Origin of the sequence: Rhizobium sp. PRIMUS64, from assembly GCF_023006465.1 — a bacterium.
Lineage (GTDB): Bacteria > Pseudomonadota > Alphaproteobacteria > Rhizobiales > Rhizobiaceae > Rhizobium > Rhizobium leguminosarum.
The window spans coordinates 1-45556 of the sequence record NZ_JALBGX010000052.1 but is presented as its reverse complement, the minus strand read 5'-3'; the positions used below and the strand labels follow the sequence as shown (position 1 = coordinate 45556).

Annotated in this window: 44 protein-coding genes and 1 pseudogene; 18 read left to right on the top strand and 27 right to left on the bottom strand. The window is 61.0% G+C overall.

The genetic code is table 11. The features are described from left to right. Nucleotides 1–744 (bottom strand): cellulose biosynthesis protein BcsN (gene bcsN, locus MOV76_RS20660; RefSeq protein ID WP_247265178.1); only part of this gene is annotated, 744 nt, incomplete at its 3' end. Nucleotides 745–1067: 323 nt separating this feature from the next. Between bcsN and MOV76_RS20655 the strand changes: the two genes are divergently transcribed. Further along, on the top strand, nt 1068–1382 hold the full coding sequence (locus MOV76_RS20655; RefSeq protein WP_018070485.1) for a DUF1236 domain-containing protein: 315 nt from the start codon (nt 1068–1070) through the stop codon (nt 1380–1382). A gap of 39 nt (nt 1383–1421) precedes the next feature. On the opposite strand, the gene MOV76_RS20650 is transcribed toward MOV76_RS20655, so the two are convergent. Continuing rightward, nucleotides 1422–3068: an ATP-binding protein gene (locus MOV76_RS20650; protein WP_018447483.1), complete on the bottom strand. Its 1647-nt coding sequence runs from the start codon at nt 3066–3068 to the stop codon at nt 1422–1424. 273 nt (nt 3069–3341) lie between these two features. Between MOV76_RS20650 and MOV76_RS20645 the strand changes: the two genes are divergently transcribed. After that, nucleotides 3342–3689: a response regulator gene (locus tag MOV76_RS20645; protein ID WP_018447482.1), complete on the top strand. Its 348-nt coding sequence runs from the start codon at nt 3342–3344 to the stop codon at nt 3687–3689. Nucleotides 3690–3697: 8 nt separating this feature from the next. On the opposite strand, the gene MOV76_RS20640 is transcribed toward MOV76_RS20645, so the two are convergent. The 6 genes from MOV76_RS20640 to MOV76_RS20615 all read right to left on the bottom strand — a co-directional run bounded on the left by MOV76_RS20640 (nt 3698) and on the right by MOV76_RS20615 (nt 8176). Continuing rightward, complete coding sequence (locus MOV76_RS20640; RefSeq protein WP_018447481.1) at nt 3698–4237, bottom strand: MerR family transcriptional regulator; 540 nt, start codon at nt 4235–4237, stop codon at nt 3698–3700. 150 nt (nt 4238–4387) lie between these two features. Beyond that, entirely contained in the window at nt 4388–4726 is a 339-nt protein-coding gene (locus MOV76_RS20635) for an integration host factor subunit alpha (protein WP_018241528.1), read from the bottom strand. Between the two features lie 105 nt (nt 4727–4831). Further along, nucleotides 4832–5803 carry a beta-ketoacyl-ACP synthase III gene (locus tag MOV76_RS20630; protein ID WP_047621648.1) on the bottom strand — a complete coding sequence of 324 codons (972 nt, stop codon included), beginning with the start codon at nt 5801–5803 and terminating at the stop codon, nt 4832–4834. Between the two features lie 20 nt (nt 5804–5823). Continuing rightward, on the bottom strand, nt 5824–6870 hold the full coding sequence (plsX, locus tag MOV76_RS20625) for a phosphate acyltransferase PlsX (protein ID WP_020397442.1): 1047 nt from the start codon (nt 6868–6870) through the stop codon (nt 5824–5826). 98 nt (nt 6871–6968) lie between these two features. After that, the gene (locus MOV76_RS20620; protein WP_018447478.1) at nt 6969–7523 is read right to left on the bottom strand and encodes a DUF177 domain-containing protein; all 555 of its coding nucleotides are present in this window, start codon (nt 7521–7523) and stop codon (nt 6969–6971) included. 11 nt (nt 7524–7534) lie between these two features. Further along, nucleotides 7535–8176 (bottom strand): ubiquinol-cytochrome C chaperone family protein, encoded by a 642-nt coding sequence (locus tag MOV76_RS20615; RefSeq protein ID WP_018241524.1) that lies wholly within the window; start codon nt 8174–8176, stop codon nt 7535–7537. A 136-nt stretch (nt 8177–8312) separates the two neighbouring features. Between MOV76_RS20615 and MOV76_RS20610 the strand changes: the two genes are divergently transcribed. Next, a complete protein-coding gene (locus MOV76_RS20610; RefSeq protein ID WP_003547220.1) occupies nt 8313–8846 on the top strand; it encodes an outer membrane protein assembly factor BamE in 534 nt (177 codons plus the stop codon). A gap of 202 nt (nt 8847–9048) precedes the next feature. Here the strand turns inward: MOV76_RS20610 and MOV76_RS20605 are convergent, their stop codons facing one another. From MOV76_RS20605 to ribH, 3 genes are all read right to left on the bottom strand, one after another. Next, nucleotides 9049–11187, bottom strand: coding sequence for a sodium-translocating pyrophosphatase (locus MOV76_RS20605; protein ID WP_130652156.1), 2139 nt, complete (start codon nt 11185–11187; stop codon nt 9049–9051). A gap of 198 nt (nt 11188–11385) precedes the next feature. Next, nucleotides 11386–11868, bottom strand: a complete 483-nt coding sequence (gene nusB / locus MOV76_RS20600) for a transcription antitermination factor NusB (protein WP_018241520.1) — start codon at nt 11866–11868, stop codon at nt 11386–11388. Nucleotides 11869–11871: 3 nt separating this feature from the next. After that, nucleotides 11872–12327, bottom strand: coding sequence for a 6,7-dimethyl-8-ribityllumazine synthase (ribH, locus tag MOV76_RS20595; protein WP_018241519.1), 456 nt, complete (start codon nt 12325–12327; stop codon nt 11872–11874). Between the two features lie 347 nt (nt 12328–12674). Here ribH and MOV76_RS20590 point away from each other — a divergent pair, with 347 nt between their 5' ends. From MOV76_RS20590 to MOV76_RS20580, 3 genes are all read left to right on the top strand, one after another. Continuing rightward, nucleotides 12675–13034 (top strand): hypothetical protein, encoded by a 360-nt coding sequence (locus MOV76_RS20590; RefSeq protein WP_028733638.1) that lies wholly within the window; start codon nt 12675–12677, stop codon nt 13032–13034. Between the two features lie 207 nt (nt 13035–13241). Further along, on the top strand, nt 13242–13760 hold the full coding sequence (locus tag MOV76_RS20585; protein WP_247265177.1) for a cupin domain-containing protein: 519 nt from the start codon (nt 13242–13244) through the stop codon (nt 13758–13760). Between the two features lie 27 nt (nt 13761–13787). Further along, nucleotides 13788–14303 carry a GNAT family N-acetyltransferase gene (locus MOV76_RS20580; RefSeq protein WP_247265176.1) on the top strand — a complete coding sequence of 172 codons (516 nt, stop codon included), beginning with the start codon at nt 13788–13790 and terminating at the stop codon, nt 14301–14303. Nucleotides 14304–14332: 29 nt separating this feature from the next. Here MOV76_RS20580 and MOV76_RS20575 read toward each other — a convergent pair whose 3' ends face one another. From MOV76_RS20575 to MOV76_RS20545, 7 genes are all read right to left on the bottom strand, one after another. After that, nucleotides 14333–14944 carry a riboflavin synthase gene (locus MOV76_RS20575; protein WP_247265175.1) on the bottom strand — a complete coding sequence of 204 codons (612 nt, stop codon included), beginning with the start codon at nt 14942–14944 and terminating at the stop codon, nt 14333–14335. Next, the gene (gene ribD, locus MOV76_RS20570) at nt 14944–16065 is read right to left on the bottom strand and encodes a bifunctional diaminohydroxyphosphoribosylaminopyrimidine deaminase/5-amino-6-(5-phosphoribosylamino)uracil reductase RibD (RefSeq protein WP_247265174.1); all 1122 of its coding nucleotides are present in this window, start codon (nt 16063–16065) and stop codon (nt 14944–14946) included. The genes MOV76_RS20575 and ribD overlap by 1 nt, the downstream gene beginning before the upstream one ends. Before the next feature lie 3 nt (nt 16066–16068). Further along, nucleotides 16069–16545, bottom strand: a complete 477-nt coding sequence (nrdR, locus tag MOV76_RS20565; RefSeq protein WP_003547190.1) for a transcriptional regulator NrdR — start codon at nt 16543–16545, stop codon at nt 16069–16071. 9 nt (nt 16546–16554) lie between these two features. Then, nucleotides 16555–17853, bottom strand: a complete 1299-nt coding sequence (gene glyA, locus MOV76_RS20560) for a serine hydroxymethyltransferase (protein ID WP_247265173.1) — start codon at nt 17851–17853, stop codon at nt 16555–16557. Nucleotides 17854–18068: 215 nt separating this feature from the next. Next, entirely contained in the window at nt 18069–19370 is a 1302-nt protein-coding gene (locus MOV76_RS20555; protein WP_018241513.1) for a murein L,D-transpeptidase, read from the bottom strand. 440 nt (nt 19371–19810) lie between these two features. Continuing rightward, nucleotides 19811–20326 carry a transcriptional regulator LdtR gene (gene ldtR / locus MOV76_RS20550; protein WP_018241512.1) on the bottom strand — a complete coding sequence of 172 codons (516 nt, stop codon included), beginning with the start codon at nt 20324–20326 and terminating at the stop codon, nt 19811–19813. A gap of 128 nt (nt 20327–20454) precedes the next feature. Then, nucleotides 20455–20892, bottom strand: a complete 438-nt coding sequence (locus tag MOV76_RS20545) for a DUF6163 family protein (protein ID WP_018447468.1) — start codon at nt 20890–20892, stop codon at nt 20455–20457. Nucleotides 20893–21121: 229 nt separating this feature from the next. Between MOV76_RS20545 and hemB the strand changes: the two genes are divergently transcribed. The 5 genes and pseudogenes from hemB (at nt 21122) to MOV76_RS20520 (ending at nt 25223) form a co-directional block, all read left to right on the top strand. After that, nucleotides 21122–22135 carry a porphobilinogen synthase gene (gene hemB / locus MOV76_RS20540; RefSeq protein ID WP_018447467.1) on the top strand — a complete coding sequence of 338 codons (1014 nt, stop codon included), beginning with the start codon at nt 21122–21124 and terminating at the stop codon, nt 22133–22135. A 281-nt stretch (nt 22136–22416) separates the two neighbouring features. Continuing rightward, nucleotides 22417–22875, top strand: a complete 459-nt coding sequence (locus tag MOV76_RS20535) for an RDD family protein (RefSeq protein ID WP_130749585.1) — start codon at nt 22417–22419, stop codon at nt 22873–22875. A 206-nt stretch (nt 22876–23081) separates the two neighbouring features. Continuing rightward, nucleotides 23082–23858, top strand: coding sequence for an arginyltransferase (locus tag MOV76_RS20530; protein ID WP_018241509.1), 777 nt, complete (start codon nt 23082–23084; stop codon nt 23856–23858). Then, a complete protein-coding gene (locus tag MOV76_RS20525) occupies nt 23859–24746 on the top strand; it encodes a DMT family transporter (protein WP_168319366.1) in 888 nt (295 codons plus the stop codon). Between the two features lie 82 nt (nt 24747–24828). Further along, a pseudogene (locus MOV76_RS20520) lies at nt 24829–25223 on the top strand (type II toxin-antitoxin system death-on-curing family toxin). Here MOV76_RS20520 and MOV76_RS20515 read toward each other — a convergent pair. Further along, nucleotides 25207–25665: an SRPBCC domain-containing protein gene (locus tag MOV76_RS20515; protein WP_018241505.1), complete on the bottom strand. Its 459-nt coding sequence runs from the start codon at nt 25663–25665 to the stop codon at nt 25207–25209. The pseudogene MOV76_RS20520 and the gene MOV76_RS20515 sit on opposite strands and share 17 nt — an antisense overlap. Before the next feature lie 211 nt (nt 25666–25876). Further along, nucleotides 25877–28132 carry a DNA topoisomerase IV subunit A gene (parC, locus tag MOV76_RS20510; RefSeq protein ID WP_018241504.1) on the bottom strand — a complete coding sequence of 752 codons (2256 nt, stop codon included), beginning with the start codon at nt 28130–28132 and terminating at the stop codon, nt 25877–25879. Between the two features lie 235 nt (nt 28133–28367). Here parC and MOV76_RS20505 point away from each other — a divergent pair, with 235 nt between their 5' ends. After that, nucleotides 28368–29555: a YdgA family protein gene (locus MOV76_RS20505; protein WP_247265172.1), complete on the top strand. Its 1188-nt coding sequence runs from the start codon at nt 28368–28370 to the stop codon at nt 29553–29555. Between the two features lie 104 nt (nt 29556–29659). On the opposite strand, the gene MOV76_RS20500 is transcribed toward MOV76_RS20505, so the two are convergent. Next, on the bottom strand, nt 29660–30301 hold the full coding sequence (locus MOV76_RS20500; RefSeq protein ID WP_247265171.1) for a TetR/AcrR family transcriptional regulator: 642 nt from the start codon (nt 30299–30301) through the stop codon (nt 29660–29662). Nucleotides 30302–30367: 66 nt separating this feature from the next. On the opposite strand from MOV76_RS20500, the gene MOV76_RS20495 reads away from it, so the two are divergent. Further along, nucleotides 30368–31537 (top strand): serine hydrolase, encoded by a 1170-nt coding sequence (locus tag MOV76_RS20495; protein ID WP_247265170.1) that lies wholly within the window; start codon nt 30368–30370, stop codon nt 31535–31537. Between the two features lie 63 nt (nt 31538–31600). Here the strand turns inward: MOV76_RS20495 and aspS are convergent, their stop codons facing one another. Both aspS and MOV76_RS20485 read right to left on the bottom strand, forming a co-directional pair. Further along, nucleotides 31601–33391, bottom strand: coding sequence for an aspartate--tRNA ligase (gene aspS / locus MOV76_RS20490; protein ID WP_247265169.1), 1791 nt, complete (start codon nt 33389–33391; stop codon nt 31601–31603). Between the two features lie 4 nt (nt 33392–33395). Further along, nucleotides 33396–33629, bottom strand: coding sequence for a hypothetical protein (locus MOV76_RS20485; protein WP_245515192.1), 234 nt, complete (start codon nt 33627–33629; stop codon nt 33396–33398). Nucleotides 33630–33643: 14 nt separating this feature from the next. Between MOV76_RS20485 and MOV76_RS20480 the strand changes: the two genes are divergently transcribed. The 4 genes from MOV76_RS20480 to MOV76_RS20465 all read left to right on the top strand — a co-directional run bounded on the left by MOV76_RS20480 (nt 33644) and on the right by MOV76_RS20465 (nt 39172). Then, nucleotides 33644–35035, top strand: coding sequence for a multicopper oxidase family protein (locus tag MOV76_RS20480; RefSeq protein WP_168298090.1), 1392 nt, complete (start codon nt 33644–33646; stop codon nt 35033–35035). A 176-nt stretch (nt 35036–35211) separates the two neighbouring features. Next, nucleotides 35212–36357 carry a ribonuclease D gene (gene rnd / locus MOV76_RS20475; protein ID WP_247265168.1) on the top strand — a complete coding sequence of 382 codons (1146 nt, stop codon included), beginning with the start codon at nt 35212–35214 and terminating at the stop codon, nt 36355–36357. 187 nt (nt 36358–36544) lie between these two features. Further along, a complete protein-coding gene (locus tag MOV76_RS20470) occupies nt 36545–37606 on the top strand; it encodes an adenylate/guanylate cyclase domain-containing protein (protein WP_115156986.1) in 1062 nt (353 codons plus the stop codon). 207 nt (nt 37607–37813) lie between these two features. After that, nucleotides 37814–39172, top strand: a complete 1359-nt coding sequence (locus MOV76_RS20465) for an esterase-like activity of phytase family protein (RefSeq protein ID WP_168298088.1) — start codon at nt 37814–37816, stop codon at nt 39170–39172. A 102-nt stretch (nt 39173–39274) separates the two neighbouring features. Here MOV76_RS20465 and ppx read toward each other — a convergent pair whose 3' ends face one another. The 4 genes from ppx to MOV76_RS20445 all read right to left on the bottom strand — a co-directional run bounded on the left by ppx (nt 39275) and on the right by MOV76_RS20445 (nt 44909). Next, complete coding sequence (gene ppx, locus MOV76_RS20460; RefSeq protein WP_018241494.1) at nt 39275–40795, bottom strand: exopolyphosphatase; 1521 nt, start codon at nt 40793–40795, stop codon at nt 39275–39277. 12 nt (nt 40796–40807) lie between these two features. Further along, nucleotides 40808–43012 carry an RNA degradosome polyphosphate kinase gene (locus MOV76_RS20455; protein WP_018241493.1) on the bottom strand — a complete coding sequence of 735 codons (2205 nt, stop codon included), beginning with the start codon at nt 43010–43012 and terminating at the stop codon, nt 40808–40810. Between the two features lie 66 nt (nt 43013–43078). Then, a complete protein-coding gene (gene hdaA / locus MOV76_RS20450) occupies nt 43079–43792 on the bottom strand; it encodes a DnaA regulatory inactivator HdaA (protein ID WP_018241492.1) in 714 nt (237 codons plus the stop codon). Continuing rightward, on the bottom strand, nt 43785–44909 hold the full coding sequence (locus tag MOV76_RS20445; RefSeq protein WP_018241491.1) for an AI-2E family transporter: 1125 nt from the start codon (nt 44907–44909) through the stop codon (nt 43785–43787). Before MOV76_RS20445 ends, hdaA begins: the two co-directional genes overlap by 8 nt. 244 nt (nt 44910–45153) lie before the next feature. On the opposite strand from MOV76_RS20445, the gene purM reads away from it, so the two are divergent. Next, nucleotides 45154–45556 (top strand): phosphoribosylformylglycinamidine cyclo-ligase (gene purM / locus MOV76_RS20440; RefSeq protein ID WP_247265167.1); only part of this gene is annotated, 403 nt, incomplete at its 3' end.

Here is a 45556-nt window from a genome sequence, read left to right as displayed (position 1 = left end):
GCTGACTATGGCCGGCGCCGGCTCGTAGCCGATCGGCATCGGGCTGGCGCGATAACCGCCCTTGTCGGGATAGATCGGCTCGCCGGTGCGTCCGAGCGCACCGTCGGCGGACGGCGGATTGCCGTAAGGGTTCCAGACCACGCCATCGAAGGTGCCTGATATGGTGTAACCATAGACGATGCCGAGCAGCTGGCGCTCGCTCGCCCTCGCATCGCAAAGGCGCAGGCGCAGCTGGATCATGCCGAAATTGCGCGCCTGGGTATTGGCAGCAGTGCTCGAGCGGATCTGCTGCCAGGCATAGACGCAGGTGTCGCCGGCCCGGCTGCGGCCGGAGGCGTAACCGAAGGGGCCATAGGCGTTCTGCAGGAAGGTCGCCGACGTCGCCATCGGCACGCTAGGGGCCGAACGGGCCACCTCGCGGGCAATGCCGCTCTCGTTGATCATGCTGAAGCCCGCATTGCCGGTGCCGGGGTTGGCCCCGGAGGCGCCGAAGAACTGGACCTTCAGGAAATTCTGACCAGGCACGGAGGATGACGTAAACAGCGAGATCGTCTGCTCGACGCCGTTTCCACGCTTGCGCTCGACAACACTGACGATCGACGGACCGCCCGGCGGCGGCAGGACCAGCGCTTTTTCCGGCGCCACGGTTTCCGGCCCGGAAGGCTGGCGCACACCGCCCGTCGATGTGCAGCCGGCCATCATGCCAGCCACCGCCACCAGCGATATCGTCTTCCGCAAGCGCATGTCTCGAGCCGCAATCGCCTTTTCAGATATCCATTCGCAAACCGAAACGCGACGGACCTTCGAATCAACGACCACCTGGCCGTTCATCCGACATAAATCGCCTACATGGTTAACGAAGAGTAAAGAACCGGCCGCTGATGTCACCGGACGAACTCTCACTGAACGTTATTCGGACAACTCAACCCAATGATGTGGAAATCAATTTAGCAGCAACTTAATTGCTTTGATTGCGCCTGTCTTCCGCTGGGCGAAAAGCCCGTGGGGAACTATGCCGCATGGCCGGCGTTGCCTTGATGTCTGGGGTAGGAAAAGGAGAACATCCCATGCGCAAGACCATGCTGGCTGCGGCCGCCATACTGACCATCAGCTCCGCCGCCTTCGCGCAGAGCACCGTCATCGTCACAGATCCCGCACCGACCGGCTCCGTCGTATTGCCCGGCGAAGTGCGCACCTATGTGATGGAGCAAAACACGCCGTCCGTCGTCTATGACGGCGATATCGTGGTTGGCACGACGCTGCCCGATACCGTCGAAGTGCACACCGTGCCTGACATGGACGGTTACGGCTATACAGTCGTCAATGAGCGGCGCGTTATCGTCGAGCCGAAGACCCACCGTATCATCCAGGTGCTGGAATAACACGATCGGGAATTGTGGACGTGCGGCCGTATGCCGGCTTCACGTCCGCTCGTCTCCCACCCTCGCCGGTACATTCAAAAGTTCGCGGATCTTATGAGCCAGCTGCTCCAGGCTGAAGGGCTTGGCGAGCAGGGAAACGCCATGATCGAGCACACCATTGTGGACGATGGCATTGCGGGTGTAACCCGTGGTGTAAAGGATCCGGATCGTCGGCCATTTTTCCTGGACGACATCGGCAAGCTGGCGTCCGCTCATCTGCGGCATGACGATATCGGTGAAGATCAAATCGACTGCCGGATTTTCTTCGAGCAACAGAAGCGCCTCTATGCCGCTTGCCGCCTGCAATACGGTGTAACCGAGTTCATGCAGGCTTTCGGCCGTCATGGTGCGGACGTGCTCGTCGTCTTCCACCACCAGGATCGTATCATTGACGCTGCCGTGAGGAATCGGCTGGGTGCCGGCGGCGCCCGACCGGGCGTCCGTCGCGCCGACATGACGGGGAAGATAGATCTTCACCGTCGTGCCCCTGTCGATCTCTGAATAGATCTTGATGTGGCCGCCGCTCTGCTTGATGTAGCCGTAAACCTGGCTGAGGCCGAGGCCGGTGCCTTTGCCGGGTCCCTTGGTCGTATAGAAAGGGTCGAAGGCGCGCTCGATCACCTCCGGCGACATGCCGGTGCCAGTGTCAGTTATGCTGACCATTACATATTGGCCCGCCTCGACCTCCGAATGCATGCGCGAATATCGCTCGTCGAGTTCGGTATTGGCGGTCTCGATCGTCAGATTTCCGCCGCCCGGCATAGCGTCGCGAGCGTTGACGGCAAGGTTCAGGATGGCATTCTCGAGCTGGCTCAAATCGGCAAAGCTCGGCCACAGACCGCCGGCAAGCACGGTCTCGATCCGGATCTGCTCACCGAGCGTGCGCCGCAATAGCTCAGACATGCCGCCGACCAGCTTGTTAAGGTCGATCACCTCAGGGGCGAGCGGCTGCTGGCGCGAGAAAGCGAGAAGACGCGCGGTCAGTACCGCCGCCCTCTGCGCGCCGTCTTTGGCATTCTGGATGGAGTAAAGCAGGCGGGGATCCTCGCTGCCGCTCAGGCGCCGCTGGGCGAGGTCGAGGTTGCCGATGATGATCGCCAACATGTTGTTGAAGTCATGAGCGACGCCGCCGGTCAGCTGACCAATCGTCTCCATCTTCTGCAACTGGCGGACCTGCGCCTGAGCGGCGGCATTCTCTTCCATCTCGTGCCTGAGCTCGGCAGTGCGCTGGACGACTGTCTCTTCGAGGCGCGTGTTGAAGCTGTTGAGCTCACTGCGAAGGCGGCTCTGCCGCTCATGTGCGATAATGATCATCTCCATCAGGCCGACGATGATCGCGGCATTGACGAGATAAGTGGAAAGACCGACCCATTGCCCGGCGCTGACCGGCCAGAAGATGTTGTGCGGCTCGACGAAAAACTGCTGGACGATGAAAGCGGCAAGCAAGGCCGCAACCAGACCCGGCCCGGCCCCGCCTATGAAACTCGCCAGCAATATCGCCGGAAGGAAGCTGAGGAAGGGAAAGCCGGAGAGAGTGTCGCTGGCGGCAAGCCTCAGAAGAAAGGTCAGGCCAACGAAGGCAACGGCCAGCGGATAGGTAAAACCCGGCCTGTGACGCAGCCAATCCGTGGCACTCAGCAAATCCATTCGACACCCCTTCTTACAGCGCCGCCATGTCTTTTCAGACGCGCATAGGACGCTGTAACACTTTGGATTACTGCATAATTTTATCCATAGATCGATTCCGATTTAAGGAATTATGCAGTCGCCGTTGCGGAGACGGCATCCCAGCTTTTGCACATCAAATTTCACCGGGCAATATGCTGTTTCTTGCAGTGCCGGGCACGACGTCTTGACGAGCGGTGCAAGCGGTCCACATAAATCTCCATGCCCGGCGAGGGGAAATGGGTGGACGGGATCATGAAAGACATATTCATCGTCGAAGACGACGCGCTGATTGCCATGCTGCTCGAGGACATGCTTGCCGATCTGGGTTACCGGGTCTGCGCCAGCGCGCCCGATCTGGAGCGGGCGCTGGCAACCGCCAGGGATACGGAGTTCGACGCTGCAATCCTCGACGTCTCGCTTGCCGGGCAGAGTTCGCTGCCGGTCGCAAAGCTGCTCGACGAACGCGGCAAACCCTATCTCTACGCGACGGGATATGGCACTGCACCTGATGGCAGCAGCCCAAGCACGTTGCCCGTGCTGCAAAAACCCTTCCAGCTCAGCGAACTCGAACAGGCGATGAAGCGGCTTACCGAAGCCTGAGCTCCTGTTCAGCGCACCTGATCGAGCAGACGCTTGCATTCCAGGAGGTCGTAGAGCGCCTCCTGCAGCAGCGCCCTGTCTTCCTTGCCGACGCTCGACTTGCCGATCGAGACTTCCTGCTCGTCGTCTCCAGCGACGAAATTGAAGAACCGGCGGGTGATCGGCGGCTTGGCGCGGCCGACAATCTGGTCTTCGTCGGCCATGCCGACGCGCGGTTCCCCGCCAGCCGTATCCTGCACGCCCGACGCAAGCGCCTCGACGCTGGCGAGGTCGCCATGACCGACTGATATGACGAACTTGTTGCCGTTGGTCTTCAGAAGCTTCTGCACACCCTTGATCGTATAGCCATGATCATAGAGCAAATGCCGGATGCCCTTGAGGAGATCCACATCTTCCGGCCGGTAGTAGCGACGGCCGCCGCCGCGCTTCATCGGCTTTATCTGGGGGAAACGCGTCTCCCAGAAGCGCAGCACATGCTGCGGCAGATCAAGATCGTCTGCGACTTCGCTGATAGTGCGAAAGGCATCGGGGCTCTTGTCCAACGTCATACTGCTACGCGACCTCGCGGCTCGATCCAACGGCGACTCATCATATTTCAACGGTTTGGCGCCGACAATTCAAGTCATGTCTCGACGTTGCGCACAAGGATGGACAGTGCGAGAGAGAAAAAAACGCCGTTCCGAAACGAGATGCCGATATCAGGGAGCCGGATTCAGAGGCTTCAGCTTGATCTTGCGAGCGACATGCGCCTTGAGGATGCGCGTCTTCAGCACGTTCGACGCCTTGAAGGTCATGACCCGGCGGGGGGAAATCGGAACTTCCTCGCCGGTCTTCGGATTGCGGCCGATTCGCTCGTTCTTGTCGCGCACCTGAAAGGTGGCAAAGGAAGAAAGCTTGACGGTTTCACCACGCACGATGGCGTTGCAGATCTCGTCGATGACGGTTTCGACCAGTTCGGCAGATTCGGTCCGGGACAGCCCGACCTTTCGGAAAACGGATTCCGCCAGGTCTGCTCGCGTCACTGTCTTTCCGGTCATGGTTTCCCCGCCCATACAAAATATTTTGTGAAATCGCACGAAGAGTATTTGTCTTGCGCCTTACGGTCAAGCTCTTGTTCGCCGCCAGTTTTTTAGGATTCGTGCCTACCAGCGCAGCAGAACCGCACCCCAGGTAAAGCCGCCGCCCATCGCTTCGAGCATCACCAGGTCGCCCTTCTTGATGCGGCCGTCGCCGGCAGCGGTCGCAAGTGCCAACGGGATCGAGGCGGCCGACGTATTGCCGTGCAGATCGACGGTGATGACCACCTTCGCGGCATCGATGTTCAGCTTCTTCGCCGAACCGTCGATAATGCGGCGATTGGCCTGATGCGGCACCAGCCAGTCGAGGTCATCGGCGGTGGTGCCGGTCGAATCGAATGCCGCCTGGATAACGTCGGTGATCATGCCGACAGCGTATTTGAAGACCTCGCGGCCTTCCATGCGCAGCTTGCCGACAGTGCCCGTCGTCGACGGTCCGCCATCGACATAGAGCTTTTCCTTGTGCGAGCCGTCGGAACGCAGATGTGCGGTCAGCACGCCGCGATCGGCAACGGTGCCCTCGCCTTCGGTCGCTTCGAGTATGATCGCGCCGGCACCGTCGCCGAAAAGCACGCAGGTGGTGCGGTCGTTCCAGTCGAGAATGCGCGAAAATGTTTCGGCGCCGATGACGAGAACGCGCTTGGCAAGCCCGCCGCGGATATAGGCATCCGCTGTGGTAACCGCATAGACGAAACCGGTGCAGACGGCCTGGACGTCGAAGGCGAAGCCATGGCTCATGCCGAGGCGGTTCTGGATGTTGACCGACGTTGCGGGAAACGTGTTGTCCGGCGTCGAGGTGGCGCAGATGATAAGATCGATATCGGCAGGCGTCAGGCCGCCATTGGCAAGGGCTGCGCGTGCCGCGGCCTCGCCGAGCGACGCCGTCGTTTCGTCATCGCCGGCGACATAACGCTGGCGGATGCCGGTGCGCTGGACGATCCATTCGTCCGATGTGTCGACGATGGCCTCCATGTCACGATTGGTTATCACGCGCTTCGGAAGCGCTGCTCCGAACCCGCGAACCACTGAACGGATCATCTTTGATTGAACCCCATCGCTCATGCCGCTTCCGGGCCCATCGGGGGCAGCCGCTTGGCGTGATATTTCTTAAGATCGTTTTCTATTTTCTGATTGAGGCCGTTCTTGGCCATGTCGTAACCGACTTCAATGGCGGCGGCGATGCCTTCGGCATTCGCCCCGCCATGGCTCTTGATGACGATGCCGTTCAACCCGAGAAACACGCCGCCATTGACCTTGCTCGGATCGAGCTTCTCGCGAAGCATGTCGAATGCACTTTTGGCGAACAGGTAGCCGATGCGGGCCAGCAGCGTGCGCGACATGGCGGCACGCAGATATTCGCCGATCTGCTTGGCGGTGCCTTCAGCGGTCTTGAGCGCGATATTGCCGGAAAATCCTTCGGTGACGACGACGTCGACTGTGCCCTTGCCAAGGTCGTTGCCCTCGACGAAGCCGGAATATTCGAGCGAATCGATGTTCGCCTCGCGTAACAGCCGGCCGGCTTCCTTGACCTCTTCCTGGCCCTTCATCTCCTCGACGCCGACGTTCAGAAGGCCGACCGTCGGCCGTTCGACCTCGAAAAGCGCGCGCGCCATGGCGCCGCCCATCAGGGCAAAATCCATCAGCTGCTGCGCGTCGGCGCCGATCGTCGCGCCAACATCGAGCACGATGCTCTCACCCTTCAGCGTCGGCCAGATCGCAGCGATCGCCGGACGCTCGATATTGGCCATGGTGCGCAGACAGAATTTCGCCATCGCCATCAGTGCGCCAGTATTGCCGGCCGAGACCGCGACATCGGCGTCACCCGTCTTCACCGCCTCGATCGAGCGCCACATGGTGGAGATATAGCGGCCACGGCGCAGCGCCTGGCTCGGCTTTTCATCCATGGCGACGGCAAGCTCGCAGTCGTGAAAGAGCGATTTTTCCTTGAGTTTCGGAAACTTGGCGAGAACCGGATCGCACTGTTCCTTGAGACCATAGAGAACGAAGGAAATATCCGGATGCCGATCCAGCGCCTTGGCGGCGCCAGGGATGACAACTTGGGGACCAAAGTCGCCACCCATGAGGTCGAGAGATATTCTGATCACGCGTCCCTGATCCTTCTTTCCGCCGAGGGCGAAATTTCGGCCAAAATACCGGTTTTGGCGTCGCTTACAACTGAATTGTGTCAAATGCCAGAGGAGCTTCAGTCCTTTTTCCAGTCCTTGAGGGCTGCGAAAGCCGAGGGCTTTTTGTCCCCCTCGCCGCTATCCTCGATATGGCCGTCGAACTCAATCCCCTCTTTGCGCGGATAGGGATCGATCGCGAGAGCGGCGAATTCGGCAACCACCTCGCCGGCGTCGATCGTATCGCCGACAAAGGTCTCAGGCAGATCGGGACCGTCGGGATCGAGCAGCATCTCGCCGGCGTCGTTGCCGGCCTGGCGGGCAAGCTTGGAACCCTCCGGCACGAAGATCTGCTCGAAGCTCTCGTCGATGGCGGATTCGACCGGCTCCAGCGTCACGACGCAGGACTGGACGATCTTCGCCTGCACGCGGCCCTTGATGCGCACGCCGTCGCGCTTCCAGCGGGCAATCTGCAGATCGGCGCTGAGATCGTCGACGGAGACGACGTTCCAGGTCTCGGCAAGCGCCTTCAATTCGCTGGTGTCGGCCTCGACATGGACTTCGACGGGGTTGGCCGAGATGTGGCCGACCTTGACTTGATAGGAGAAGGGAACATCGTCCCGAGCGTTCTTCATCGTTTCCTCCTTCAGGCGACCGCCGGGAGCGTTACCGAACCGGTGGTGATCACCTCTTCGGGGACGGCGGACAGATGCGATTCTGCGGCCATCATCCATCCGGCGAGGCCGGTCATATCGGCAGGCGCCGAGGTTTCGGGGTAGATATTGCGCTGAAGAGCGACAGCGAGGGCTTCGGCATCGCCTGTGTCCATCGCCTTCGAATAGGCTTCGAGCCGGCCGTAAAACATGCCGGCGAGCTTCTTCATGCGCTTTGGCACGCTGTTGTCGCCGATGCCGAGTTCGCGGATCGAATAGTCGATATCCTGGAAGAAAGCGTCGACGATCTCCTGGGCGATCTCCTGGCCGCTGGTGGCGGAAGCACGTGTGCGGCGAAAAAACAGAATCATCGCAATCGACAGCATCTCGAAACGGCCCATGACCGTATCCGGCACATTGAGCCGCTCATAGATCTCCGGCATGCGCGCGGCGGCCGTCAGGGCCGCATATTGCCTGTCGACGATCGCCTGATTGTTGTTTTTCTTGCGGAAGAGCCCGAAGATCATTGTTTTTTCCGGAAATGCCTCATTCTTCATGCCGGCCGGCGTCTGGCCTTGTTGCATGATTTCGAAAGCTGGTTTACCGAAGCAGGCGCGAATTGCAATGCCGATCATGGCCTGTTTCGGGACGACGCCTTCGATGCGTCAGCGAAGCGAATTCGGGAAATTCGACCCGGAATGGCCACAATGGTTTTGCAGGAGGAAAGCGTGCAAGGCCCCAAATGGCTGCTATCGACACTCAAGGGAGTAGATGTCGTTGAATAAACGGTATTTCAAGTCTGACGTGAAATTCTTCAGCAGCGCGGCCATTGCCTTCATAATCGCCTCCACCACCGCTCTCTCCGGTTGCCAGACCAGCACCGTGCTCAATGGCGGCTACGTCGCCGACCAGCAGTCGCTGAACCTCGTTCCGGAAGGCTCCAGCCGCGAGCAGGTGCTGCTTTCGCTGGGCACCCCGTCGACGACGGCGACCTTCGACGGCGAAGTCTTCTATTACATCTCGCAGCGGCGCACGCGTGCCGTCGCCTTCCAGAAGCTGAAGGTCGTCGATCAGAGCGTTCTGGCGATCTATTTCGACAAGGACGGCGTCGTCAGCCGCCGCGCCAACTATGCGCTGCAGGACGGCAAGGTGTTCGACACGATCGGACGCGTCACACCGACCGGCGGCAAGGAGCTCACCTTCCTGCAACAGATGCTTTCCGGCGGCAGCGCCGCGAGTGCTGCCCGCAGCCTGTTCGGCGGTGGCGCCGGCGGCACGCCGCAGAACCCAAGCAGCCTGCGCTGATCGGACACGCCTCATACGAAAAACCCGCCGGATCGCTCCGGCGGGTTTTTTACTGCATGATTCCTTAAATCGGAGTCGATTTAAGGATAACATCATGCAGCCATTCAAAGTGTTACAGCGTCCTTTGCGCGTCTAGAAAGACGCGCGGCGCTGTAATGGCCTCTGCTTCGGCGTGAAGTGCACCACGCCAAGGCGGCGTTGTTTATCCGGCGAGAACGGCAAGCAAGAGCAGCGCGACGATGTTGGTGATCTTGATCGCCGGGTTGACGGCAGGGCCGGCGGTATCCTTGTAAGGATCGCCGACGGTATCACCGGTGACGGAGGCCTTGTGTGCATCCGAGCCCTTCATGTGGCGCACGCCGTCCTTATCGACGAACCCGTCTTCGAAGCTCTTCTTGGCATTGTCCCAGGCGCCGCCGCCCGATGTCATCGAGATAGCGACGAAGAGGCCGTTGATGATGACGCCGAGCAGCGATGCGCCGAGGGCGGCAAAGGCGGAGGCCTTGGAACCGGAGATGAGAAGAACGCCGAAATAGACGACGATAGGCGCCAGCACCGGCAGCAGCGACGGCACGATCATCTCGCGGATGGCGGCCTTGGTCAAAAGGTCGACCGCCCTGCCGTAATCCGGCTTTTCCGTGCCTTGCATGATGCCGGGCTTTTCCTTGAACTGACGGCGCACTTCCTCGACGATTGCGCCGGCAGCACGGCCGACGGCGGTCATGGCGATGCCACCGAAGAGGTAGGGAATGAGACCTCCGAAGATCAATCCCGCCACCACGTAAGGGTTGGAAAGATCGAAGGAAATTTCGCCGATGCCGGCGAAATAAGGGAACTTGTCGCCATTCGCTGCAAAATATTTGAGGTCGTAGGAGTAGGCAGCGAAGAGAACCAGGGCGCCGAGACCGGCGGAGCCGATGGCATAACCCTTGGTGACGGCCTTGGTCGTATTGCCGACGGCATCGAGCGCATCAGTGGATTTGCGCACCTCCGGCGGCAGATGCGCCATTTCGGCGATACCGCCGGCATTGTCCGTCACCGGTCCGAAGGCGTCGAGCGCGACGATCATGCCGGCGATGCCGAGCATCGCCGTGACCGCAATACCGGTGCCGAACAGGCCGCCGAGCTGGTAGGTGGCGAGAATGCCGCCGACGATGACGATCGCCGGCAGCGCCGTCGATTCCAGTGAGACGGCTAGGCCCTGGATGACGTTGGTGCCATGACCGGTGACCGAGGCCTGGGCGATCGAGACGACCGGACGCTTGCCCGTGCCGGTATAATATTCGGTGATCACCACGATCAGCGCAGTGACGACGAGGCCGACGATGCCGCAGAAGAAGAGGTGCGCGCCTGATATGTCGGCGCCTCCGACGGAACCGATCGATCCCCAGCCTATGGTGAGCGAAGTGGCAGCACCAAGTCCGACGATCGACAGTAGGCCGGTGACGATGAGGCCCTTGTAGAGAGCGCCCATGATCGAGCCGTTCGAGCCGAGCTTGACGAAGAAGGTGCCGATGATCGAGGTGATGATGCAGGCGCCGCAGATCGCCAGCGGATAGACCATCGCAGACTGGAGGATCGGCGCGCCGGCAAAGAAGATCGCAGCGAGAACCATGGTAGCGACGACTGAGACCGCATAGGTCTCGAAAAGGTCGGCGGCCATGCCGGCGCAGTCGCCGACATTGTCGCCGACGTTATCGGCAATCGTTGCCGGGTTGCGCGGATCGTCTTCGGGAATGCCGGCTTCCACCTTGCCGACCAGATCGCCGCCGACATCGGCGCCCTTGGTGAAGATGCCGCCGCCGAGACGGGCGAAGATCGAGATCAGCGAAGCGCCGAAGCCGAGCGCCACCAGCGCATCGATGACTTCGCGCGAGCCGCTCTCATGGCCGAGCCCGACGGTCAAGACCGTATAGTAGATGGAGACGCCGAGCAGCGCCAGGCCAGCCACCAGCATGCCGGTGATCGCACCCGACTTGAAGGCGATGTCGAGGCCGGCGGAAAGGCTGACGGAAGCCGCCTGGGCGGTGCGCACATTGGCGCGGACGGAAACGTGCATGCCGATGAAACCGGCAGCACCGGAAAGCACGGCGCCGATCAGGAAGCCGATCGCGGCCTCGGCGGAAAGAAGCAGCCAGGCTAAAACGAAAACAACAACGCCGACAATGGCAATGGTTTTGTACTGGCGCGTCAGATAGGCTTGAGCGCCTTCGCGGATATAGCCCGCGATCTCCTGCATGCGGCTATTGCCCTGATCGGCGGCAAGCACCGACCGGGTTGCCCAGGCGGCATAAACCACCGAGAGCAGACCGCATGCGATTACGCATAAAAGAATCGTCATTTCGCTCTTTCCTCCCATAGGCCGGAGATCACTCCTTCTCCGGCAGATACGCCGCCGAATCGCCTTCCTCTCCACAGAAATGCCACAGCTAAGCGTTGCGGAGATTGCGTGGTCGATCACGTGGCGTCAAGACCGCAACGGGCGAAAACCATTGCGGTGCGAAGAAAGAAGCGGGAGGACTATTTGGCGGCGAAAGACTTATTTCTTCGCCTCGCCGCGAACCTGCTTTGCGATGCGGTCGAGCACGGCGTTTACGAGCTTCGGCTCGTCGTCATCGAAGAAAGCCTGGGCGATCTCGACATATTCGGTAACGATGACCGCCACCGGAACGTCCTTGCGGTCGGTGATCTCGAAGACGCCGGCGCGCAGGATGGCGCGCACGGTGCTGTCGAGGCGCGACAAGGCCCAATCATCCTGCAGGGCTGCGGCAATCAGCGGATCGAGGCGGACCTGATCGCGCACGACGCCGGAGACGATGGAACGGAACCAGGCGGCATCGGCCTTCAGATAGGTCGCGCCGTCGAGTTCCTGGCCAAGACGGTGCGCCTCGTATTCGGCTACGATCTCCAGAACGCCGGTGCCGCCGACATCCATCTGATAAAGTGCCTGAACGGCAGCAAGACGGGCAGCGCCCCGCTGGTTTGCAGTCTTGACCGGCCGTTCCGTCTTGTCGTCGTTCATTCGTTATGCACCCAGTTTCTGCTTCAGCTCGATCATGGTCAGAGCTGCACGAGCGGCAAATCCGCCCTTGTCCTTGTCCGAGCGGCGCGCGCGCGCCCATGCCTGTTCGTCGTTTTCGACGGTCAGGATGCCGTTGCCGATGGCAAGGGACTCGCTGACCGCGAGATCCATCAAGGCGCGCGAGGATTCATTCGACACGATATCGAAGTGATACGTCTCGCCGCGAATGACCATGCCGAGGGCGACATAGCCGTCATAATGCGTTCCGCCATTGTCGTCTCCATCGAGCGACATGGCAATCGCCGCCGGAATTTCCAGTGCGCCGGGGACGGTGACGACCTCGAAGGTGGCGCCGGCCTCTGTCAATGCGAAGGTCGCGCCTTCGAGCAGGGCGTCGGCCATGTCGTCGTAGAAGCGGGCCTCAACGATCAAAATATGGGGAGCGGTCTCTCTCGACATGGTTCACCTTCGGTTGGCGGGACATTTTCCCACTCGGCAGCCCGCGGTCAAAACATGCCTTCGTCCGAATGGCAAGCAATTTCGCCCGATGCCGCAATACGAAAGAGGAAATATCTGCAAGGGGATAGCACCACCACGGATCCACAGCTGGGCAAGCTTCCAAAACCGACTTTCCGCGATGCCTCGAAAGCGGCAATTCGAAGGCAGTTTTCATGAACAATTCTTAACGTATTTTCAGTGGCTTAACCCATTGAATCGCGGAAGGGAGAGCGCCAATTCCATGTCGTGACGCAGACGATCCCCTGCAACGACAGCCGACCGTCTAAGCAGATGAAAGGATACAAATCATGCACCGCGTTCTCACCATCACCCTCGCTGCCGCCCTCTCCTCCCTCGCCTTTGCCGGCGTCAGCCGGGCCGAAAGCCTCGGAATGAACACCCCTCAAGGCATCGAACAGACGCTCAGGGGTTTCCAGGGCAATGATTTCAATGTCCAGGAGGTTTACAACTGGCGCAACTTCGACGACGAGACGAGCGGCCCACACTCGGCACCGCTGCGCTCCGGCGAGGCTATCCGTGGCATCCAGGCGTCGATCGATGCCAACAGGTCGCTTGCCCACCGTCTCAACAATGAAGGTGTCAACATTCGCAATGTGGTCAACGCCGAGCAGGCGGCCGATGGAAGCATAACCTTCTACGTTCGTTGACGGCTCCAGCGCATAACCTCGAAAATCGGAACGATCTTCGGGGGTATGCGTGGGTCGAAGTGATAGAGCGTCCTTCACGCGTCCTATTCGACGCACGGCGCTCGAAGCATGGGCGGCGGTCTCCTCTCCGCCCATGCTGGGGATATCAGAGATAAGCATTGAATTTTCCTGGGATGACGGCTTCTCTTGCTGAAACAGGAGGGCGTCATGGCAACGGAACCGAAGGCGGTGATCAATCCCGCCGATCTCAAGCTCGACCACTGGAAACAGGGCGAGCTCTATGAAAGCACCGACACCTCTTTCGGTGCGCTTCTTGGCTTGGCCAGCCTCGGCGTCAGCTACAACGAGGTACCTCCCGGCAAATCAGGCTGCCCCTTCCACAACCACCATGTCGAAGACGAGCTCTTCTATGTGATCGCGGGCTCTGGCGAATATCGCTTCGGCGACGCGCGCCATGTTATCAAGGCGGGCGACGTGCTCGGCGCGCCGGCCGGCGGGCCTGAAACGGCGCACCAGATCATCAATACTGGCACGGCCACACTCGTCTATCTCGGCATTTCGACGATGGCGAAGACCGAGATCGTCGAATATCCCGATTCCGGAAAGTTCCTTGCCAAAACGAACTGGGCCAAGACCAACAGGGACAATACAGAAACCAAGCGCTTCCGTCATATCGGACGGCCGGAAGGCGATCTCGACTATTGGGACGGCGAGCCCGGCGCCTGAGGACACGTTTTTTCACAAGGACCCCATGTGACCGACATTCCAACCCTCGAAACGGCGCGGCTGACGCTTCGCCCTCACCGCCTCGACGATTTCGACGCGCATGCGGCACTATGGGCGGACGAGGATGTCGTGCGCTTCATCACCGGCGTGCCATCGACACGCGAGCAGAGCTGGAGCCGCATGCTACGCGTTGCCGGCATGTGGCATCATATGCGCTTCGGTTTTCTGGCGATCGTCGAAAAGGAGAGCGGCCGGTTCATCGGCGAAGCGGGCTTCCTGGAAGCCCGGCGCGAGATGGAACCCTCGATCGAGGGGACGATGGAGGTCGGCTGGGCGCTGATGCCCTCGGCGCACGGCCGCGGTTATGCCACCGAGGCGCTGACCGTCCTGATCGGCTGGGCGGAAACGCATTTCCCGGGAAAACCGATGAGCTGCATCATCAGTCCCGAGAACCAGGCCTCATTGCGGGTCGCGGCCAAGCTCGGCTTCCGCGAGACGGCGCGCACGCAGTACAACGGCGATATCATTCAATTTTCGCGTTAGAGCGCCGCGTCCATTCCGATTTTCGACGGTTATGTGCTGGGGAACTCAGCCAGCCGGGCGGCATAACGCGCCATGGTGTCGACTTCGAAATTGACGAAATCGCCGGCCTTGCGCTCGCCCCAGGTGGTGACCTCAAGCGTGTGCCGGATGAGCAGCACGTCGAAATCCGTGCCGTCGACGGCATTGACCGTCAACGAAGTACCGTCGAGTGCAATCGACCCCTTGGGGGCGACGAATTTCGCCAGATGTTCGGGCGCGCGCAGGCGGTAGCGCGTGGCGTCGCCCTCTGCTGTCACCGAGAGGATTTCCGCCTTGCCGTCGACATGGCCGGAAACGATGTGGCCGCCGAGTTCATCGCCGATCTTCAGCGACCGTTCGAGATTGATGCGGCTGCCCTCTCGCCAGGTGCCGATCGTCGTCAGCCGCAGCGCCTCTTCCCAGGCCTCGACCTCGAACCAGCGGCCGTTGCTTCCCTCGGTCGGAAGTCCAGTGACAGTCAGGCAGATGCCGGCGTGAGAGATCGAGGCGCCCATATCGATGGTTGAGGGATCATAGGCGGTCGCGACCCGCAGCCGGATACCTTCCTTCAGCGGGGAAACGGATTCGACCGTGCCGACATCGGTGACTATTCCGGTGAACATCAAAGCCCTCTTTCGTATTCGTCCAGGCGATCGCCGCCGAACATCAGCGTGCCCGTATGGGCAAAACCCGATGGTATGTCGGTTGCATCAAGCGGGGATTCAATACCACCCTCGCCAATCACAACAGGCGCCTGGTAGAGCTGGATGCGATCGACGAGGCCAGCCTCGAGGAAAAGCCGCGCCGTCTTTGCACCGCCCTCGACCAGAAGCGAGGAAATACCGCGCGTCGCGAGTGCCGGCAGCAGGACTTCCGGATGGTAGGGATTGCAATGGACGACCTCGACGCCGGCGGCCTCGAGGGCTGCGCGGCGGGAGTCCATCTCTGTGGATGCGATATCCTCCTCTGCCTGCGACAATGATCCTTCCTCACTCGCCACCACGATGACCGGAACCTCCCGCGCCGTCCCGACGAGCCTGCTGGTCAGCGGCAATGCCAGGGAAGGATCGAGGACGATGCGGATTGGCGATTGTGATTCAAGACCTGGCGAGCGCACAGTCAGCAGCGGATCATCCGCAATCGCGGTACCGATGCCGACCAGGATGGCATCGGTTTCGGCGCGCAGCGCCTGCACCTGGGCGCGGGCCTCCGGGCCGGTTATCGCCACCTGCCCTGCCCCCTGGCGGCCGATCATGCCATCGGCGGAAACGGCAAGTTTGAGAGTCACATAGGGCCGGTTCTTCGTCTGGCGGGTGAGATAGGCGGCAAGCGACTGCCGGCCCTCCGCCTCCAGCACGCCGGCATCCACCTCTATACCGGCCTCGCGCAGCATGGCGATGCCGCGGCCGGAGACCCGCGGATCGGGATCGGTGACGCTGATGACGACGCGGGCAACACCATAGGCGATCAGCGCCTCGGAACAGGGCGGCGTCTTGCCGTGATGCGAGCAGGGTTCGAGTGTCACATAGGCAGTGGCGCCGCGGGCGAGCGCGCCGGCTTCTGCGAGCGCCTGCGTCTCGGCATGGGGGCGGCCACTGAGCGCCGTCACGGCACGGCCGACGATGACGCCGTCCTTGACGATCAGACAGCCGACGGAAGGATTGGTGGCGGTGCGGCCGAGATGCCAGCGCGAAAGACGGATCGCCGCCGCCATGAAACGTTCGTCATGCGGCGTGATGCTCATGGCTCACCTGTCCAGCGGGTCGCGGGCGATCTTGGCGTTGATTTCGGAAATAACCTTCTCGAAATCCTCGGCAAGCGAGAAATCCCGATAGACCGAGGCGTAGCGCACGAAGCCGACATCATCGAGGCTCTTCATGGCTTCCAACACCTGCAGGCCGATCTGCTCGGAGGAGATCTCGGTCTCACCGGAGCTTTCAAGCCGGCGGACGATACCGGAGACGGCGCGCTCTATGCGGTCGCGCTCGACCGGGCGTTTGCGCAGCGCCACCTCGAAGGAGCGCACCAGCTTGTCGCGGTCGAAGGGCACTTTGCGTCCGGTCTTCTTGATGACCATCAACTCGCGCAGTTGCACACGTTCGAACGTGGTGAAGCGGCCGCCGCAATCGGGACAGATACGCCGCCGGCGGATGGACGTGTTGTCCTCCGCCGGGCGCGAATCCTTGACCTGGGTATCTTCCGAACCGCAATAGGGGCAGCGCATCCCTACTCCTTATCCCATGTAGCCGTACATGGGGAAGCGGTCGGTGAGGTTGACCACCTTGCCGCGCACAGCGGCTTCGACGGCAGCGTTGCCTTCATCGGAATTGGCGACCTTCAGCCCGTCGAGGACCTCGACGATGAGATTGCCAATCTCGCGGAATTCAGCTTCCTTGAAGCCGCGGGTCGTGCCGGCCGGTGCGCCGAGGCGCACGCCCGAGGTGACGAAGGGCTTTTCCGGATCGAAGGGAATGCCGTTCTTGTTGCAGGTGACATAGGCGCGGCCAAGCGCTGCCTCGGCGCGCTTGCCGGTGGCGTTCTTCTTGCGAAGGTCGACCAGCATCAGGTGGTTGTCGGTGCCGCCGGAGACGACGTCGAGGCCGCCCGATATCAGCGTTTCGGCGAGCGCCTTGGCGTTCTTGACGACCTGGGCGGCATAATCCTTGAATTCAGGCTGCAGCGCCTCGCCGAAGGCGACAGCCTTGGCGGCGATGATGTGCATCAGCGGGCCACCCTGCAAACCGGGGAAGACTGCCGAATTGAACTTCTTCGCCAGATCCTCGTCATTGGTGAGGATGACGCCGCCGCGTGGGCCGCGCAACGACTTGTGGGTCGTCGTCGTCGCGACATGGCAATGCGGGAATGGCGACGGATGAACACCACCGGCAATGAGGCCGGCAATATGGGCCATGTCGACCATGAGATAGGCGCCAACCGAATCGGCGATCTCGCGGAAACGCTTCCAGTCCCAAATGCGGGAATAGGCAGTGCCGCCGGCGATGATGAGCTTCGGCTTGGTTTCCTTGGCCTTGCGCTCGACTTCATCCATGTCGAGCAGGTTGTCGCCTTCGCGCACGCCGTAGGAGACGACATTGAACCACTTGCCGGACATGTTGACCGGCGAACCATGCGTGAGGTGGCCGCCCGAATTCAGGTCGAGACCCATGAAGGTGTCACCCGGCTGCAGCAGCGCCAGGAACACCGCCTGGTTCATCTGCGAGCCGGAATTCGGCTGGACGTTGGCGAAATTGACGCCGAACAGCTTCTTGGCGCGCTCGATCGCCAGTTCCTCGGCGATATCGACGAACTGGCAGCCGCCGTAATAACGCTTGCCGGGATAACCCTCGGCATATTTGTTGGTCATGATGGAGCCCTGGGCTTCCAGCACGGCGCGGGAGACGATGTTCTCAGAAGCGATCAGTTCGATCTCGTGCCGTTGGCGACCGAGTTCCTTTCCGATCGCGCTGAAAATGTCCGGATCGACGTCCGCAAGCGAGCGATTGAAGAAGGATTCGGTGGAAGCATTGGTCATGGGCGGGCTCCTCAACTGGAATGCGCTGAGGTATTAGCCTTCCGCCGTGGCGAGGGCAATACGAAGAACGACATTTGCTGAGCAAAGCGCGCGCTCACGCTCTTTTGTGGTCGCACCGCGCCGATCCTTGGCGACCACATCGAGGAGCACCTCCTCGGACATAAAAAACCGCGCCCGAAAGCGCGGTTCTCAAATCACGATGCAGAGGTCGCCGATTATTGGACCGGCTGTTCCATGCCCGCCGTGGTGTCGAGCGCCAGCTCGGCATTGCCGTCCATCTGATAGATGTCGTCGCGGAACTGGACGATGCCGTCGGGCATGCCCCAGGCAGAGATGTAGACGAAATAGACAGGAACTTCGGCAGCGAGCTTGATCGGCGTGTTGACGCCGGTTGCGATCACCTGCTCCATCTGCTGGCGGCTCCAGCCGGGGGTCTCGCGCAACAGCCAGTTCGTCAGGTCGCGAACGTTCTGAACGCGGACGCAGCCCGACGATTCGAAGCGCATCAGCTTGTTGAACAGGCCCTGCTGCGGCGTGTCGTGCATATACTCGCCGTTTTTGTTGTAGAAGTTGATCTTCGTCGAGGCCATGGCGTTGATCTTGCCGGGGTCCTGACGGAACATCAGGTTTGGCGCCTCGCCGTTCCAATCGACGGTCTCGGGGGCGACTTCATTGCCCTTGCCGTCGATCAGGCGGATGGCATTCTTTTCGAGATAGGTCGGATCCTTGCGCATCAGCGGCATGATGTCTTTTTCGACGATCGAGCGCGGCGCCGTCCAGTAAGGATTGAGGATGACCTCGTAAATCTTCGAATTGACGAGATGCGTCGGGCGGCTCAAGCGGCCGACAACCGCGGTGTGGCGCGTCGCGACACTGCCGTCTTCGACAGCCTCGACATAAGCGGCCGGGATGTTGACCATCAGGTGACGGCGGCCCATGTCTTCGGGGAAGGTCTGCAGGCGGATCAGATTGGTGTTCAGCTGCTGCAGGCGGACATCGGCTGGAATGTTCATCGCCTTCAGCGTGAATTCGCCGAGAACGCCATCGGACGGCAGACCGTGGCGGGCCTGGAAGCGCTTGACGGCGCCATCGACATAGGAATCGAAGGCATTGGACATGCCGGCTTCGCGCGGCAGGTCGCCGGTGATCGCAAGGCGCTGGCGCAGCGCCTGGACGGAAGGAGAGCTGACGCCGAGCTGCAGGCGCTGGTCACCGGGATTGACCTCAGGCCAGCCGCCGGCTGCGGCGATCTGCTGATACTGCATGATCGCCTGCTGCGCGCTCGCAACCGACTGCGGGCCGAGGATCGGCGTGTTGGAAACCATGGCGGTCGCCGTGCGCGAAGCCGCCTTGGCGTCAAACTGGTCGTCCCAGTTGCCGCGGCGCGGCGCATTGATCAGCGTATCGAGCGCCGATTGCGCGAATGCCGGCGCAGCAATCGCGCTGGCGCCAACCGTTGCCGCTGACGCAAGGAAAGCGCGGCGCGAGAGAGCTTCAATTCCGTTTTTCTTCGACATAGTCCCAACCACTGACTGCGGCGATAAAGAGATGCCGCGGCTCTTTGCGATATCACTGCGCTTTAACGCAGATCCCAGTCCATTCGTTGTCCCGGCGCATCAAAAAATTCCGCTTGCCCCATCACTAGATTGCGATGCGACAGCCAGCATTCCTGATCGGTCCATTGAAAGCGCCGGTTGTTAAGCCTTCCGCTGCCACACCAATATGGCCAATTCGTGTTGCCGGGCGGGTAGAAGGACTGCCGGCTACCGGAAACACGACACAACGAACCATATGACGGGGTAAAGCGTGCCGGTTAATAACGGCTAAAAAACGGCTTGAATACCGGGCTTTGCGCTTGCCTGCCATGCGTTGCAAAGATGCCACGCGGATCAAACGACAAATCGGACGTGCAGGGAACACGTCCGATTTTCTGCAACCCTGAAGGAGGTCAGGAGTCTTAGAGACGGTACAGGATCTGGTCGTTCCAGAAACGGTCCAGACGCTGGAGCAGTTTGTTCATCTGCGTGAACTCGTCGGTGCCGATGCCGCCGACCTTGTCGATCGAGGCGATGTGGCGTTCGTAGAGCTTGGCCACCGTTTCGGCGATGTCCTGGCCGGTTTCGGTCAGGCTGATGCGGACCGAGCGGCGGTCGATGCGCGAGCGCTGGTGGTTGATGAAACCGAGATCGACCAGTTTCTTGACGTTGTAGGAGACGTTGGAGCCGAGATAGTAGCCACGCGAGCGCAGCTCGCCGGCGGTCAGCTCGGAGTTGCCGATGTTGAAAAGGAGCAGCGCCTGGATGGCGTTGACATCGCTGCGACCCTGACGGTCGAATTCGTCCTTGATGACGTCGAGAAGACGACGGTGCAGACGTTCAACGAGGTGAAGGGATTCCATGTAAAGATCACGGATGTCATGATCCTGCTGGTCACGGAAGTTCGATACCGCCTGCGGCTTAATTTTCGTGTTCATATTGACTGCCTCACTGTTTGTTTGGCGGTGTGTTTTCTTCCCGCCTTGAGTGAGACCCTATCGAATACATATAAAATTCGACTTAAACCGCAGGCTTAACGGAGCCTTACCGCTAACCCCACGTTGTCTCAGGGTAAATCAACACTTACCTGGCGGCGGTGCCGGCGCTTTTCCAGCCACAGCAGCAGGCGGAAAATCCAGTAGACGACGGCGACCATGAGATGCAGCAGGATGATCAGCTGGTTGGGTCCGAAAATATCCGGCAGCAGGCCATACATGAGGATCTGCCCGCCGGCGGCCAGCACCCAGATGACCGGTCCCCAGGAGACGGTGAGCCAGAGGCCGAGGGAGGCGACGGGGAAGAGCACGGCGAGGCTGGTGCTCGCCACCTTCCACGGCAGGCTCAAAAGATCGAAGCGGCCGGCGCCGACCAGCGAATAGCCGACGAGCATCGCCCAATATTGCAGGCCAAACCAGAAGCAGGATACGGCAACCAGCCTCAGGAAGAGAATGAAGAGGATATCCGCCAGTGTGCGTTTCGGTATCGTCGGGGATTCGGTTTCCATAGCGCAGACATCGGTTTGGGGTTGCATCTTCACAAGGGCGCCCGCGCGTCTGACACGACGCGCCAGGGACGCTCTATAACATCGAGTTGGCGCATAACCCGAAAATCCATTTCGATTTTCGGGTTATGCGCCAGAGGTTTTTCCGCCGCGGCCAATCGTCCGGTTTGGATTTTCCAGGCGCCATGATAATGAGCGCTCCGATAAATGGAATGGGCCAAGGACAGATATCATGCAGGACAGGACGCATCTCGTCGACGACATCACCGGTCATCGCCGCATGCGGCGCAACCGCAAGGCGGATTGGACACGCCGGCTGGTGCAGGAGAACCGGCTGACGGTCGATGACCTGATCTGGCCGATCTTCATCGTGCCGGGTTCCGGCATCATCGATCCGATCCCGGCCATGCCGGGCGTCAACCGCATGAGCATCGACAAGGCCGTGGAAGCCGCGCGCGAAGCGGCCGGCCTCGGCATTCCGGCGCTTGCCACCTTTCCGAATATCGAGATGGAACTGCGTGACGAGACCGGCTCGAACAGCCTCGAGGCCAACAATCTGATCAATCAGACGACGGCGGCGATCAAGAAGGCGGTGCCCAATATCGGCGTCATTACCGACGTCGCGCTCGATCCCTTCACCAGCCACGGCCATGACGGCATTCTCAGGGGCGGCGAGATCGTCAACGACGAGACCGTTGACCAGGTCGCACGCGCCGCCGTCATGCAGGCGGATGCCGGCGCAGACATCATCGCGCCGTCGGAGATGATGGACGGGCGCATCGGCGCGATCCGCATGGCGCTCGATGCGGCCGGCCACCAGAGCGTCGGCATCATGAGCTATGCGACGAAATTCGCCTCCGCCTTCTACGGTCCCTATCGCGAGGCGATCTCGACGGGCGGGCTGCTGAAAGGCGACAAGAAGACCTATTATATCGACCCCGCCAACGGCACCGAGGCAATCCGCGACGCGGCCCTCGACGTCGAAGAAGGCGCCGACATGCTGATGGTCAAGCCCGGCCTGCCCTATCTCGATATCTGCTGGCGGATGAAGGAGGCCTTCGGCCTGCCGACCTTCGCTTACCAGGTTTCCGGCGAATATACGCAGATCAAGGCGGCGGCGATGAACGGCTGGATCGATGGCGAGCGGGCGATGCTCGAAACGCTGCTGTCGTTCAAGCGGGCGGGATGCGACGGTGTCCTCACCTATTTCGCGGTCGAAGTGGCGAAAATTCTCGCAAAGCGGTGACTGCATAATTCCTTAAATCGGAATCGATTTAAGGATAAAATTATGCAGCGATTCAAAGTGCTACAGCGTCCTTCGCGCATCTCAAAAGACGCGCGGCGTTGTAGTGCATGATGCCGAAAAGTGTCCGCGGTTTTCGGACGACATCATGCTCCATTTCTTTAATTTAGATGCGGATGGTTTTGGGCCGATCCGGCCTAAAACCATTCGCATCTGAGGCAGATTATTGCATTTTGCCCTGCCGATACCATATCAGCGGCATCGCTTTTCCTGAGGAGATTGAGATGAGCTACAACCCCAATCCGCTTTATGCCGCCCCGGAGGACTGGCGCGCCTATAGCGGCGTGTTGAGCCGCCGGGTCTTCGCCTTCATTCTCGACTATGTCATCGTGGCGCTGCTCTGCATTCCCGCGGCGATTGTGCTGTTCTTCCTGTCGATCGTCACGCTGGGGCTCGGCTTCTTTCTCTACCCTGCCCTCTTCGTCATCGTCGCCGGCATTTACTTCGGCCTGACTGTGGGCGGGCCGAGCCAGGCCTCTTTCGGCATGCGCGCGATGGGTATCGCGATCGTGCGCGTCGATGGACGGCCGATGGATTTCATGACGGCGATCGTGCATCTGGCGCTGTTCTGGATCCTCAACTCGGTGCTGACGCCGCTCATCCTGCTTGCCGGCCTGTTTATCGAGCGCAGCCGTCTCGTCCACGACCTGCTGGTCGGCACGGCGACGGTGCGCACAGCCTGATACCTTGGCTGAAACCCTAAATGCGATCCCGGGGCGGAGACGAAATAAAGTCTCCGCCTTCTCTTTGCGGACGGGCGCCAGCGCTCCATATTTAAAATTAGAAGACTGATATGAAGGGCGAAAAACGCCCCGCTGTTGACGTTTTTTATTCTTAGGTCATGCTGTCAGGAAACGGCACGGTCTCGACAAGGAAATTTCCGCGACAAATGAATACGCAGACGACGCCATCACCGCAGTTTTATCTGACGGCTCCGGCTGCGTGTCCGTACCTGCCGCATGAGATGGAGCGAAAGGTGTTCACCCATCTGGTCGGCCCGCGCGCCGCCGAGATGAACGACATCCTGACGCAGGGCGGTTTCCGCCGCTCGCAGAACATCGCTTATCGCCCGGCCTGCGAATCCTGTCGCGCCTGCGTTTCCGTGCGAATTCTCGCCCAGGAGTTCGAGCCGACGAAATCGATGAAGCGGGTGCTTGGCGCCAATTCCGACGTCATCGCCACCGAATTCGCAGCCCAACCTTCCAGCGAACAATATTCGCTCTTCCGACGCTATCTCGATTTTCGCCACCAGCAGGGCGGCATGTCCGACATGACCGTGCTCGACTATGCAATCATGGTGGAAGACACGCATGTGAATACGAGAATCATCGAATATCGCCGGCGCGAGGAAGGCTCGGGACTGGAGCAGCGACCAAAGGGCGAGTTGCTGGCTGCCGCCCTTACCGACACGATGAGCGACGGGCTGTCGATGGTCTATTCCTATTTCAATCCGGCGCTTGAACGGCGTTCGCTCGGCACTTTCATGATTCTCGACCATGTCAGGCGCACAAAAGCGCTGGGACTGCCGCATGTCTATCTCGGCTACTGGGTTCAAGGGTCGCGGAAAATGGACTACAAGACGCGCTTCCAGCCGCAGGAGCATCTGACCCCGCGCGGCTGGGAACGCTTCGATCCCTCGTCCATGCCCGAGAGCACCCACGACTGAATGTTCCCCACCGCTCTTTCCGACCATCGGAAGGGCCTGCTGCTGACGGCGATCGGCGGGCTGGCGCTTTCCGTGGATATCCCGCTCATGCGGCTCGCCGACGGCGAGCTGTGGTCGATCCTTGCCGCGAGAAGCATCGCGACCCTTGGCGTGACGCTTCTGGTCGCCACAGTGCTCAGGATCGCCAACGGGCGGTGGCCAGTGCTCGTGCCGGGGTGGCCGGGCCTCGTCACCGGCCTGCTCTACGGGCTGACGACGGTGGTCTTCCTTCTTGCCGTTTTCAATACCTCGACGGCCAATGTCGTTTTCATCGTCGCCTTCAATCCGATGTTCGCCGCCCTGCTTTCCTGGATTTTCCTCAAGGAGCGGCCGGCGCTAGCTACGCTGATCGCCATGGCGGCGATGATCGTCGGCGTCGGCCTGATCGTCCAGGACGGGCTTTCGAGCGGCCATCTCTTCGGCGACAGCATGGCGCTGCTGACCGCCTTCATCATTGCCGCCGCCATCACCATCAGCCGCGCCTCGCGCCGGGAGATGGGCTTCGTCTCCCTGCTTTCGACGGTGCTGCCGGCGGCGGTCGGCCTGATCTCGGTCATGCCGGCAGGCGGTTTTTCGATCGAGCATCCCGCCTGGATCCTCTTCAACGGTGCGGTGATGATGCCGCTTGCCCTCTGGTGCCTGGCGACCGGGCCGCGTTACCTCTCCGCACCTGAAGTCGGCATGTTCTACCTGCTCGAAACCGTGCTCGCACCGATCTGGGTCTGGCTGATCTTTGCCGAAACGCCGACGACGATGACACTGGTCGGGGGCGGCATCCTGGTGGCGGCGATCGCAGCCCATTCCGTCTGGATGGTGCGGAGGAAAAGCATCGTTCAAATGGCAGGCTAGGACGTTCTCGCCTGCTCGGCCTCATGTTATAACGCCGTTATCACAGAGGATAAAACCAGGTGGCACTCCGCGAACTCGCGAAATGATACGGCTTCAGTGGCTGAGCCGCCAAGCGATTGAAAATATGCACGATGAGCAAATCGCCGAGCAGGCGGTCTGCCTGGCCTGCGGGATGCCAATGCATTGGAAACCTTAGCGCGCCCGCTTAACAAGGCTGCATACGGCGAGACCGACATCTTCGTACTCGCCGCAGCCTATCTCTATGCCATTGTTAGAAACCACCCATTCGCTGATGGAAACAGGCGTACCGGCTGTCTCGCGGCGTTTACGTTTCTCTACATCAACCGCTATGTCATCAATGCCGACAACGCGCAGGTCATTGCATTTGTACTAGAGGTAGCCGCAGGCGAGATCGACGAGGAAGGTGCGACCCGCTTCCTTCGAGATTTCAGCATACCGCTCAACCCGTCGCCTTGAACTGCTGCTGCTCCAGTTCCCTGCCAAGCCCTTCGACCACATGCGCCCAGCCTTGCCGGGTCTTTTCCTCGTGTTCGGCCCATTCGGCGCACATTTCGTGGGTCAGCGTCAGACGACTGCCGCCGCCAAGAGGCTCGATGTTGATTTCGACACGGTCGCAATTGTGGTCGTGTTCCTCGACGGAAAAGCTGAAGACCATGCGCTGCGGGCGCTTCAGTTCCAGGAAGACACCCTGGTGGAAGGCGTCGCCGGTCGGGCGGCGGTCGACGACGAAGAAACGGCCGCCGACATGCGGATCGATATCGGCGCGGATGACGTGACCGTCATCGGTCGCAAACAGGAAGCGGCGGGCGATTTCGGGGTTAAGCCAGGCGTCGTAGACAACGGCGGGCGGCACCCTGTAGGTGTGGCTGACATGCAGTTTGATGGTGCTGGCGGGCATCTATTTTCCTCCGGTAATGGCGCGCACACTCCTCCCGTGCGCGGCCTGCGGCCATTCCGTCCGCCTCCGGAGCCGGCCTACTCATATTTTTGCTAACAGGATTGAAATAGAGGAATTGTCGCGCCCGCCAAGACTCGGGCGCGGAATTTACTGCATCTAAGTTTTACAGCGTTCTTTGCGCGCCTGAAAAGACGCGCGGTGCTCTCGTGCCTCAGCCGGCGAATTTACCGCTGCGCGGGAAGCCCTTCGGCACGGTGCGGCCGGCGGTGGCGCGGTCGGCCAGCCATTCGGCAAGTTCATCCTTGTTCTTCGTGAAGGTGCGGCCGGCGCTGTCTTCCCAGACGAGGCCGTCTGATATCGCGAAGCAACGGACGTCGGAAATGCCGCCATCCTTGTAACGCTGCAGACGCACGCCCTTGCCGCGCGACATTTCCGGCACCTGCGCCAGCGGGAATACCAGCAGCTTGCGGTTTTCGCCGACGACGGCGACATGGTCGCCGCTGACGGGCACGAGCAGCTGCGTTTCCTCGGGCAGCCCGACGTTCATGATCTGCTTGCCCTTGCGCGTATTGGCGACCAGTTCGGCTTCAGGCACGACGAAGCCGTTGCCGGCGGTCGAGACGATCAGCTGCTTGCGCGAGGGATCATGGACAAAAGCGGTCAGCACCGCCTGGTCGTTATCCATATCGACGATGATGCGTAGCGGCTCGCCATGACCGCGGCCGCCCGGCAGCTTGTCGCCGCCGAGTGTGAAGGCCTTGCCGCCTGTCGTGACGATCAGGATCTTGTCCGTCGTCTGCGCCGGGAAGGCGATCTTCAAGCCGTCACCTTCCTTGAAGGTCAGCGTTGCCGTATCGGCGATATGGCCCTTCAATGCGCGGATCCAGCCCTTTTCGGAAATGACGACGGTGATCGGTTCCTTCTCGATCATCGCCTGCTGGATTGCTTCCTCGTCGGTCTCGGGCGCGTCGGCAAACTGGGTGCGGCGGCGGCCGACCTCCGTTGCCTTGGCGAATTTCTTCTTCACCTCACCGATTTCCCAGGCGACCGTCTGCCATTGCTTGTCGTCGGAGGAAAGCAACGCCTCGATCTCGCCCTTTTCCTTGGTGAGTTCGTCGAATTCCTTGCGGATCTCGAACTCTTCCAGCTTGCGCAAGGCGCGCAACCGCATATTGAGGATCGCCTCGACCTGATTGTCGGTGAGATCCCAGCGCGCCATCATGACCGGCTTCGGCTCGTCCTCCTCGCGGATGATGCGGATGACCTCATCGATGTTGAGGTAGGCGACCAGCAGGCCGCTGAGGATTTCGAGGCGCCTGTCGATCGCTGCCAGTCGGAAGCGCGAGCGGCGCTGCAGAACTTCGCGGCGGTGGTCCAGCCACTCCCTCAGGACCTCGTTCAGCGCCATGACCCGCGGGATGCGGCCCATGGACAGCACGTTCATGTTGAGCGGGAAGCGGCTTTCGAGCTCCGTCAGCTTGAACATCGATTCCATCAGGATCGTCGGATCGACGCTGCGAGTCTTCGGCACCAGCACGACACGAATGTCTTCGGCCGATTCGTCGCGGATATCTTCCAGCAGCGGCAGCTTGCGGGCGATCAGCAGCTCTGCGATCTTCTCGATCAGCCGCGATTTCTGCACCTGGAAGGGAATTTCGGTGATGACGATCTGGTAGCCGCCGCGGCCGAGATCTTCCGTCTGCCATTTCGCCCGCACGCGGAAACCGCCGCGGCCGGTGCGGTAGCTCTCGATGATGCTGTCGCGGCTATCGATGATGATGCCGCCGGTGGGGAAATCCGGGCCGGGAATGAATTCGACGAGCTTTTCGACGGTCGCATCGGGATGCTTGATCAGATGCAGGGCAGCATCGCAAAGCTCGTGAGCATTGTGCGACGGGATCGAGGTCGCCATGCCGACGGCGATGCCGGAGGAGCCGTTGGCGAGCAGGTTCGGGAAGGCGCCGGGAAGGACGACCGGCTCGGAATTCGATTCGTCGTAAGTGTCGCGGAAATCGACGGCATCCTGATCGATGCCTTCAAGCAGCAGTTCGGAGACCGCAGTCATCTTCGATTCGGTGTAACGCATGGCGGCGGGGCTGTCGCCGTCGATATTGCCGAAATTGCCCTGGCCGTTAACCAGCGTGTAGCGCTGCGAGAAATCCTGGGCGAGACGGGCAAGCGCGTCGTAGATCGACTGGTCGCCGTGCGGATGGTAGTTACCCATCACCTCGCCGACGATCTTGGCGCATTTTCTGAAGGCCGAGTTCGGCCTCAGCCCCATCTCGTTCATCGCATAGACGATGCGGCGGTGAACCGGCTTCAGCCCGTCGCGCACGTCAGGCAGGGCGCGGTGCATGATGGTCGACAGCGCATAGGCAAGGTAACGCTGCTCGAGCGCCGCCTTGAGGTCGACCGGTTGGATATGATCGTCGTCTCCGCCGGAAGGCGGCAAAATCTCTTGTCCCATAGGTCCTGACTAGCTCAGAAGCGGCCGGCGGGCAAGGAATCCGGGCCATTACGGCTGTGGATGAAGTCTTGGGACTGACATCAAAGGATGACACAAACGTTCCGCCGCAATTTGGACTTCGTTTGCCGTTCCTCTCAACAGAAATTTAGAGATCCGCAAATATAAAGCTGGCCCAATCCGTAGTAGCGTAACTGCAGATTTCCAACCGCCACCACGCCACCAGAGGAAACACCCCATGAACTTTTCCCGGACAACGCGGCTGATGCTGTCGGGCGCCGCCTTTTTCTCGCTCGCCGGTTCGGCTTTCGCTCTCGACGGCGCCGATCTGCTGAAGAAGCTCAACGCCGCCTATGCCGTACAGGGAGGAACGATTTCGGCTGACGCCGTCGATATCGACGGCACGACCGCGACGCTGAAGAAAGTCACCGTCAAATCGGCCGGCGGCGAAAGCCTGGCCGTCGGCGAAGTCACCCTTTCCGGCGTCGAAGAAGACGAGGATGGCGGCTATTACATCGAAGAGGCCGCCTTCCCCGATATCAACACTACGAAAGACGGCGTCACGGTAACGGCGCAGGAGCTGACGCTCGGCGGCATCTCGATCCCGGCAACGGCGGGCGGCGACACGCTCGATACCATGATGCTCTACGAAACCGCCCATACCGGCCCGCTGAAGGTGGTCAAGGACGGCGCGGAAATGTTCTCGGTGCTCGAAAGCGACGTCAATTTGACATTGCGCGAAGACGAATCCGGCTTCGATTTCGACGGCGCGTTCAAAAGCATGAAGGCCGATCTCAGCAAAGCCGAGGATCCGCAGAGCAAAGACGCGATCGAGAAGCTGGCCCTGCAGCACATCCAGGGCGACATCACCATGAAGGGCGCCTGGGAAATTGCCCCCGGCACGATCGACATTTCGGAATTCGCCTTCGACTTCACCAACATCGGCAAGCTGAACCTTGGCTTCAAGATCTCGGGCTACACGATGGCCTTCGTGAAGTCGCTGCAGGATGCGATGAAGCAATCCGAAGCCAGTGCGAACAAGGAAGAATCGCAGCAGGCGCTCGGCCTTGCCATGCTCGGCCTGATGCAGCAGTTGTCCTTCGAGGCAGCACAGGTGCGCTTCGAAGATGCCTCGATCACCAAGCGTGCGCTGGATTATGCCGGTTCACAGCAGAACATGTCGGGCAAGCAGATGGCGGATTCGCTGAAGGCGATGACGCCGATCATGCTGGCGCAGCTCAATATCCCGGAACTGCAGAACGCCGTTTCGGCTGCCGTCAACACCTTCCTCGACGATCCGAAGAGCCTGACCGTCAAGGCCGCTCCCGAAAAGCCGGTACCGTTCCCGACGATCGTGGGCGCCGCCATGGGCGCTCCCAACACACTGCCGCAGGTGCTCGGCGTCAAGGTTACCGCCAACGACTGATCGCTTCGATCTTGCGATGAAAGGCCCGGCAGTAGTGAACTGCCCCCCAAAGGTTGACGTCCAACTTTCGGGGGCAGTTCACGGACTGCCGGGCCTTTTCGTTTTCAGGCGCGGTGGCGGGCGACTTCAGAAATGGCGAAGTTTGCGATATCAAGCAATTCTTCAAGAGATGCCCCGTCCCTCGCCTGCACCGACATGCCCTGGATGATGGCACCGAGGAACCGTGCGAGTGCGCGAGGGTTCGTTCCGGCCTTGATATCACCCTCGCGGATGCCACGCTCGATCCTTGCCGTGAAAGCGTCCAGCGACCGACGACGCATCGCCGCAACATGGTCGGCGATCACGTCGTTCTCGCTGGCGCAGTTCAGCACAGCCGTCGAAATCATGCAGCCTTTAGGATGCTCCGGAGCCGAGAAAATCTCGGCCGAGCCCCGCAATATGCGCTCGAAGGCGGAGACGGTGTCGATCGGATCGCCGAGCGCGGAAAACGTGTCGGAGCCCAGCGTTCGGTATTGCTCGAGCGCGGCGCGATAGAGATCGGCCTTCGAGTTGAAGGCGGCATAGAGGCTTTGCGGCGTGATGCCCATAGCGGCAGTGAGATCGGCGATCGAGGCGCCCTCATATCCATGCGCCCAGAAGGTCTCGCGCGCCGCCGACAGCACAGTCTCGCGGTCGAAGGCAGGCGGGCGGCCGCGGCGGCGGGCGGCAGGATTTTTCATGTTAGTGCTATTTTTCACAATGATCACTCTAGAAATTCAAAACGGCTTTCTATATTCAGGAACGGTCATTGTGATTATAGAAGGTTTAATCTGATGAGTCTTCCCCTCGAAATGGCAGACGCCGACCGGAATTCATCCCTTGCCGCAGCGGTCGATGCGGCAATCACAAGCGCGCTCGACGACAAACGGCTTGTGGGAACGGTGGTACTCGTTGCCCGCGACGGAGAGATCGTCCATCGCCGCGCCGCCGGCCTTGCCGACCGTGAAAGCGGTCTGGCGATGCGCGAGGACACCATCTTCAGGCTTGCATCGATCACCAAGCCGATCGTCACCATCGCCGCGATGCGGCTCGTCGAGCAGGCAAGAATTGGGCTCGACGACGCCGTGACGAGATGGCTGCCGGATTTCCGTCCGAGCCTGCCTGACGGCGGAGAGGCGATCATCCGCATCCGCCACCTGCTGACCCATACGTCCGGCCTCGGCTACAGCTTCTCCGAAGAGGACGGCGGTTCCTATATCAGCGCCGGCGTTTCCGACGGCCTTGCCGAACCGGGACTGCCGCTGGCCGAGAACCTGCGGCGGATCGCCAGCGTGCCGCTGCGCTTTGCGCCGGGCAGCGACTGGCAATATTCCGTCGCCATGGATGTCCTCGGCGGCGTCATCGAGGCCGAAACGGGAGTGCCGTTGGGCGATGCCGTCGCTGAACTGGTGACCAAACCGCTTGGCCTTGCCGATACCGCGTTTTCGGTTCGCGACCGCAGCCGGCTGGCCGCGGCCTATATGAACGCTTCACCGGAACCCGGGCTGATGGGCGAGAATGCGGTGGTGATGTCGCTGATGGGTCCCATCCGCTTCGCACCGAACCGCATCTTCGACCCCGCCTCCTATCATTCCGGCGGCGCCGGCATGGCGGGAACGGCGGGTGACGTGCTCGCCGTGCTCGATACCATCCGTAGGGGTGGCGCACCGCTGCTCTCGACCGAAACCGTAGGGATGATGATGACGGACCAGGCCGGCGGGCGCCGCCAGCAGCATGAACCAGGCTCCGGCTTTGGCTTCGGCTGGTCTGTTATCACCAATCCGGCCGAGGCAGGTGTCCCCTTCCCCAAGGGCACGCTGAAATGGGGCGGCGTCTACGGCCATAGCTGGTTCATCGACCCCGTCAACGGGCTGACCGTCGTTGCGCTGACCAACACGACGCTGGAGGGCATGTGGGGCAAGTTCACAGTCGATCTTCGCGAGGCGATCTACGCGGCATTGTGAGCGACCGAACCAAACGAAAAGCCCGGCGATTTGCCGGGCTTTTGCATTCGGGAGCAGACGATCTCAGTCCTTCTTGACCGGCGGGATCGGCCGGATAGAGAGCTCACGCAGTTGCGTCGGCGTTGCCGGGCTCGGCGCGCCCATCAGCAGGTCCTGGGCCTGCTGGTTCATCGGGAACAGCGAGATTTCGCGCAGGTTCTTCGCGCCGACGAGCAGCATAACGATACGGTCGATACCGAAGGCAGCACCGCCATGCGGCGGCGCGCCGTACTGGAAGGCGCGGTAGAGGCCGCCGAAACGGTCTTCGACATCCTGCTGGCTGAGGCCGACCTTCTCGAAGGCGGCGACCATGGTTTCCGGCGACTGGTTACGGATCGAGCCCGAGGCGATTTCGAAACCGTTGCAGACGGCGTCATACTGGAACGCCTTGATCGTCAGCGGATCCTGGTTCTGCAGCGCATCGAGGCCGCCCTGCGGCATCGAGAACGGGTTGTGCGCGAAATCGACCTTCTTTTCTTCCTCGCTCCATTCGAAGAACGGGAAGTCGACGATCCAGCAGAGTTCGAAACGCTCGCGATCGACAAGGTTCAACTCTTCGCCGGCCTTGGTGCGGGCTTCACCGGCAAACTTGTAGAACTTCGCCGGATCGCCGGCAACGAAGAAGCAGGCGTCACCGTCATCGAGGCCGAGCTGGGTACGGATCGCGTCGGTGCGCTCCTCGCCGATGTTCTTTGCAAGCGGGCCGGCGCCCTCGAGCTTGTCACCTTCCTTGCGCCAGAAGATGTAGCCGAGGCCAGGCTGACCGGTCGACTGCGCCCAGGCATTCATGCGATCGCAGAACGCTCTGGAACCGCCGGTCTTGGCCGGAATAGCCCAGATCTCGACCTTCGGGTTGGAGGCGATCATGCCTGCGAAAACCTTGAAGCCGGAGCCGGCGAAATGTTCGGTGACCGCTTCCATGACGATGGGGTTGCGCAGGTCCGGCTTGTCCGAACCATATTTACGGATCGCCTCGTCGTAGGGGATGCGCGGCCATTCCTTGGTGACCGGCTTGCCTTCGGCGAACTCTTCGAAAATGCCGGTCATCAGCGGACCCATCGTGTCCCAGACGTCTTCCTGGGTGACGAAGCTCATTTCGAGGTCGAGCTGGTAGAATTCACCCGGCAGGCGATCGGCGCGCGGGTCTTCGTCGCGGAAGCAGGGCGCGATCTGGAAGTAGCGGTCGAAGCCTGCAACCATCAGCAGCTGCTTGTACTGCTGCGGCGCCTGCGGCAGCGCATAGAAGGTGCCGGGATGGATGCGGGAGGGCACGAGGAAGTCGCGCGCGCCTTCCGGCGAGGAGGCCGTCAGGATCGGCGTCGTATATTCGGTGAAGCCGACATTGCCCATTTCGCGGCGCATGGCGGAGATCACCTGGGTGCGCCTGACGATGTTCTTGTGCAGCGTTTCGCGGCGAAGATCGAGGAAGCGATACTTCAAGCGGACGTCTTCCGGATAATCCGGCTCGCCGAAGACCGGCAGCGGCAGTTCCTTGGCGGCGGAGAGAACTTCGATCTCCTGCGCGTAGAGCTCGATCTCGCCTGTTGCCATGGCCTTGTTGACGGTGTCTTCGGTGCGGGCCTTGACGAGGCCGTCGATGCGGATGACCCACTCGCCACGCACGGTTTCCGCCATCTTGAAGGCTGGGCTGTCGGGATCGGCGACGACCTGGGTGATGCCGTAATGGTCGCGAAGGTCGATGAAGAGAACGCCGCCATGGTCGCGAACGCGGTGAACCCAGCCGGAAATACGGACGGTCGAGCCGACATCCGACTTGCGGAGGGCGGCGCATGTGTGGCTGCGGTAGCGATGCATGATGTCAAATCCTGGCATGTATTGAGACGGCAGCAAGGGTTCCAAGACCCTCAAGCGCCGACAAGAAAATCGGGCGGAAAAGCGCATGGACGGTCCGATTTGTCAAGGCTTGGCGCACGCGGCCGGGCGTTTGGCACGCGTTTATGGCGAGGCTGCGACCGGTATGCTGCGGCAGTTTGGCCGCGTTTCCTGTATTGATGAAGATGTCGGTCAACTTTACAAGGATCGGCATTCTCATCGTGGAGCCTCCGCATGCCTCTCCTTAGCCGCCGCAACCTTCTCAAGGCATCCGCTGTCGCGGGTGCTTATGGCGTCGGCATCGGCATTGCCGGTAAATTCGGGCTTGCCGAGGCGGCTCCCGAGCCGCAGCTGCTGACGGCGGTGAAGACCGAGGCCATGCTGACCGAGGCGGGACCGACCAGGGATATCATGAGCTGGAGCCATGACGGCATGCCGCCGGTTCTGAGAATGACAAAGGGGCGACCCTATGCGGCGCGGCTGAAAAACGGGCTCGACGAACCGACGACGATCCACTGGCACGGGCTTCGCATCGATAACCGCATGGACGGCGTGCCGTTCATGACGCAGCCCTACATCTATACCGGCGATAGCTTCGATTATGCCTTCACGCCGCCCGATGCCGGCACCTTCTGGTATCATCCGCATTGCAACACGCTGACGCAGATGGGGCACGGCATGACCGGCATCATCGTCGTCGAAGATCCGGCTGATCCCCAATTCGATGCCGAGGTGGTGCTGAACCTGCGTGACTGGCGGCTCGGCGGCGACGGGCAGTTCATCGCTCCCTTCCGGCCGCGCGACGCTGCGAAGACCGGTACCTACGGCACGGTGCGCACCGCCAACTGGCATCAGGAACCGCGATATGATGCGCCAGCCGGCGGGCTGGTGCGGCTGCGTATTGCCGTGACCGACGTGACGCGGATCTTCTCGCTGAAGATGGAAGGCGCCGATGCGATCGTGATTGCGATCGACGGCAATCCGGTGCCGAAGCGTTTTTCCCTCGACCTCCTGCAGATCGGACCGGGTCAACGGCTCGATCTTGCCGTGCGCATGCCGGATGGTGAAGGTGCGGTCGCAACGCTCGAGGATATCCGCGGCACGACGCCGAAGACGATCGCCAGCCTGCGCGCGGTCGGATCATCGCTGAAGCGCGATATCGGCGATCTCCGGCCGCTTGTCGAGAATCCCGTCCCGAAGGCCGATCTAACCACTGCCGAGCAGATCCCGTTGATACTGAGCGCCACCGCCGAGAATGCCGCGGTCGAAAGCATCTGCGGCACGCTGGGCTACAGTTTCTGGGCAATCAACAAGGTGCCGTGGCCAGGCGATACGCCCGATCCGACGGCGCCGCTTGCGGAATTGAAGCTCGGCAAGAGCTATGTCTTCAATCTGGAGAATACTACGCCGCATGCCCATCCGATTCATCTGCACGGGATGAGCTTCACGGTGGTCTCCTCCTCGACGCGCGAGGTGATGCCGCTGGTGTCCGATACCTATCTCATTCAGCCGGACGAGAAGGTGCAGCTTGCCTTCGTCGCCGACAATCCCGGCGACTGGCTGCTGCATTGCCATATCATCGAGCATCAGAAGACGGGGATGACGAGCTATCTCAGGGTAAGCTGAGACAGCCCGCGCTTTCGCCGCGATTGCAGCTTTGCTTCGCGCCGGCGTTCGCGCCATGCCTCAGTTTAGACGTGATTCTTCGCCGGCAATGCTCGAAGCGTATGCTGTTGTATTGACATATCGAACCGAAAGGAGAAGGAAGGTTTAACCGACCTTTTCCTTGCGAATGAAATGATATGATCGAAACCACCGCCGATTTGGCGGCCGCCTGCAAAGAGCTGGCCAAGTCCGACTTCATCACCATCGACACCGAATTCCTGCGCGAAACGACCTTCTGGCCGGAGCTCTGCCTGATCCAGATGGCAAGCCCGACGACGGAAGTTCTCGTCGATCCGCTGGCCAAGGGCATCGATCTCGCCCCCTTCTTCGAGCTGATGGCCGATCCGAAGGTGCTGAAGGTCTTTCACGCGGCGCGCCAGGACATCGAAATCATCTTCAATCGCGGCAATCTCATTCCGCATCCGATCTTCGACACGCAGGTCGCCGCCATGGTCTGCGGCTTCGGCGACAGCGTCTCCTATGACCAGTTGGTCAGCCGCATCAAGAACGTCCATATCGACAAGTCGTCGCGCTTCACCGACTGGAGCCGCCGGCCACTCTCGGACAAACAGCTGGATTATGCACTGGCTGACGTCACCCACCTGCGCGACGTCTACCTGTCGCTGAAGGCGGAACTCAATCGCGAAGGCCGCACCTCCTGGCTCTCCGAGGAAATGGACATTCTCGAGTCGCGCGAAACCTACGACATGCATCCCGACGATGCCTGGCAGCGGCTGAAGATGCGTCTGCGCAAGCCGCAGGAGCTGGCGATCCTGAAATATGTCGCCGCCTGGCGCGAACGCGAGGCGCGGGCCCGCAACGTGCCGCGTTCGCGGGTGCTGAAGGATGATGCGATCTACGAGATCGCCCAGCAGCAACCCAAGGATACCGAGGCGCTCGGCCGTCTGCGCACCATTCCAAAGGGCTGGGAGCGCTCGACTTCCGGTGCCGCGGTCATCGAGGCCGTCAACACGGCGCTTGCTCTTCCGAAGGCCGATATGCCGCATGTGCCACGCCAGGCGCAGGCGCCCGAAGGGGCCGCTGCTGCCGTCGAATTGTTGAAGGTGCTGCTGAAGCTGATTTCGGAAAAACACGGCGTGGCGCCGAAGGTCATCGCCAACAGCGAGGATCTCGACAGGATCGCCGCCGAGGGCGAGAAGGCCGAAGTGGCTGCCCTGCACGGCTGGCGGCGCGATCTTTTCGGCGAGCCGGCACTGCAGCTGATCCAGGGCGCAATCGCCTTGCGTTTCGTCGACCGGAAGGTCGAAACCGTCAGCCTCTGAGGTTGCTGCCTAACTCCTTAAATCGGACTCGATTTAAGGGTAAAATTATGCAGCAATTCAAAGTGCTACAGCGTCCTTAGTGGCTCTCGAAAAGACACGCTAAGGACGCTGTAGTTTCGAATTCGCTTGACGGTTTTTTCCGGCCTGAAACAATGGGCGGGAAGTGACATCACGGCGCAGAGGCGGCATGCGGGAAATATCTCCGACGCAGAATTGGATCCTGATCGCGATCGTCCTCGCGGCCAGCGGTGTCATGTATGATCTGATGTTCTACTCCAACCAGACGCCCGTCATTGGCGCGATCTTCGCGCTCTTCATCGGCATGCCGATCATCGCCTTCGAGCGCAAGGTGCTGTTTCGCCGGCTCTACAGGCGCATCCAGAAGCTGCCGACCTTCGCCTTCATCATTACCGAGCTGGTGATCTACGAGATCCTGATGAGCATCGGCTTTGCCTGCGCCGGCCTGCTGCTCTGGTCGTTCGCCATGCTGAAGCCGGCATCGCTCCTCGATCTCGTCATCATGCCGTTCGAGGTCTTCCTCTATGCGCTGGCGGTCTGCGCGCTGCTGATCTTCGTCTTGCGCGTGCGAGAGCTGCTCGGCCGCGAGGTTTTCCTCAGCATGCTCATTAGCCGCTACCGCAACCCGGTTAGGGAAGAGCGTGTCTTCCTGTTCATCGATCTCGTCGATTCGACGGCTTTTGCCGAAAAGCACGGCGACCTCAGGGCTCAGCAGCTGCTGAGCTCGCTGTTTGCGACTTTCGCCGAACCGGTCAGGCGCCACAAGGGCATGATCAACGACTATGTCGGCGATGCGGCGATCATCACTTGGCCGCTTGCCCGCGGCGTCAAAAATGCGCGCTGCGTGCGCTGCATCTTCGATATCCTCGCCGATATCGAAGCCAATGCCGCCGGCTGGCGCAAAAGCTATGGGCAGGTGCCGAAGCTCCGCGCCGCCCTTCATGGAGGCGAAATCATCACCGCCGAAATCGGCGTCGACCATCACAAGATCAGCTATTTCGGCGACACGGTGAACACCACTGCCCGGCTGGAGACGCTCTGCCGCAGCCTGAACCGGCCGGTGCTGATCTCCACTGAGCTTGCCCGGCGCATGAACTTTCCCGACGACGTCAGCTGCGAGGATCTCGGCACTCACGCCGTGAAGGGGCGCGGCCAGGCGCTCGGCGTCATGGCGCTTTCCTCGCGCGCAGTCACCGTACTGAACACGCCGGCGGTCATTCTGCACGGCTGAGCAACGACTCTGCCGCATCGGCCCGAAAATCGGAATCGATTTTCGGAAAGCACGATGCGAAGATTGAAAATGTTACAGCGTCCTTTACGCGTCTGAAAGACGCGCGGCGCTGTAAGTACGTCACCAAAGCTTCACCCAAACGTCAATTCGCTGACATTAAAGCCCTGCTAAGCGGAAGGCCTTTGCAATCCGTTCCACGGGGATATTATGAAGAACGTCCTTTTTGCTTCCGTATCGCTTTTCATCCTGGTCGCCGGCTCCGCTTCGGCCGACCAGCAGCAGTTCCCGGCCAAGCTCGCCGGCCAGGCGATCCTGCCTGCCAACACCATGGTTCCGGCACCGGCCGACGCCCCCGAATTCCTCAAGCATGCCGGCAAGTTCACGACGCCTGACCGCAAGCGCACCGAAGCGCTCGGCACCGTTCCCGGTAAGGACGGCGCCCGTGTCACCGATCTGAAGCTTCCCTTCGACGGCCAGCCGATCCAGGGTTTCTCGGGCGTCAAGACGATGGCCGACGGCACCTTCTGGACGCTCTCCGACAACGGCTTCGGCTCGAAGTCCAACTCGTCGGACTCCATGCTTTTCCTGCACCAGATGAAGTTTGACTGGGCCGGCAACAAGGCTGAGGTCGTCAAGAACCTCTTCCTCTCCGACCCCAACAAGATCGCTCCGTTCCCGATCGTGCTTGAAGGTACTGACACGCGCTATCTCACCGGTGCCGACTTCGACATCGAATCGATCCAGCCGGTTGCCGACGGCTTCTGGCTCGGCGACGAATTCGGTCCCTACATCCTGAAGTTCGACACCGCTGGCCGCCTCACCGACGTCATTCCGACGACGCTCGACGGCAAGCCGGTGCTTTCGCCCGACAATCCGCTTCTCTCGGTTCCATCAAACCCGGCCGCCAAGATGCCGGTCTTCAACCTGAAGCGCTCCGGCGGCTTCGAAGGCCTCGCTATGTCGAAGGACGGCGCCAAGCTCTACGGCCTGCTCGAAGGGGCCATCTACAAGGATGACGGCACTGTGGAAACCATCGATGGCCACACCGCCATCCGCGTCATCGAATTCGATGTCGCCTCCAAGAAGTGGACCGGCCGCAGCTGGCTTTATCCGTTCGAAGACAAGGGGGTATCGATCGGCGACTTCAACATGCTCGACGACACCACCGCTCTCGTCATCGAGCGCGATAACGGCGCCGGCACGACGGACAAAGCCTGCGCCGATCCGAAGCAGCCGAAGCCGGATTGCTTCGAAGCTCCGGCCGTGCTGAAGCGCGTCTACAAGATCGAGTTCAACGATGCCAATGTCGGCAAGGCGGTCCGCAAGATCGGCTATATCGACCTCCTGAACATCCAGGACCCCGACAACAAGAAGAAGGCCGGCAGCAAGGACGGCGTCTACGACATGCCGTTCGTGACGATCGAAAACGTCGACCGCGTCGACGCCACGCACATCATCATCGGCAACGACAACAACCTGCCCTTCTCGGCCGGCCGCGCCGTCGACAAGGCTGACAATAACGAGTTCAGCCTGCTCGAAGTCGGCGAGTTCCTGAACGCGAAGTAATTCGGCGTTCTGGTGTGAAATACAGAGGGTGGCGCGAAGGCGCCGCCCTTTTTGTTTTTCGCTGCCTAGGTTGCGTTCCTGACGACGTACAGTGGCACAGACCTATTCAAACCGAAACGCCAACCGCTTGTTTGTCAGCCTCGACAGCTGCTGCAGGCGGCCGTCAAGGCGCTCGCCGGCGAAATCGCGATATTCGGGAGGCACGACGAATTCGAGGTCGAGGTCCGGGCTCGACGATTTGCGGAAGGTCAGGTTCTTGACGATGCCGGGCATCGAGGCAGAGAAGAGGTAGACGACGCGCAGCATGCCGCCGAGCAGCTTGGCGCGCTCAATGAGCTGGGGCGTGGCAATCTGCGCCAGCGGACCGGTGGCGCCGTCGTCATGCAGGCCTTCGAAACGGTAATAGTTGGAAAGCGCGATAAAGGCGCGGCCGGGATGACTGATGCCGACGAAGGAAGAGTGGGCGATGACGTTCAGCGCCTGCAGGCCGCGATAGTCAGGATGGGCGCGCCAGCTGATATCGGCAAGCAGACAGGCGGCCTGGCGGTAGCGGCTTTCCTCTTCAGTTTCCTGGATGCCGAAAAGGGGCATCATGCGGCCGGTCCATTCCGCCAACTCGCGGGCATGCTCCGGCGAACGGGCACGCAGAATTGCCAGTTCTCCGGCGGCGGCAAGCAGCGGATCGGCGCGGCGCTCGGCCTCCGACAGCAGCGAATAGAGATATCCCTCGCGCACACCCTGCGCCGAGAAGGAAATTAGCGACGGCTTCATCGCACTCAGAACTTCCTTCATGGCGACGGCGCCGAAAGGCAGCAGCGAACGGCGGTGCTTGGAAACGGCCTGCAGTGCCGGCTCCCTGGAGTCGCGCGCGGTCACCACCTGGTCGAGGAACTGCATCATTCCTTCGAACGACACCTCATAGCCCTGCATCATGTGCAGCGGATAGTGGGTGATTTCCATGTGCAGCTTGGCGATGTTTCGCCAGGTGCCGCCGACGGCGTAGAAGGTGCGCCCCTCGCCTTTCGACAGCAGCTTTGCCGTCTTCAACTGCTTGCGGGCAAAGGTCTGGGCCTTGGAGAGCGATCCGCCAGCATATTCCGACAGGCGCAGGCCGCCGAGCGGCAACGTGATGCCCTTGCCGAACTCCTTGCCCTTGATATCGATCAGTTCCAGCGAGCCGCCACCGAGGTCGCCCGCAATGCCGTCAGGATTGTAGAAACCGCTGATGATGCCGAGCGAGGCGAATTTCGCCTCCTCCTCACCCGAGAGTACGCGGACCTTGCGCTTAAGGATGGTTTCTGCCTGATGGATGAAATCGGGACCGTTGCTCGCCTCGCGCGCGGCCGCCGTCGCCAGCACATACATGGTGGCAGCGCGCGCCTGGTCGGACAGAGCCTTGAAACGGTGCAGCGCCGCCAGAGCCCGCGCGACGCTGTCTTCATCCATCTTGCCGGTAAGGGCGACGCCCTTGCCGAGGCCGCAGAGGACCTTTTCGTTGAACAGGACGGTTGGCGAACGGGACATGCCTTCGTAGACGACAAGACGAATCGAATTCGATCCAATATCGACGACGGAGACCGGGGCGATCCCCGGAAGGCGCCCCTGGGCTTCAGATTCAACCATTTAGGTCCAGTTTTACTTGTTGTTACGGCCTTCGAGCAGGCCGGCGATCAGCTTCGGCGCACTGGACTTCAGAGCTTCACCACGGCCCGACAGGCTCGGATTGGTCATGAAATACTGCTGCGCATTGAACGGTTCTTCGCCCCTGCGCACTTCCATGCGTCGCGACGTACCGTCGGGCAATATCTCGTAGCTTTGTTGATTGTCAATCACGTTGCCGAGCATAATCTGTGACAAGACCTGCTCGTGAACAGTCGGATTCGTCAGCGGAACCATGGTTTCGACACGGCGATCGAGGTTTCTCGGCATCATGTCGGCCGAGCCGATGTAAACCAGCGCCTTGTCGGACGGCAGGCCGTGGCCATTGCCGAAGCAGAAGATGCGGCTGTGCTCGAGGAATCGGCCGACGATCGACTTGACGCGGATCTTTTCCGAAAGGCCGGGCACCTGCGGACGCAGGCAGCAGATGCCGCGCACGACGAGGTCGATCTCGACGCCGGCATGGCTGGCGCGATAGAGCGCGTCGATGATGTCGGGGTCGACAAGCGAATTCATCTTCATCCAGATCGCGGCCGGCGCGCCGTTCCTGGCATGCTGAATCTCTTCCTCGATGTGGCGCAGGATGCGCGGGCGCATCGTATAGGGCGAGATCGCGAGCTGCATGCCCTGCTCCGGTTCGCCGTAGCCGGTAATGAAGTTGAAGATGTTCGCCATGTCGTGGGCGATGACGGGATTGCAGGTGAAATAGGACAGGTCTGTATAGATCTTCGCGGTGATCGGGTGGTAGTTGCCCGTTCCGAGGTGGCAATAGGTTCGCAGCTTGCCTTCCTCGCGCCGAACGACCATCGACATCTTGGCGTGGGTCTTGAGCTCGATGAAGCCAAAGACGACCTGCACGCCGGCGCGCTCGAGATCGCGCGCCCAGCGGATGTTCGCCTCTTCGTCGAAGCGGGCCTTGAGCTCGACCAGCGCCGTCACCGACTTGCCGGCTTCGGCGGCGTCGATCAGCGCGCGGACGATCGGGCTGTCGTTGGAGGTGCGGTAAAGCGTCTGCTTTATCGCCAGGACGTCAGGATCGCGCGCAGCCTGGAGAAGAAACTGGACCACGACGTCGAAAGATTCGTAGGGGTGATGGACGACCATGTCCTTTTCGCGGATGGCGGCGAAGCAGTCGCCGGCATGTTCGCGGACGCGCTCGGGAAATCGCGCATTGTAGGGGGCAAACCTGAGATCTTCGCGCGGCGCCTTGGTAATCTCGGACAGGGTGTTCAACGCCAGAAGGCCCGGCAGAACGGCGACGCGATTATCAGGGATATTGAGCGCCTGGACGACGAACTGACGCAGCGAGGCCGGCATTTCGGAGTCGGTCTCGATGCGGATGACCTTACCGCGGCGGCGGCGTTTCAGCGCCGTTTCGAAGAAGCGGACGAGATCCTCGGCCTCTTCCTCGACTTCGATATCGCTGTCGCGGATGACGCGGAACGTACCGGAGCCCTGCACCTCATAACCCGGGTAGAGCCGGTGGATGAAGATGTTGGCGACATCTTCCAGCGTGATGTAGCGGATCGTGTTTCCATCATCCGGCAGACGGACGAAGCGGTCGAGCGCCACCGGCAGGCGCAGCAGCGCCGTCATCGGCTCGCGGCCATTCTTACTAACGAGCTGCAGACCGATCGAGAAGCCGAGATTCGGAATGAAGGGGAACGGGTGGGCAGGATCGATCGACAACGGCGTCAGGACCGGGAAGATCGCCTGTTCGAATTCGGCGGCCAGCCACTGGCGGTCGGCATCGCTCAAGGCGCCGGGGCGTACGATCAGGATGTCTTCCTTGGCGAGATATTGTTGCAGGACGGCCAGCGAGGCCTGCTGCTCCATCTGCAGATGGTCGATTTCCTGCAGGATCGAATCGAGCTGCTCGGCCGGCGTCTTGCCGTCGGGACTGCGGATGGCGATGTTCTGGCGTACCTGGCCCTCGAGGCCGGCGACACGCACCATGAAGAATTCGTCGAGGTTGGCGGCCGAGATCGACAGGAAGCGAACGCGCTCGAGCAGCGGATGCTCGGTATTCAACGTTTCTTCCAGGACACGGCGGTTGAACTGCAGCCAAGAGAATTCTCGGTTGATGAAGCGCTCGGGGCTCTTGAGCAGCTCTTCCAGCGGGGGGGTGTTGTCGTTGATTTCCGGAGTGAGTTCCTGATGTTCTGCGACTGCGCTGTCCATGGTCCACTTACCCCGTTTTCAATCGCCAAAGGCAATTATATCAGTTTGACGACGGAACTGTGACAGTCAATCGGCCGGTTCCGAATTTCCCAATTCATTCAATACTTCGGCAGCAAGAGACCGGGTGATTTTGGTGCCTCGCGACAGGGCCAGCCGGTCAAGCCTTTCGACGATCGTCTGGGCCGCGTTCAGCGACCGCTCCATCCGGTTCACGATATAGAGCACGAGTTTGTCATCTATATAAAGCTGCCGGTCGGCGAAGAGCTTGACGATCACCTGCGACAGCAGCGCCTCATCGGGTTCGCCGATCTCGACGACGGTTGCCGCTTTCAGGCGCGAGCGCAGATCGGGCAGCAAAACTGGCCACGACATCGGCCAGAGGCGGCTGGTGATCAACAGGCTGGTGCCGTTTTCGCGCACGCTGTTGATGACATGAAAGAGCGCGTTGTCGTCGAAGCCGAGGCGGTCGGCGTCCTCGAACAGCACCGGGCCGGCGGCGGCGGCAACCGCGGCGTCCGAGCCAAGCTCGGGATGGATGTCGACGGCGCCGCTCAACTCCCGCCAGATGCGGGCGAGATGCGATTTTCCCGAGCCGACGGGGCCGGCGAGCACGACAACCGGTGATGGCCATGCCGGCCAGGCATCGACGATCGAAACGGCGGCGGCAAGACGCTCCGAGATCAGGAGGTCGTCGCGCCCGCTTGCGGCATCGTGCGAAAAGACCAGCGGCAGCTGCTCTCCGGCTTTGCGCTTCGGATCAGCGTTCTTCACGTCATTCATTGGGAACTGATTTCGTCTTCCGGGCGCGGCCACTGAGCGACCCGCCAAAATAAAGATCACTCTGAAGGTAGCGTGAAAGCGCGAAACGAACAAGGACGCCGACGGCGGCGGCGGCCGGCACGGCGACCAGAAGCCCTACGAAACCGAAGAGCGCGCCGAAGGCAAAAAGCGCAAACATCAGCCAGACCGGATGCAGGCCGACGCTGGAGCCGACGAGCTTCGGCTGCAGAATGTTGCCTTCCAGGAACTGGCCACTGAAGAAGACGACGAGCACCAGGCCGATCCAGGGATAATCGGGCCAGAATTGCACAAGCGCCACGCCGATGGCGAGCACGAGGCCAACCATCGAGCCGACATAGGGAATGAAACTGATCATGCCGGCGAAGAGGCCGATCAGCAGGCCGAAATTCAGCCCGACGAGAGAAAGGCCGACGGCATAATAGATGCCGAGGATGAGGCAGAGCGAGCCCTGGCCGCGGATGAAACCGGCGATCGCCTGGTCGATCTCCTTGGCGATCTGGCGGACATCGCCGACATAGTCGCGTGGGATCCACTGGTCGACCTTGGCAACCATACGGTCCCAATCGAGCAGGATATAGAAGGCGACGACGGGGGTGACCACGAGCAGCGATATGACGTCGACGATCGCCTTGCCGGAATTCCAGATCTGCGCGAAGAGCCCGGTGAGGAAGCCCATGCCCTCCGACAGGATGCCGGAGAGATTGTCCTTGATCGTGCCCATCTGGTTCTCGACCCAGTCCGGCAGCAGCGAATTCTGCGCCTGCGTGATGAACTGCTGTAATTGGCTGATATAACCCGGCAGACGCTGAGCGAAATCGTTGAACTGGCTGATGAGCACCGGAATGAGGATCATCAGCGCCAGCGTGAAGACGATGACGAAGGCGACGAGAATGCCGATGGTCGCCATCATGCGGCTCAGACCCAGGCGTTCAAGCCGGTCAGCCACCGGATCAAGGAAATAGGCAATCGCCATGCCGGCGATGAAGGGCAGCAGGATCGAGCTGAAGACATAGAGAAAGACGATGAAGAAGACGAGCACTACCAGCCAGAAGAAAATCTGACGCTTGAGACTGTTGCCGCTGACATGCTGTGGCATCGCTTCCCCGCTGATCACTCGCCGCCGCAAACGCCGTATCCGAACCGGAGCGGCCATTCAGCACATAGGATGCAGGCGCAAAGATGGTCAACCCTGTCGTGCCAAATCCCCGAAAAGCTGGAGGAAGACGCGGGAAATTGGGGGCTTTTGCCATGCAACGCTTGCATAAACGCCCCTGTCATGCAATTGCGACCGGCAGATGACGCGGCACGTTTGCCGCCTGAAATAGCCATCGGAGACCAGCATGAGCCAGTCTGGGAAAAACGGCCTGACATATAGCGATGCGGGCGTCGATATCGATGCCGGAAACCTCCTCGTCGAGAAGATCAAGCCGGCGGTGCGCTCGACGCGCCGTCCTGGCGCCGACGGCGAGATCGGCGGCTTCGGCGGGCTCTTCGACCTCAAGGCCGCAGGCTTTACCGATCCGGTTCTCGTCGCCGCCAATGACGGCGTCGGGACCAAGCTGAAGATCGCGATCGATGCCGACTATCACGACACCGTCGGCATCGACCTGGTCGCCATGTGCGTCAACGATCTCGTGGTGCAGGGCGCCGAGCCGCTGTTCTTCCTCGATTATTTCGCGACCGGCAAGCTCGACCCCGACCAGGGCGCGGCCATCGTCGGCGGCATTGCCGCCGGCTGCCGCG

Coding starts and splice junctions, on each gene's coding strand:
- MOV76_RS20655 (WP_018070485.1), top strand. CDS start 1,068: ATGCGCAAGACCATGCTGGCTGCGGCCGCCATACTGACCATCAGCTCC.
- MOV76_RS20650 (WP_018447483.1), bottom strand. CDS start 3,068: ATGGATTTGCTGAGTGCCACGGATTGGCTGCGTCACAGGCCGGGTTTT.
- MOV76_RS20645 (WP_018447482.1), top strand. CDS start 3,342: ATGAAAGACATATTCATCGTCGAAGACGACGCGCTGATTGCCATGCTG.
- MOV76_RS20640 (WP_018447481.1), bottom strand. CDS start 4,237: ATGACGTTGGACAAGAGCCCCGATGCCTTTCGCACTATCAGCGAAGTC.
- MOV76_RS20635 (WP_018241528.1), bottom strand. CDS start 4,726: ATGACCGGAAAGACAGTGACGCGAGCAGACCTGGCGGAATCCGTTTTC.
- MOV76_RS20630 (WP_047621648.1), bottom strand. CDS start 5,803: ATGATCCGTTCAGTGGTTCGCGGGTTCGGAGCAGCGCTTCCGAAGCGC.
- MOV76_RS20620 (WP_018447478.1), bottom strand. CDS start 7,523: ATGAAGAACGCTCGGGACGATGTTCCCTTCTCCTATCAAGTCAAGGTC.
- MOV76_RS20615 (WP_018241524.1), bottom strand. CDS start 8,176: ATGATCGGCATTGCAATTCGCGCCTGCTTCGGTAAACCAGCTTTCGAA.
- MOV76_RS20610 (WP_003547220.1), top strand. CDS start 8,313: ATGTCGTTGAATAAACGGTATTTCAAGTCTGACGTGAAATTCTTCAGC.
- MOV76_RS20605 (WP_130652156.1), bottom strand. CDS start 11,187: ATGACGATTCTTTTATGCGTAATCGCATGCGGTCTGCTCTCGGTGGTT.
- nusB (WP_018241520.1), bottom strand. CDS start 11,868: ATGAACGACGACAAGACGGAACGGCCGGTCAAGACTGCAAACCAGCGG.
- ribH (WP_018241519.1), bottom strand. CDS start 12,327: ATGTCGAGAGAGACCGCTCCCCATATTTTGATCGTTGAGGCCCGCTTC.
- MOV76_RS20590 (WP_028733638.1), top strand. CDS start 12,675: ATGCACCGCGTTCTCACCATCACCCTCGCTGCCGCCCTCTCCTCCCTC.
- MOV76_RS20585 (WP_247265177.1), top strand. CDS start 13,242: ATGGCAACGGAACCGAAGGCGGTGATCAATCCCGCCGATCTCAAGCTC.
- MOV76_RS20575 (WP_247265175.1), bottom strand. CDS start 14,944: ATGTTCACCGGAATAGTCACCGATGTCGGCACGGTCGAATCCGTTTCC.
- ribD (WP_247265174.1), bottom strand. CDS start 16,065: ATGAGCATCACGCCGCATGACGAACGTTTCATGGCGGCGGCGATCCGT.
- nrdR (WP_003547190.1), bottom strand. CDS start 16,545: ATGCGCTGCCCCTATTGCGGTTCGGAAGATACCCAGGTCAAGGATTCG.
- glyA (WP_247265173.1), bottom strand. CDS start 17,853: ATGACCAATGCTTCCACCGAATCCTTCTTCAATCGCTCGCTTGCGGAC.
- MOV76_RS20555 (WP_018241513.1), bottom strand. CDS start 19,370: ATGTCGAAGAAAAACGGAATTGAAGCTCTCTCGCGCCGCGCTTTCCTT.
- ldtR (WP_018241512.1), bottom strand. CDS start 20,326: ATGAACACGAAAATTAAGCCGCAGGCGGTATCGAACTTCCGTGACCAG.
- MOV76_RS20545 (WP_018447468.1), bottom strand. CDS start 20,892: ATGGAAACCGAATCCCCGACGATACCGAAACGCACACTGGCGGATATC.
- hemB (WP_018447467.1), top strand. CDS start 21,122: ATGCAGGACAGGACGCATCTCGTCGACGACATCACCGGTCATCGCCGC.
- MOV76_RS20535 (WP_130749585.1), top strand. CDS start 22,417: ATGAGCTACAACCCCAATCCGCTTTATGCCGCCCCGGAGGACTGGCGC.
- MOV76_RS20530 (WP_018241509.1), top strand. CDS start 23,082: ATGAATACGCAGACGACGCCATCACCGCAGTTTTATCTGACGGCTCCG.
- MOV76_RS20525 (WP_168319366.1), top strand. CDS start 23,859: ATGTTCCCCACCGCTCTTTCCGACCATCGGAAGGGCCTGCTGCTGACG.
- MOV76_RS20515 (WP_018241505.1), bottom strand. CDS start 25,665: ATGCCCGCCAGCACCATCAAACTGCATGTCAGCCACACCTACAGGGTG.
- parC (WP_018241504.1), bottom strand. CDS start 28,132: ATGGGACAAGAGATTTTGCCGCCTTCCGGCGGAGACGACGATCATATC.
- MOV76_RS20505 (WP_247265172.1), top strand. CDS start 28,368: ATGAACTTTTCCCGGACAACGCGGCTGATGCTGTCGGGCGCCGCCTTT.
- MOV76_RS20495 (WP_247265170.1), top strand. CDS start 30,368: ATGAGTCTTCCCCTCGAAATGGCAGACGCCGACCGGAATTCATCCCTT.
- aspS (WP_247265169.1), bottom strand. CDS start 33,391: ATGCATCGCTACCGCAGCCACACATGCGCCGCCCTCCGCAAGTCGGAT.
- MOV76_RS20485 (WP_245515192.1), bottom strand. CDS start 33,629: ATGAGAATGCCGATCCTTGTAAAGTTGACCGACATCTTCATCAATACA.
- MOV76_RS20480 (WP_168298090.1), top strand. CDS start 33,644: ATGCCTCTCCTTAGCCGCCGCAACCTTCTCAAGGCATCCGCTGTCGCG.
- rnd (WP_247265168.1), top strand. CDS start 35,212: ATGATCGAAACCACCGCCGATTTGGCGGCCGCCTGCAAAGAGCTGGCC.
- MOV76_RS20470 (WP_115156986.1), top strand. CDS start 36,545: ATGCGGGAAATATCTCCGACGCAGAATTGGATCCTGATCGCGATCGTC.
- MOV76_RS20465 (WP_168298088.1), top strand. CDS start 37,814: ATGAAGAACGTCCTTTTTGCTTCCGTATCGCTTTTCATCCTGGTCGCC.
- ppx (WP_018241494.1), bottom strand. CDS start 40,795: ATGGTTGAATCTGAAGCCCAGGGGCGCCTTCCGGGGATCGCCCCGGTC.
- MOV76_RS20455 (WP_018241493.1), bottom strand. CDS start 43,012: ATGGACAGCGCAGTCGCAGAACATCAGGAACTCACTCCGGAAATCAAC.
- hdaA (WP_018241492.1), bottom strand. CDS start 43,792: ATGAATGACGTGAAGAACGCTGATCCGAAGCGCAAAGCCGGAGAGCAG.
- MOV76_RS20445 (WP_018241491.1), bottom strand. CDS start 44,909: ATGCCACAGCATGTCAGCGGCAACAGTCTCAAGCGTCAGATTTTCTTC.